This window comes from Paraclostridium tenue, from assembly GCF_039521565.1.
Taxonomy (GTDB): Bacteria; Bacillota; Clostridia; order Peptostreptococcales; family Peptostreptococcaceae; genus Paraclostridium; species Paraclostridium tenue.
Map to the genome: position 1 here is coordinate 1 of NZ_BAAACP010000008.1, position 57671 is coordinate 57671.

68 protein-coding genes and 1 pseudogene (1 of these 69 running past the window's edge) are annotated in these 57671 nt (G+C 25.8%); 42 read left to right on the forward strand and 27 right to left on the reverse strand.

Annotation, left to right across the window (positions count from 1 at the left end; genetic code table 11):
• Positions 1-284: 284 nt before the first annotated feature.
• A complete protein-coding gene (locus tag ABFX13_RS07575; protein WP_346044540.1) occupies positions 285-1691 on the reverse strand; it encodes an alanine/glycine:cation symporter family protein in 1407 nt (468 codons plus the stop codon).
• A 338-nt stretch (positions 1692-2029) separates the two neighbouring features.
• Positions 2030-2551, reverse strand: a complete 522-nt coding sequence (locus tag ABFX13_RS07580) for a GNAT family N-acetyltransferase (protein WP_346044542.1) — start codon at positions 2549-2551, stop codon at positions 2030-2032.
• Positions 2552-2783: 232 nt separating this feature from the next.
• Here ABFX13_RS07580 and ABFX13_RS07585 point away from each other — a divergent pair, with 232 nt between their 5' ends.
• Both ABFX13_RS07585 and ABFX13_RS07590 read left to right on the forward strand, forming a co-directional pair.
• Positions 2784-3578: a class I SAM-dependent methyltransferase gene (locus ABFX13_RS07585; RefSeq protein WP_346044544.1), complete on the forward strand. Its 795-nt coding sequence runs from the start codon at positions 2784-2786 to the stop codon at positions 3576-3578.
• Between the two features lie 105 nt (positions 3579-3683).
• Complete coding sequence (locus ABFX13_RS07590; RefSeq protein ID WP_346044546.1) at positions 3684-4841, forward strand: MFS transporter; 1158 nt, start codon at positions 3684-3686, stop codon at positions 4839-4841.
• Between the two features lie 78 nt (positions 4842-4919).
• Here the strand turns inward: ABFX13_RS07590 and ABFX13_RS07595 are convergent, their stop codons facing one another.
• Positions 4920-5336, reverse strand: a complete 417-nt coding sequence (locus ABFX13_RS07595; protein ID WP_346044548.1) for a hypothetical protein — start codon at positions 5334-5336, stop codon at positions 4920-4922.
• A 263-nt stretch (positions 5337-5599) separates the two neighbouring features.
• Here ABFX13_RS07595 and ABFX13_RS07600 point away from each other — a divergent pair, with 263 nt between their 5' ends.
• Both ABFX13_RS07600 and ABFX13_RS07605 read left to right on the forward strand, forming a co-directional pair.
• Positions 5600-5965: a BlaI/MecI/CopY family transcriptional regulator gene (locus ABFX13_RS07600; RefSeq protein ID WP_428833867.1), complete on the forward strand. Its 366-nt coding sequence runs from the start codon at positions 5600-5602 to the stop codon at positions 5963-5965.
• A 5-nt stretch (positions 5966-5970) separates the two neighbouring features.
• A complete protein-coding gene (locus tag ABFX13_RS07605; RefSeq protein WP_346044552.1) occupies positions 5971-7257 on the forward strand; it encodes a M56 family metallopeptidase in 1287 nt (428 codons plus the stop codon).
• A 615-nt stretch (positions 7258-7872) separates the two neighbouring features.
• Here ABFX13_RS07605 and ABFX13_RS07610 read toward each other — a convergent pair.
• Together ABFX13_RS07610 and ABFX13_RS07615 are read right to left on the reverse strand one after the other, a co-directional pair.
• Positions 7873-9108 (reverse strand): MFS transporter, encoded by a 1236-nt coding sequence (locus ABFX13_RS07610; RefSeq protein ID WP_346044554.1) that lies wholly within the window; start codon positions 9106-9108, stop codon positions 7873-7875.
• Between the two features lie 154 nt (positions 9109-9262).
• Positions 9263-9736, reverse strand: coding sequence for a MarR family transcriptional regulator (locus tag ABFX13_RS07615; protein ID WP_346044556.1), 474 nt, complete (start codon positions 9734-9736; stop codon positions 9263-9265).
• 221 nt (positions 9737-9957) lie between these two features.
• Here ABFX13_RS07615 and ABFX13_RS07620 point away from each other — a divergent pair, with 221 nt between their 5' ends.
• From ABFX13_RS07620 to ABFX13_RS07645, 6 genes are all read left to right on the forward strand, one after another.
• Entirely contained in the window at positions 9958-10152 is a 195-nt protein-coding gene (locus tag ABFX13_RS07620; protein WP_346044558.1) for a hypothetical protein, read from the forward strand.
• Between the two features lie 282 nt (positions 10153-10434).
• Positions 10435-10623: a ferredoxin gene (locus ABFX13_RS07625; RefSeq protein ID WP_346044560.1), complete on the forward strand. Its 189-nt coding sequence runs from the start codon at positions 10435-10437 to the stop codon at positions 10621-10623.
• Between the two features lie 25 nt (positions 10624-10648).
• The gene (locus tag ABFX13_RS07630; RefSeq protein ID WP_346044561.1) at positions 10649-11047 is read left to right on the forward strand and encodes a hemerythrin domain-containing protein; all 399 of its coding nucleotides are present in this window, start codon (positions 10649-10651) and stop codon (positions 11045-11047) included.
• A 251-nt stretch (positions 11048-11298) separates the two neighbouring features.
• Complete coding sequence (locus tag ABFX13_RS07635; protein WP_346044563.1) at positions 11299-11925, forward strand: hypothetical protein; 627 nt, start codon at positions 11299-11301, stop codon at positions 11923-11925.
• Positions 11926-12014: 89 nt separating this feature from the next.
• Positions 12015-12344: a PadR family transcriptional regulator gene (locus tag ABFX13_RS07640; protein WP_346044565.1), complete on the forward strand. Its 330-nt coding sequence runs from the start codon at positions 12015-12017 to the stop codon at positions 12342-12344.
• Between the two features lie 14 nt (positions 12345-12358).
• Complete coding sequence (locus tag ABFX13_RS07645; RefSeq protein WP_346044567.1) at positions 12359-13186, forward strand: DUF1129 family protein; 828 nt, start codon at positions 12359-12361, stop codon at positions 13184-13186.
• A gap of 485 nt (positions 13187-13671) precedes the next feature.
• Here ABFX13_RS07645 and ABFX13_RS07650 read toward each other — a convergent pair whose 3' ends face one another.
• On the reverse strand, positions 13672-13860 hold the full coding sequence (locus ABFX13_RS07650; RefSeq protein WP_346044569.1) for a hypothetical protein: 189 nt from the start codon (positions 13858-13860) through the stop codon (positions 13672-13674).
• 165 nt (positions 13861-14025) lie between these two features.
• On the reverse strand, positions 14026-15318 hold the full coding sequence (locus ABFX13_RS07655) for an MATE family efflux transporter (protein WP_346044571.1): 1293 nt from the start codon (positions 15316-15318) through the stop codon (positions 14026-14028).
• A 411-nt stretch (positions 15319-15729) separates the two neighbouring features.
• Here ABFX13_RS07655 and ABFX13_RS07660 point away from each other — a divergent pair, with 411 nt between their 5' ends.
• On the forward strand, positions 15730-15984 hold the full coding sequence (locus ABFX13_RS07660; RefSeq protein WP_346044573.1) for a hypothetical protein: 255 nt from the start codon (positions 15730-15732) through the stop codon (positions 15982-15984).
• Between the two features lie 191 nt (positions 15985-16175).
• Here ABFX13_RS07660 and ABFX13_RS07665 read toward each other — a convergent pair whose 3' ends face one another.
• Positions 16176-16436: a hypothetical protein gene (locus ABFX13_RS07665; protein ID WP_346044575.1), complete on the reverse strand. Its 261-nt coding sequence runs from the start codon at positions 16434-16436 to the stop codon at positions 16176-16178.
• 15 nt (positions 16437-16451) lie between these two features.
• Complete coding sequence (locus ABFX13_RS07670; RefSeq protein WP_346044577.1) at positions 16452-16556, reverse strand: helix-turn-helix transcriptional regulator; 105 nt, start codon at positions 16554-16556, stop codon at positions 16452-16454.
• A 318-nt stretch (positions 16557-16874) separates the two neighbouring features.
• On the opposite strand from ABFX13_RS07670, the gene ABFX13_RS07675 reads away from it, so the two are divergent.
• Both ABFX13_RS07675 and ABFX13_RS07680 read left to right on the forward strand, forming a co-directional pair.
• Entirely contained in the window at positions 16875-17111 is a 237-nt protein-coding gene (locus ABFX13_RS07675; RefSeq protein WP_346044579.1) for a hypothetical protein, read from the forward strand.
• Between the two features lie 68 nt (positions 17112-17179).
• Positions 17180-17638 (forward strand): hypothetical protein, encoded by a 459-nt coding sequence (locus ABFX13_RS07680; protein WP_346044581.1) that lies wholly within the window; start codon positions 17180-17182, stop codon positions 17636-17638.
• 103 nt (positions 17639-17741) lie between these two features.
• On the opposite strand, the gene ABFX13_RS07685 is transcribed toward ABFX13_RS07680, so the two are convergent.
• Positions 17742-17942, reverse strand: coding sequence for a hypothetical protein (locus ABFX13_RS07685; RefSeq protein WP_346044583.1), 201 nt, complete (start codon positions 17940-17942; stop codon positions 17742-17744).
• Positions 17943-18180: 238 nt separating this feature from the next.
• Between ABFX13_RS07685 and ABFX13_RS07690 the strand changes: the two genes are divergently transcribed.
• The 3 genes from ABFX13_RS07690 to ABFX13_RS07700 all read left to right on the forward strand — a co-directional run bounded on the left by ABFX13_RS07690 (position 18181) and on the right by ABFX13_RS07700 (position 19907).
• Complete coding sequence (locus ABFX13_RS07690) at positions 18181-18951, forward strand: class I SAM-dependent methyltransferase (protein ID WP_346044585.1); 771 nt, start codon at positions 18181-18183, stop codon at positions 18949-18951.
• 178 nt (positions 18952-19129) lie between these two features.
• On the forward strand, positions 19130-19567 hold the full coding sequence (locus ABFX13_RS07695) for a hypothetical protein (RefSeq protein WP_346044587.1): 438 nt from the start codon (positions 19130-19132) through the stop codon (positions 19565-19567).
• A 205-nt stretch (positions 19568-19772) separates the two neighbouring features.
• Positions 19773-19907 (forward strand): hypothetical protein, encoded by a 135-nt coding sequence (locus ABFX13_RS07700; RefSeq protein ID WP_346044589.1) that lies wholly within the window; start codon positions 19773-19775, stop codon positions 19905-19907.
• 46 nt (positions 19908-19953) lie between these two features.
• On the opposite strand, the gene ABFX13_RS07705 is transcribed toward ABFX13_RS07700, so the two are convergent.
• From ABFX13_RS07705 to ABFX13_RS07715, 3 genes are all read right to left on the reverse strand, one after another.
• Complete coding sequence (locus ABFX13_RS07705; RefSeq protein WP_346044591.1) at positions 19954-20382, reverse strand: hypothetical protein; 429 nt, start codon at positions 20380-20382, stop codon at positions 19954-19956.
• A gap of 1 nt (position 20383) precedes the next feature.
• Complete coding sequence (locus ABFX13_RS07710; RefSeq protein ID WP_187005871.1) at positions 20384-20581, reverse strand: helix-turn-helix transcriptional regulator; 198 nt, start codon at positions 20579-20581, stop codon at positions 20384-20386.
• Positions 20582-21022: 441 nt separating this feature from the next.
• A complete protein-coding gene (locus ABFX13_RS07715; RefSeq protein WP_346044594.1) occupies positions 21023-22471 on the reverse strand; it encodes a potassium/proton antiporter in 1449 nt (482 codons plus the stop codon).
• Positions 22472-22885: 414 nt separating this feature from the next.
• Between ABFX13_RS07715 and ABFX13_RS07720 the strand changes: the two genes are divergently transcribed.
• The gene (locus ABFX13_RS07720; RefSeq protein ID WP_346044596.1) at positions 22886-25051 is read left to right on the forward strand and encodes a bifunctional diguanylate cyclase/phosphodiesterase; all 2166 of its coding nucleotides are present in this window, start codon (positions 22886-22888) and stop codon (positions 25049-25051) included.
• 86 nt (positions 25052-25137) lie between these two features.
• On the opposite strand, the gene ABFX13_RS07725 is transcribed toward ABFX13_RS07720, so the two are convergent.
• From ABFX13_RS07725 to ABFX13_RS07740, 4 genes are all read right to left on the reverse strand, one after another.
• Complete coding sequence (locus tag ABFX13_RS07725) at positions 25138-26568, reverse strand: Na+/H+ antiporter NhaC family protein (protein ID WP_346044598.1); 1431 nt, start codon at positions 26566-26568, stop codon at positions 25138-25140.
• Between the two features lie 89 nt (positions 26569-26657).
• Complete coding sequence (gene megL / locus ABFX13_RS07730) at positions 26658-27851, reverse strand: methionine gamma-lyase (protein ID WP_147543643.1); 1194 nt, start codon at positions 27849-27851, stop codon at positions 26658-26660.
• A gap of 399 nt (positions 27852-28250) precedes the next feature.
• Positions 28251-28751: a M78 family metallopeptidase domain-containing protein gene (locus tag ABFX13_RS07735; RefSeq protein ID WP_195925624.1), complete on the reverse strand. Its 501-nt coding sequence runs from the start codon at positions 28749-28751 to the stop codon at positions 28251-28253.
• A 30-nt stretch (positions 28752-28781) separates the two neighbouring features.
• On the reverse strand, positions 28782-29183 hold the full coding sequence (locus tag ABFX13_RS07740) for a helix-turn-helix domain-containing protein (protein ID WP_346044601.1): 402 nt from the start codon (positions 29181-29183) through the stop codon (positions 28782-28784).
• Positions 29184-29386: 203 nt separating this feature from the next.
• Between ABFX13_RS07740 and ABFX13_RS07745 the strand changes: the two genes are divergently transcribed.
• The 8 genes from ABFX13_RS07745 (at position 29387) to ABFX13_RS07780 (ending at position 38935) form a co-directional block, all read left to right on the forward strand.
• On the forward strand, positions 29387-29578 hold the full coding sequence (locus ABFX13_RS07745; protein WP_187005866.1) for a helix-turn-helix transcriptional regulator: 192 nt from the start codon (positions 29387-29389) through the stop codon (positions 29576-29578).
• A gap of 11 nt (positions 29579-29589) precedes the next feature.
• Complete coding sequence (locus ABFX13_RS07750) at positions 29590-30369, forward strand: phage antirepressor KilAC domain-containing protein (RefSeq protein WP_346044604.1); 780 nt, start codon at positions 29590-29592, stop codon at positions 30367-30369.
• A gap of 12 nt (positions 30370-30381) precedes the next feature.
• Positions 30382-31323 (forward strand): YqaJ viral recombinase family nuclease, encoded by a 942-nt coding sequence (locus ABFX13_RS07755; RefSeq protein WP_346044606.1) that lies wholly within the window; start codon positions 30382-30384, stop codon positions 31321-31323.
• Between the two features lie 219 nt (positions 31324-31542).
• Complete coding sequence (locus ABFX13_RS07760; protein ID WP_346044608.1) at positions 31543-32283, forward strand: recombinase RecT; 741 nt, start codon at positions 31543-31545, stop codon at positions 32281-32283.
• Positions 32284-33231, forward strand: coding sequence for a DnaD domain protein (locus ABFX13_RS07765; protein WP_346044611.1), 948 nt, complete (start codon positions 32284-32286; stop codon positions 33229-33231). It abuts the gene before it with no gap.
• A complete protein-coding gene (locus tag ABFX13_RS07770; RefSeq protein WP_346044613.1) occupies positions 33122-33895 on the forward strand; it encodes a DnaA ATPase domain-containing protein in 774 nt (257 codons plus the stop codon). Before ABFX13_RS07765 ends, ABFX13_RS07770 begins: the two co-directional genes overlap by 110 nt.
• 158 nt (positions 33896-34053) lie before the next feature.
• A complete protein-coding gene (locus ABFX13_RS07775; RefSeq protein ID WP_346044615.1) occupies positions 34054-37158 on the forward strand; it encodes an AAA domain-containing protein in 3105 nt (1034 codons plus the stop codon).
• The gene (locus ABFX13_RS07780) at positions 37148-38935 is read left to right on the forward strand and encodes a transcriptional regulator (protein WP_346044617.1); all 1788 of its coding nucleotides are present in this window, start codon (positions 37148-37150) and stop codon (positions 38933-38935) included. Before ABFX13_RS07775 ends, ABFX13_RS07780 begins: the two co-directional genes overlap by 11 nt.
• Positions 38936-39013: 78 nt before the next feature.
• On the opposite strand, the gene ABFX13_RS07785 is transcribed toward ABFX13_RS07780, so the two are convergent.
• Positions 39014-39148 carry a YvrJ family protein gene (locus ABFX13_RS07785; protein WP_346044847.1) on the reverse strand — a complete coding sequence of 45 codons (135 nt, stop codon included), beginning with the start codon at positions 39146-39148 and terminating at the stop codon, positions 39014-39016.
• Between the two features lie 395 nt (positions 39149-39543).
• Complete coding sequence (locus tag ABFX13_RS07790; RefSeq protein ID WP_346044619.1) at positions 39544-40032, reverse strand: DUF2798 domain-containing protein; 489 nt, start codon at positions 40030-40032, stop codon at positions 39544-39546.
• A 165-nt stretch (positions 40033-40197) separates the two neighbouring features.
• Here ABFX13_RS07790 and ABFX13_RS07795 point away from each other — a divergent pair, with 165 nt between their 5' ends.
• On the forward strand, positions 40198-40572 hold the full coding sequence (locus ABFX13_RS07795; RefSeq protein ID WP_346044622.1) for a MarR family winged helix-turn-helix transcriptional regulator: 375 nt from the start codon (positions 40198-40200) through the stop codon (positions 40570-40572).
• Positions 40573-40728: 156 nt separating this feature from the next.
• Here ABFX13_RS07795 and ABFX13_RS14755 read toward each other — a convergent pair whose 3' ends face one another.
• A complete protein-coding gene (locus ABFX13_RS14755) occupies positions 40729-40971 on the reverse strand; it encodes a YvrJ family protein (RefSeq protein ID WP_428833868.1) in 243 nt (80 codons plus the stop codon).
• 235 nt (positions 40972-41206) lie between these two features.
• Between ABFX13_RS14755 and ABFX13_RS07805 the strand changes: the two genes are divergently transcribed.
• A complete protein-coding gene (locus ABFX13_RS07805) occupies positions 41207-41692 on the forward strand; it encodes a hypothetical protein (RefSeq protein WP_346044626.1) in 486 nt (161 codons plus the stop codon).
• Between the two features lie 78 nt (positions 41693-41770).
• Here ABFX13_RS07805 and ABFX13_RS07810 read toward each other — a convergent pair whose 3' ends face one another.
• From ABFX13_RS07810 to ABFX13_RS07820, 3 genes are all read right to left on the reverse strand, one after another.
• Positions 41771-41923, reverse strand: coding sequence for a YvrJ family protein (locus tag ABFX13_RS07810; RefSeq protein WP_187005855.1), 153 nt, complete (start codon positions 41921-41923; stop codon positions 41771-41773).
• Positions 41924-42098: 175 nt separating this feature from the next.
• Entirely contained in the window at positions 42099-42329 is a 231-nt protein-coding gene (locus ABFX13_RS07815; RefSeq protein WP_346044628.1) for a DUF2922 domain-containing protein, read from the reverse strand.
• A 34-nt stretch (positions 42330-42363) separates the two neighbouring features.
• On the reverse strand, positions 42364-42582 hold the full coding sequence (locus tag ABFX13_RS07820; protein ID WP_147543679.1) for a DUF1659 domain-containing protein: 219 nt from the start codon (positions 42580-42582) through the stop codon (positions 42364-42366).
• A 154-nt stretch (positions 42583-42736) separates the two neighbouring features.
• Here ABFX13_RS07820 and ABFX13_RS07825 point away from each other — a divergent pair, with 154 nt between their 5' ends.
• Positions 42737-43123 carry a hypothetical protein gene (locus ABFX13_RS07825; protein ID WP_346044632.1) on the forward strand — a complete coding sequence of 129 codons (387 nt, stop codon included), beginning with the start codon at positions 42737-42739 and terminating at the stop codon, positions 43121-43123.
• Positions 43124-43249: 126 nt separating this feature from the next.
• Here ABFX13_RS07825 and ABFX13_RS07830 read toward each other — a convergent pair whose 3' ends face one another.
• Positions 43250-43771, reverse strand: a complete 522-nt coding sequence (locus ABFX13_RS07830; RefSeq protein WP_346044634.1) for an HD domain-containing protein — start codon at positions 43769-43771, stop codon at positions 43250-43252.
• Between the two features lie 227 nt (positions 43772-43998).
• Here ABFX13_RS07830 and ABFX13_RS07835 point away from each other — a divergent pair, with 227 nt between their 5' ends.
• From ABFX13_RS07835 to ABFX13_RS07845, 3 genes are all read left to right on the forward strand, one after another.
• Entirely contained in the window at positions 43999-44253 is a 255-nt protein-coding gene (locus ABFX13_RS07835; protein ID WP_187005852.1) for a Mor transcription activator family protein, read from the forward strand.
• A gap of 556 nt (positions 44254-44809) precedes the next feature.
• Positions 44810-45127: a hypothetical protein gene (locus ABFX13_RS07840; RefSeq protein WP_346044638.1), complete on the forward strand. Its 318-nt coding sequence runs from the start codon at positions 44810-44812 to the stop codon at positions 45125-45127.
• Between the two features lie 135 nt (positions 45128-45262).
• Positions 45263-45463: a cold-shock protein gene (locus ABFX13_RS07845; RefSeq protein WP_346044641.1), complete on the forward strand. Its 201-nt coding sequence runs from the start codon at positions 45263-45265 to the stop codon at positions 45461-45463.
• 113 nt (positions 45464-45576) lie between these two features.
• Here ABFX13_RS07845 and ABFX13_RS07850 read toward each other — a convergent pair whose 3' ends face one another.
• The gene (locus tag ABFX13_RS07850) at positions 45577-45927 is read right to left on the reverse strand and encodes a MerR family transcriptional regulator (protein WP_346044643.1); all 351 of its coding nucleotides are present in this window, start codon (positions 45925-45927) and stop codon (positions 45577-45579) included.
• Positions 45928-46205: 278 nt separating this feature from the next.
• On the opposite strand from ABFX13_RS07850, the gene ABFX13_RS07855 reads away from it, so the two are divergent.
• Positions 46206-47087, forward strand: a complete 882-nt coding sequence (locus tag ABFX13_RS07855) for a hypothetical protein (RefSeq protein WP_346044645.1) — start codon at positions 46206-46208, stop codon at positions 47085-47087.
• Positions 47088-47140: 53 nt separating this feature from the next.
• Here the strand turns inward: ABFX13_RS07855 and ABFX13_RS07860 are convergent, their stop codons facing one another.
• On the reverse strand, positions 47141-47680 hold the full coding sequence (locus tag ABFX13_RS07860; RefSeq protein WP_346044647.1) for a DUF3885 domain-containing protein: 540 nt from the start codon (positions 47678-47680) through the stop codon (positions 47141-47143).
• Positions 47681-47862: 182 nt separating this feature from the next.
• On the opposite strand from ABFX13_RS07860, the pseudogene ABFX13_RS07865 reads away from it, so the two are divergent.
• The 8 genes and pseudogenes from ABFX13_RS07865 to ABFX13_RS07900 all read left to right on the forward strand — a co-directional run.
• Positions 47863-49335: pseudogene (locus tag ABFX13_RS07865) on the forward strand ([FeFe] hydrogenase, group A); the annotation flags it as partial.
• A gap of 18 nt (positions 49336-49353) precedes the next feature.
• The gene (rbr, locus tag ABFX13_RS07870) at positions 49354-49923 is read left to right on the forward strand and encodes a rubrerythrin (RefSeq protein ID WP_346044849.1); all 570 of its coding nucleotides are present in this window, start codon (positions 49354-49356) and stop codon (positions 49921-49923) included.
• Positions 49924-50364: 441 nt separating this feature from the next.
• Positions 50365-50922 (forward strand): GNAT family N-acetyltransferase, encoded by a 558-nt coding sequence (locus ABFX13_RS07875; RefSeq protein ID WP_346044649.1) that lies wholly within the window; start codon positions 50365-50367, stop codon positions 50920-50922.
• A 32-nt stretch (positions 50923-50954) separates the two neighbouring features.
• A complete protein-coding gene (locus ABFX13_RS07880; protein ID WP_346044651.1) occupies positions 50955-51419 on the forward strand; it encodes a GNAT family N-acetyltransferase in 465 nt (154 codons plus the stop codon).
• Between the two features lie 125 nt (positions 51420-51544).
• Positions 51545-51925, forward strand: a complete 381-nt coding sequence (locus tag ABFX13_RS07885) for a DUF3796 domain-containing protein (protein ID WP_346044653.1) — start codon at positions 51545-51547, stop codon at positions 51923-51925.
• Positions 51926-51930: 5 nt separating this feature from the next.
• Complete coding sequence (locus ABFX13_RS07890) at positions 51931-52134, forward strand: helix-turn-helix transcriptional regulator (RefSeq protein ID WP_346044655.1); 204 nt, start codon at positions 51931-51933, stop codon at positions 52132-52134.
• A gap of 234 nt (positions 52135-52368) precedes the next feature.
• Positions 52369-52791 (forward strand): helix-turn-helix domain-containing protein, encoded by a 423-nt coding sequence (locus tag ABFX13_RS07895; protein WP_346044656.1) that lies wholly within the window; start codon positions 52369-52371, stop codon positions 52789-52791.
• A gap of 78 nt (positions 52792-52869) precedes the next feature.
• On the forward strand, positions 52870-53436 hold the full coding sequence (locus tag ABFX13_RS07900; protein WP_346044658.1) for a hypothetical protein: 567 nt from the start codon (positions 52870-52872) through the stop codon (positions 53434-53436).
• A gap of 213 nt (positions 53437-53649) precedes the next feature.
• On the opposite strand, the gene ABFX13_RS07905 is transcribed toward ABFX13_RS07900, so the two are convergent.
• Positions 53650-55116 carry an aminoacyl-histidine dipeptidase gene (locus ABFX13_RS07905; protein WP_346044661.1) on the reverse strand — a complete coding sequence of 489 codons (1467 nt, stop codon included), beginning with the start codon at positions 55114-55116 and terminating at the stop codon, positions 53650-53652.
• Between the two features lie 171 nt (positions 55117-55287).
• Between ABFX13_RS07905 and ABFX13_RS07910 the strand changes: the two genes are divergently transcribed.
• Together ABFX13_RS07910 and ABFX13_RS07915 are read left to right on the forward strand one after the other, a co-directional pair.
• A complete protein-coding gene (locus ABFX13_RS07910; RefSeq protein ID WP_346044662.1) occupies positions 55288-56676 on the forward strand; it encodes a metallophosphoesterase in 1389 nt (462 codons plus the stop codon).
• A gap of 818 nt (positions 56677-57494) precedes the next feature.
• Positions 57495-57671 carry the 5' portion of an HD domain-containing protein gene (locus ABFX13_RS07915; protein ID WP_346044664.1) on the forward strand. 3120 nt of this gene lie beyond the right edge of the window, so only the first 177 of its 3297 coding nucleotides appear in the window; it begins with the start codon at positions 57495-57497; its stop codon lies off the right edge, out of view.

The following is a 57671-nucleotide window of genomic DNA, read 5'->3' on the forward strand; positions in this document are numbered from 1 at the left end:
TCATATTTTAATCACTCCTCAGTTAATATTTTATAAAAAAAGATCTTACATAGATAGACACGCTTTTTCTCGTGTCCACTATATAGGATCCATTTTAAAATACTATATCCTCTTTTGTTTGATGATGTTAGTATTGAAAAGAAAAAAATAATTTTCTCCATTTATCAATATTCAAATATAAAAAAAGAATATATTTAGAACAAATTAATAAATTGGCAAATTTAAAAATATATTCCAAATATATTCTCTTTCAATTGTTAGAAAATAAAATGTCAATAAAGTAATTACTTAGAAGTTGTTTTTTCTTTTTTATTCTTAGAGCTTATTCCACCGTTGATTTTAATATATTCTTTGTGTACACTTTTAACAACACCAGTAAGAGCAAGTAAACCAATTAAGTTAGGAATAACCATAAGTCCATTAAACATATCAGACATATTCCATACAAGAGAAACTTCTCCTAAAGTTCCTAAGAATACACATATACAAACCAAAATACCATAAATTTTAACAGCTTTAACACCGAATAAGTATTTTATATTTGCTTCGCCGAAAAAGTACCAACCTATTATAGTAGAAAATGCAAAGAAGAACATACAAATTGCTATGAATATATCTCCAAATTTACCAAATACTGATGAAAAGCCTGCTTGTGTAAGAGCGGTTCCTATTAATGAACCATCTGGAGTTACTGAACGAGTTGTGATAATGACTAGGGCTGTTAAATTTAATATAACGAAAGTATCTATAAATACTCCCATCATAGCAACAAAACCTTGTTCTGAAGGGTATTTAACTTTAGCAACTGCATGTGCATGTGGAGTAGAACCCATACCGGCTTCATTAGAGAATAATCCACGAGCAACACCTTTTGTCATGGCTTTTTGAACAGTTGCACCGATAACTCCACCAGCGATTGCTTGAGGAGCGAAAGCACAAACGAATATTTCTTCAAATGCTAAAGGAATGTTTTTGAAATTTACAAAAATGACTATTAAAGAACCTAGAATATAAAATATTGCCATGATTGGAACTATAGTTTCTGTAACTTTAGCAATTCTACTTATACCACCTGAGAATACTATAAAAGCTAATATAGCTAACAAAATACCAATAATAATTGGATTTATGCCAAAAGCTTTGTCAAAAGCAGCTGCGATTGAATTTGATTGAACGGCGTTTCCCATAAATCCCAAAGCTAGAATTATGAATATCGCAAATGATGATGCAAGGAATTTACCAAACTTGCCCTTAAAAGCAGCTTCTATATAATAAACAGGTCCACCTGTTACGGTACCATCTGCACCGATTTGCTTGTACTTTTGAGCCATTATAGCTTCTGCATATATTGTTGCCATTCCGAAAAATGCACTGACCCACATCCAAAAAATTGAACCAGGTCCTCCAACGGCAATTGCTGTTGCAGCTCCAGCCAAGTTACCAGTACCAACCTGAGCAGCCACTGCTGTAGCTAATGACTGAAATGGTGACATACCATCTTTATTAGCTGCCTCTTGCTTTTTAAAAAGTCCCCCAAAAGTTCTTCTAAATCCTTCTCCAAATCCTTTTATTTGGATAAAACCTAATTGAAACGTATACCAAATACCTGTCCCTACTAGTAATACTAGTAGGATGTTCTTGTCCCACAATACATTATTTACTGATGATACAATCTTCATTAAAAAATCCATAGTAGTACCTCCTAGATATTTAATAATAACTAATTTCCATTAGTTAACTTTATTATAGCACTCTTTTTTATTTTTTGAAAAATATATCAAAATAAGGAGAAATGATTAAAATTATGTCGGATGAGTTTATCTAATGAAGAAATTGTGAATTTCAATATGTTTTTTATATAATTTAAGGGCAATTAGATTAAAAAAAATCCAATTGCCCTTAATAATAGCAAATAAACTAATTAATGAGTGTGTTATTGTGATTTACTTGCCATATAGACCTATTATAACATAAATTAAATAAATTTTTATGTATGTAAAAAAATATGATAAATATTTTATTTATGACATTAACATAAAGTAATATAATATCTTTGAGTTATTCTATCTTCTTTGATAATTTCATTTTCCAATTTACCACCATTATTTATTATAGTTTTTGCTGAGGCAATATTATTTTTGTCACAAGTAATTAAAACTTTTTTTATTCCTAAATTTACACATTCTTTTAAGGCTAAATTTAACATTTCAGTTGCGTAGCCTTTTTGTCTTTCAGATTTCCTAACACTATATCCTATATGTCCACCAAAATTTAATAAATAATCATTTAATCTATGTCTAATATCAATCATGCCAACTAATTTATTTTCATTGTTAAAAGCAAGGTATGTAGTTGATGGAACGAATCCATCTCTTACTGTTTCTTCTTTTAAATTATCTTGAACTGCTTTATACCAATCTTCAAAAGTATTAGCAGTGCTTAATCCAGCTGAACCATCCATACTATCTTTATTTTCAATAAATTCTTTTTTGTAATCTAGAAGAATTTCTTTGTGTTCCTTTTTTGGTAAAATTAATTTTAATCTACTCATTTACTACCTCCCAATATTTAAATAAAGATTTTAATTTAAGTATAGCCTTGGAAATAATTGTAGTAAATAAAATAATGTGTTCAAAGCAATTTATATTAAAAATAAATTAACTATATGTAAAACATATTTTTGGGGATTAGACTTTAGTTTAGGATGAAAAATTCTAAACATTCAACTACAATTTAAAGAAAGTATATGTTTGATAGTATAAATAATTATCAGGGGGGGTAGTATGAAGAGTTTAGAGGAAAAAATTAAAAATTATTATGAAGATTATGATGAGGATAGTAGATTAATAAAAGATAATTCTCATAGTATTGAATTTATAACAACAACAAAATATTTAGATAAGTATATTTCTACGGGGGATAAAGTATTAGAAGTTGGAGCAGGAACTGGTAGATATTCATTTTATTATACTAAAAAAGGATGTAGTGTTACTGCACTTGAGCTATCTGAAAAACATGTAGATATTATGAAAAGTAAATTAGGTAAGAATCATTTAAATATGAAAGTACTTCAAGGAAATGCCCTAGATTTAAGTCAATTTAATGATAAGCTATATGATGCTGTATTGTGTTTAGGACCTATGTATCACCTTACATCTGAAGATGATAGAAAAAAATGTATAGGGGAGTGCTTAAGAGTTTTAAAACCAGGAGGTCTTATAGCAATAGCTTATATAAGTAAATTTTCACATTTCGTAGATATGATTAGAAGAAATAAAGAAGATATAAATGATATAGGACTTCAAAATATATTAAAAACAGGAGTAGAATTTAATGATTCTAAAGCATGTTTTTATTTTTCTACATATGATGATATTGAAAAGATGATGGATGAAAATGAAATTAAAAAAATTATACATATAGGAACTGATGGTATAGCAGATATGCTTAGAGCAAGTGTAAATGAATTTACAGATGAAGAATTTAATTTATGGATTAAATTTCATTTAGATACTTGTGAAAATCCTAATTTAATAGGATATAGTAAGCACGGATTATATATTGGTAGAAAAAAATAATTAAATTATAAATAGTTATCAATTTTTCTAAACTGATAATTACTAAAAAAGGAGTACTATTACCTAGATAGTATAAATACACTTATATCATCTAGGAGGTGAAAAATGAATAATAAAAATAACTATTTAAGAAAGCCCCTGATATTAACATCACTTCCGTTAGGGGTAATGTCATTTCTAATTCCTATATATAGCAAAAAACTTAATATGAATGCAGTAGAAATAACAGGTCTATTTTCAGTAATATCATTAATTTTAATTATAATGAGACCTATTTTAGGCAAATTTGTAGATAAGTTTGGAAGCAAGCCTATTTTGATATGCTCTTGTATTTTCTTTGCAATTTCATATGCTATATTTTCAGTTTCAAATACAGTAACACTTCTTTATATTGCTAGAATTTTTCAAGGTATAGCTACTGCATCAATGACCATATCTACTTATACAATCATTTCAGATATAACAAAAGAAGAAAATTTATCAAAAGCTTTTGGAAATATAAATTCCTATAAATCAATAGGATGTTTGTATGGGTGCATTATAGCATTTTTAATATCATCTTTTATGAGGTTTGCACAGGGTTGGAAAGTATTATTTATCATATTTTCTATTGCTTGTATTTATGCAGTAATTGAGGTAATAAAAGGAGTTGCTGAAAGTAAAAAATCAGTAATAGATAAAAATGATAAAAACAATAAAAATATATCAAAAAATACAAAAAAGTTATTGGTAATAATATTTATAACATATTTATCATCTTCAATGTTAGGATCAATAATTATGATATATATGCAAGATAAATTTACAAATAACATTTTGTTATTAGCATATGCATTTTTACCAGCCCTTTTAGCAGAAAGTTTATTTTCAAAGAAAATAGGAGCATTTTCAGATAATTACGGTAAGAAATATTCTATGATATTAGGTATAATTATTTGTGGGGTAGTAGCTATTGTTACACCAAGTGTTAACTCACTTATATTATTATCTATATTGTGGATTATATCTACACTGAGTGGGGTTTTATATAGTTTATCTGAAAAAAATATTTATACAAGTATGAATAATAAATCACCTATGGGAAGCATGTATAGTATTTACAGTATTATTTGTGATTTTGGATTAATGATTGGACCTATAATAGGAGGACTTCTTTATGATAATGTATCTTCTAAAGCTCCATTTTATTTAAATGGAATTCTCATGTTTATTTCAGCAATACTTATATTAATATTGATTAAAGATAAAAATAAAGAAAATTAACAAGTTATAATATAAAGCCCTTAATATCTAGACAAATAGATTTTAAGGGCTATTTTTAAGTTTAAAATACGTATTATTTTATTTTGAACCTATTTTAAAAGAACCTATTACTGTTGTTCCATCTTTTTCATAAACAGGAATAGCTTTATAATAGCCATGTTTTTTTACTTTTTTTTCTACCATTTTAGTATAAGCTACTGCTTCTTCTGGATTTTTAGGTTGATTGGCCGTGTCGTAAAAATCATCTTTATAGACATATCCACTCTTACCATTATCTGCTTCAACTAATATTAAGTCTGGTTCATTACCGTACTCTGTATTAGCTAAATTACTGCCATAAGTTTGACCTTTTTCATTAATTTTAATTTCAAATTTATTTTTATTAACATCTAGGTTAGTAAGTTTATTTTGAGAATTATCAAATATATCCAAACTCGTAAATATTAACCCACCTACAATTATTAATCCCAATATATGTACTTTTTTAAATTTCATTTTAAATCCCCTTTTTTTCTTTATAATAGAATTTAAATCCATAAATTTTCACTTTTTAACAATTATAATCTTAGCATTAATTTAAGAAAATTTAGTATTATTATCAAAAAACAATAGCTTAAAGTCTGTATAATATATTCTACCTAATATAGATATTTCCTTTTAATTAAAAAATTTAAATATTAGTTGACTAGAAGGCAATTGTCGCACTATACTTTAATCACAAAGGTAGATAATTGCCGTAAGAAAGGAAGGTGTTAAATTTGAAAAAGATTCCTAGAACAGAACTTCAAGTTATGAAGTACATATGGGCTCAAGAAGAATCCAGAGTAGCTTGTGTTGATATTACAAAATTTATGAATGAAAATTATAATTGGTCAAAGGGAACTACATCTAAAACTCTTATACGATTGGTGGAAAAGGGTTTTTTGAAATCAGAAAAAGAAGGTAGATACACCTTTTATTATAAACTAATTAATAGTGAAGAATATCTAAAATTTGAAACTCAAGACTTTTTTAGCTTTATGCATGACAACTCTTTATCTAGTATGATATCAGCTCTTGATGATTCTAAGGATATATCAGAAGAAGATATTAAAGCTTTAGAAGCATGGATAGAAAGTAGGTAATTACTGTGAGTTATATCATATTTGATATCTTAAAAACAAGTATATATATAAGCATACCAATTATATTAATAGCTTTATTAAAAGATAAAATTCTAAGCAAATATACTTACAAAGTAAATTATATATTTTGTATTTTAATAACTTTAAGAATGATTTTTATATCAAATATAAAAGTATATTTGCCTTTTGAATTTTTAAAAACTCAAAATAATACAACTCTGAAAAATATATACTACATCAATAATGAAAATAGCAGTTCATTAGATTATGTTAAAATACTATTCTTAATTTGGGTGTTTGGAACTTTATATGTTATCTTTAGAAATATTTATAAACGTATTATATTTTATAAAAAAATAAAAAATATAACTTATGAAGTTACTGATGATAACATAATAAATAGTTTTGAAGAAGAAAAGAAAGCTTTAAATATAAAAAGAAATATTAATGTATTTAAAGTTGATGGACTTTCTTCACCTGCTTTAATAAACATTTTAAGCAGTAAAATAATAATACCTAATAAAGATTATGATAAAAAACAATTAAAGTGGATTTTTAGACATGAGCTAATTCATTTTAAAAGAAAAGATAATTTATTAAAGATATTTTTAATGATTGCTTGTGCAATTCACTGGTTTAATCCATTAACAAAAATATTAAAAGTATATTTTAATGAACAATGTGAACTTTCTTGTGATGAAAAAGTACTTAAAAAATCTAATATAAATGATATAAAAGAGTATGCCTTAGTTTTAGTTAACACATTAAGATATAGAAATACTCTAAAAGCTACTATGATTTATTCTCAGTTTAATACTAACCAAATTGATTTAATTAAAAGGAGAGTTGAAGGAATGATGAATTTAAAAAAACGTAAAAAAGGAACGCTTATAACGATATTTATATGTACTATTTCAGCATTTTCAGTTCTATCATTTAATATAAAATATAAACAAAATGTAGTATATGCAAACCAATCTGTATCACATCAAGAAAATAAACAAACTGAAATTAATAATGAAACTAATAATGAAAGTAATTTAGAATCTAATAAAAATCGCAAAATAATAACAGACGAAGAGCTTAGAAAAAATTTTGAAAATGTTAAAGAAAGCGATATGAAAGAAATGATGGAATTTTATCCAGATAGAAAGTTTGACGATTTAACACAAGAAGAAATAGATTATGCTTTAAACTTTTTATTCACTGGTAAGTGTAAAAAAGTAAATATAGGCTCAGATGTTACATATTCAATTAATTTAGAAAAACTATTCAAAGATATTAAAAATTAATACATTTCATATAAAATTTATCTTATGTACACTAAATTATTTTCTTAATTTTTAAAATAAAATAAACTTAAATATATAAAATTTAATAATTATAAAAAAGAGTGTATCTAATAAAACTAAGTAATTTAAATAGATATACTCTTTTTATTTGTGACTATATCATGAATCTAAATTTTAGATAGTTATATTTCAGTGCCAAATTTATAGATTTCATTCCATTTTAAAATTAAAAGTTATAATTTATGATATCCTATAAGTAAATTAATTTACCAATATTTTAAAGGTTAAACTTAGGAGGATTTGTATATGTCAAATTTTTTAAAAACACATATTAGTATAAACAAATATATATTGAAACTTTTAAAAGTTTTTAATTCTTCTGATAACCCAAAGTTCATATTGAGGCTATCAAATGTCTCTAAATTTTTTAGGATTATCATTTTAGGTTTGTTAGGGTTAGTAGAAGTTCCTGTTATTTATAGAAATTACAGATAAATAGAGAATACTATTCTCAAAAAACATATTTAAAGATATCTAGTAAAAAGTCCTTATAATCCAAGAAAATGAATTTTAAGGGCTTTAAGTTTAGTTTAATTCTTTATATTGTTAGGTAGTTTACATATTTACATTAGTATTCTTATATAAAACTGATATTGCAGCTGCTATAAGTATCATACCCATAAAAGCGGGTGCGGCATGGCCAAGTGATACATAGATTTGACCTCCAATGATAGGTCCAATCATTCTTGCTAAGGCCTGAATAGATTGGCTACCTCCTTGAATCCTTCCTTGTTCACTAGAATCAACAGACTTAGATAGCATACCATTAAATGAAGGTCCAAAGATCGAATCACCAAAACCAAATATAAACATTCCTGCGATAAAAAGAGGGTAGAATGAAAATAAAGATGATGCTGCAATAAGACTATAGCCTATAATCTCCGAAACCATTCCAAGAATTGCTATCTGTTTATCAGTAAGTATTTTCAAAAGCTTTGGCATTATGAAACCTTGTGAAATGATATCCTGAAAGCCCATAATTGAAAACATAAGTCCAATTAGTGCAGGCTTCCAATTGAAAGTATCCATTGTAAATTGTGAAAAAACTGCTTGTAAAGATCCGTTGGGTATCCAAAGTAAGAATGCTGAAATAAGTAGCATTTTTAAGTTTTTCATGGAAAGTATATTTGCAAGTTGTGTAAATGGATTCATTCTTACAAAGGTAATCTCTTTAAGTCTATTATTAATATCAAGACTTTCAGGCATACAAAATGCTCCATAAACAACATTTAGTAAAGTTATTATTGCTCCAAAATACATAGGTACAGAATAACCAAACTTGGCAAGAAATCCCCCTAGAGTTGGTCCAATAACCGTTCCTAGACCTACAACTGCACTGACCCATCCAAAGTATTTGGTTCTTTGTTTTGGAGGAATGATGTCTGCAAAATATGCAAAGATAGTGCTTATGCTCCCACCTGTTATACCTTCTATTATGCGTCCAGCAAATAGTACCCATAGTGCTCCTCCTATACCAAAAACTAAGTAGCCGATTGCAGAACCTAAAAGGCATACTAAGAGCAATGGACGACGGCCATACTTATCGCTTAAAGCTCCAAGTACGGGAGCTGCAAAAAATACGCAGACCGCATAAACAGAGGTAAGAAGAGTAACAATTATAGCTTGTTGTCCAGGATTGTTTGTATAAGGCTGAACTAAAAATGGGACGACAGGCATTATGATACTAAAGCCTATTCCGCAAAGAAACACAGAGATAAGACCAAATATCAAAGCGTGTTTATCTACGGTTTGTTCTATATTTTGTTTACCCTTTGATTTAAATTTAAACATTTAAATTCTCCTTTCAAAAATTATTATTTTGGTTCCTTGGAAACAAATTTATCGTATCATCATTTTGTTTCCTTGTCAACAAAATAAGGACAAAAAAATACAGCCCGTTCTCAATAGAGTTGGGCTGTTTGTATTTTATTTTCATTATTTAAATTTATTTTGACTTAATATCTATACCAGCTTTCTTTATTTCTGAATCTAAATGCTTACTATACTTTTCTATGAAACTAAGCATACTGTAAAATTGTTCCTCAGTTATTTGTTCAAATACGACTTTATCCCGATCTTGAAACTCTTTGTGCAGTTTTTCATGGATTTTATAAACTTCTTTACCTTGGTCAGTAAGCCTAAAATAGATTTCTTTTTTGTTATCTGGCTTTTGGTAGCTTTCGATAATGCCTTTTTTTAGGAGCTTTTTAGTTATTTTACTCATGGCACCCCTAGTCATATAAAAGGACTCTGCAAGTTTTGTTACGTTGGAATCTACATTTTTTCCAATGTATTCGATGCAATGTACTTCAGAAGACTTATAACCCTTAAGACTATCTTCCATCTTAAACTTATTAAGCCAAACCATCTTGTTAAATAAGTCCCTAAAACTCATTAAGACCTGTTCTTCTTTGTTCATGACCTGTCCTCCCAGCCGTTGGCGTATTAACAATATTATATTAAAGTTTTGTTTCTATTTCAACGATATTAGAATATAAAGATATATAGCTATTTTCATATTTGAGAGTAGTTTTTTTAATTTTTAGTCCCTAAATTATATGCTTTACTCCAAATTTAAAAAAAGAATTTATATATTTGGTATGATATAAAAAAATTTATAAATAGGAAGAAATAAAATTTATGGAATGTAAAAAATGTAAAATTGAAATGAAAAAAGTGAATTTTGGTACAGGAGTTTATGGAATAAAACCGTATATATGGTATAAGAAAAAAGGAATTCTTGAACTTGAGAAAAGAAGTAGTGTTTCATGTTATGTATGTACGGAGTGTGGTCATATAGAACTTTTAGCAGATGAACCAAAAAAGTTTAAATAAAAAAATATTTATGTGTAACTAATGTTACGGAAATTTAATGGTAGAAATTGTATTCTATGTATACCACGTAAATTATCATCAAATTTGGAGGTAGGTACTATGAAAAACATAAAAATAGAAACTATCTCCTAATAAATTTTAATATATTGGTACTAGTTTAAAATAGGTATTTAGTAATTTATTTAATAAGTAGTAGCGCTTAGTACAACTTATAATAAAAAAACTCTTAAATAAATTATTGTAAATAAAATATAAAAAAATTGAAAAAGGAGACAAAATAAAATGAAAGCTTTTGTAGATAGAGACACTTGTATAGGATGTGGAGCATGTGAAATGACTTGCCCAGAAGTATTTAGTATGGATGATGAAGGTAAATCTGTTCCTGTAAAAGAAGATATACCTGAAAATTTATTAGAATCAGCTCAAGATGCTAAAGATGATTGTCCTGTTTCGGCTATAACTATAAATTAATTACAAAAGATAAAGGGAGAAATAAATGATTAATCCAAATTTAGCAAGACAACATAATGAGCTTTACAAACTATTAGCTGAAATGAAATCTTTAGGATATAATATAGAATCTAATGCTGATAAAATCGCATTAAATATAAATTTATTAGCTGGAAAGATTAACATTCACTTGCAATCAGAAGATAAATATTTATATTCATTACTTTTAAACTCTCAACACACAGAGGTTAGGAAAATTGCAAGAGATTTTATTGCAGAGATGGGTCATATAGCTAAGACATTTAATGAGTTTAAGGTTAAATTTAATACTAAAAATAAAATTTTAAATAATATAAATGAATTTAAGTTAGAATATCCCAAAATAATGAATGCGATTTCTAATAGACTTAATAAAGAAGATAAAAAATTATATGTACTATTATAAATATAATTAAATACATAATAAAAAAGAGAGGATAGTTAGTATAATAGGACTAATTATCCTCTCTTTTTTATTATGATATGAAGTTTTGAAGAGACACAATTTTTACTAAACAGTTTCATAAAGCTATTAATGCAACTGTTTAAATTATTCAATAAGGTTTATACTATAAAAAAGTTTACAGTTGTTATATATGGTAAAATAAACTATAAGTAATTAAATTATGAACTAGAAAATATAAGGAGATTAAAAAGATGATAAATAATGATATCAATAAGTCTTGGTCTATTAGAACATCTACAGATGAATTACTAAATTTTATTATATTTACAGGATGTATGTATAACTTAATTGATGACAAATATTTTAATGAATCCAATAGACCTTGGCCGACTAGTATATTAAATTCAGATTGTAAAAATTTGAATAATGATAAATTAAAATCACAATGGAAACTATGGTTTAACAGTGTTATAGATAAAAAAAGTAATAATATCAACCCAAACAAAATGTGTACACTTATTAACGAAATATATAATGTAGATGACTTTTTAGAACTTGAATATATAGAACTTAGAGAATGTTGTAAAAAATCATATCCATTTTTCATTGAGTGGTGGAATATGCAAGCTGGAGGCAATGCTGCTATTTCTTTCTATGAAATTATAGGGAGTGATAAATTCTGTAATTATATTGAAGAATTAGAATGTAAATTGAATAAAAAAGCTAAGATATTTAATCTTTATATAGACATAGTATATACAGGAGTACCTGATGCATTAGATGTAAATGATGAATATATAATAGTAACTCCTAATGGATATATAAGTTTAGATAAAAAGTGGTGGATAGATAAATTAATTAAGCTAAATATATTTTAACTATATTGCTTTACAACATAGTAATTTAAATGATAATATATAGCTATATTGTAAAACAATATAGCTATACAAAAAGGGGAGTGATTATTTTGAAAAATACAATTTCTTCTCAAATGTTAAAAGGTATACTCGAAGGATGTATCTTAAAAATTATAGGTCAAAAAGAAGTCTATGGATATGAAATGAATTTGAAATTAAAAGAATATGGAATTTCAACAGTATCAGATGGAACAATATATCCCTTATTATTGAAACTTCAAAAGCAGGAATTAATAGTAGGTGAGATGAGAAGTTCAGATGAAGGTCCTATGAGAAAGTACTATAGCCTTACTGATAAAGGAAAAATACAACTAGAAATATTTGAGAAAGAATGGGAAGTACTATCAAATAGTGTTAACAATATTTTAAGCATTAAATAAATGGGGAGGATCATATGGAAAACGCAAAAGAACTTATAGAACTTAATAATACATACAGAGAACAATTAAATGAGGAAAACCAAGAATTTTATGATGATATATTAGTTTATATTAGAGCCAAAAGTTTTTTAAAAGATGAAAGACAGGTGGAAGAATCTTTACTTGAAATTTTAACAGATATTATAGAAGCTCAAAATCAAGAAGTTAAAGCCAGTGATTACTTTGGAAAAAATCCAAAGGAAATTAGTGATGAAATATTAAAAAATACAAAAAATATATCTTTTAAAGATATGATTAAATTATTTTTAGGTGTTATGGGAATATATATTTTAATTACAGCATTACCCGGACTAATAAATCCTAGTAAAGGTTTAGATTTAGGTAAGTTTTTTATAGGTTTAGTGATTACATTTTTATTTATAGGAGTTATCATAAATCTTGTTGGGAATACAGTATATTCAAATAAATCAAAAAAATTAACGTTTACTATATGTGCTTTGTTTTGTTTAGATATGATTTTAATTATATCTATGGAAAAATTTTTACCTACTATGTTTGAAATTAAATTAACAGGAGTTGTTGGTATTATTGTAATTTCAATATTGGGAGTTGTGGGAATAATATATGGTTTAAAAGAAAAATTATTTTATTCTTTTTTACCAATTATTGTAGTAGCTTGTACTTTAGGTATATTAAATAGATTAGAATTTACTAAGTTTTTAATTAATGAAGAACCTGGCAAGACTATATCTATAGTAGCCATGCCAATAGCTTTCATATTATTTTATTTAATAACGTATTTACAAACTAGAGATAAAAAAAATAAAGAATCACAAAAGTAAATATTTTAAACTTTATGCTCTTAAAATTTAGATAAATAGATTTTAAGAGCATTTTTATATTTTAGTCCTAAATAACTTTATCTTAGGACAATTTTTACTTTACTTTTAATTTATATGTTAATATAATTGATACATTTTTGTTATAGGAGAAAAGCATATGAAAAAACTTAAACTTATTGGACTTGGATTGCTATGTACTATATTAATTTTTATATTAAATATAAGTATAATTTTTAATAATCCGTATATTTATGTACCTGTGTGCTGTTTAATAATTTTTGTATTTTCCAGAGTAATTAGGTTTTGTAAGTAAAAACTTATTAATAAATAATATTTAAAATTTATTTTAAGTAATACTTATTGTTAACATCAATAGGAGCTTTAAGGTTAGCAGTTTTAAGAGAAAGTTATTTTATAAGTGTTATTTAATTTATATAATTTAAACAAAAAAAGCACTTAATTTTCACTAAGTGCTTTATAAATTATTAAGTTTGCTTATTTGCCTTATATCCATTTATAAAAAATATTATTGATGCTAATAATGATAGACATCCCCAAAAAATATTATTTTCGGGTTTAAATATTGGTACTGATGATGTAAAGCATATTATTGCACTTATAAACCAAACTAAAGCACCACAGTAAAAACTAATCCCTTTTTTCATAATCTCCACAATATCACCACCTTTTAACTTAATTGTATCATAAACATATAAGCCATTTTTAATACTATTCAAACAATTTTATAAAAATATATGACAAATAACAATTTAGTTTGTTTTTATAAATATTATAATTCTAAAGCCATGGTTATGAGTACTTTAGGAAATCAAAATTTATTACTTATGATATTTAAACTTAATAAATTCCTTATATAAAAATAAGATTAAAATTGCATAACAAAGCATATTCCCAAGATATATACTATTGAGTTTTAAATTAGTTAATTTCACTAATAAATATATTAATACCATACTTATAATTGATATTATAGATGAATATGCAAATACTAATTTTTCTTTATTAAGTGATTGAAGGCTATAAGTTAAAATTGTCTTTGGGATATTCATAAAATTAGCAATTACTAAAATAAACATATATTTTGAAGACATTGATATAACTTCATAATCATTGGTTAAAATTTTAGGAATATAACTTTTAAAAATTATTATGATTGAGCAAAAAATTATATAAATATACATAGGTCTTTTAATACAAGAGTTAATAATAGTTTGTATTTTGCTTATATTATTTGCACCAAATTCTTCGCTTACCAAATTTAACGCTACTTGGCCATAAGCATACATAGGCATTAATGCTATATTTATAATGCTAAAAAGTAAGTTGTAAACAGCCACTTCTAGTAAACCTATTTGAGCTAAAATATAGGTCATTACAAATACTAATAGCGTTGATTCTATAAATTCTTGTAACATTATAGGAATAGATATTGAAAATATTTCTTTGGTATTTTTAAATAATTTTATATTAGTTTTTTTAATTAATTTGAATTTTTTAATTACTATTAAGTAATATATTATACATAAAATCAATGATAACACTGATCCAATAGCATTGCCTTTTATACCTAATGATGGGAATCCTAATTTTCCAAATATAAGTACATAATCAAACAAAACGTTTGAGGTACAAGAAATTATGCCTCCATAAAGTATAAATTTTGTTTCTTTTATTATTTTAAAATAAGATGATAAATTAAATATAATTAAGTTTATTCCTAAGGATAAACTAAAAATATTTAAATATTTTATAGAGTCTATTAATGTATTGTCTTTTAAATTAAATATATTTTGTAATATAGATTTACCAAATATTAATGATAAAGTCGTAAAAATAACTCCAATTATTAAGCTATTTAACAAATTAGAGCATAAGCTATTATTTAAATTTTCAATATCATTTTTACCTTTTGCTCTAGAACCTACTATATTTAAGCCTATGGAAATAGCACCTAGTACTCCTGTTATTTCATATATATTGTTACCTATTATACCAACAGATGCAAAACCTTCCATATAAGTTCTACCAATCATAGCTTGGTCGCACAATGTAATAACCATAGAAGTAATATTGTTTAACATTAATGGAATTGCTAATTTATTTATTTTCATATTTTAATCACCCTTCTTTCTTAAAATAAAAAAAAGAAGGGATTAAAAATGCAGATACAAAACATCACCACCTTTTTATTTATATTAATAATATATTGCTAAGAATTTTAAAGTATAAATAGATTTATTTGAATTTTATTAGATATGGTTAAAATTAAAAAAGTATTTAATGCTAAGGGAAAAGGGGGTATAGTGAAATGATATACCCTCTTAAAGTAATGATATAATATTTTTCTTTGATGGTAAAATTGGTGAAGATGTTACTTTTTTACAAATTCGCACAAGTCATATCCACCCACAACTAAAAAATTGAATGTGAATTTAAAATATAGATTGTTGTATATCTTAAAACATATACTTAAATTAATTAAACTTAGTTATAATGAATATTAGAAAGGAGGTTAAGTTGATATGAAAGAAAGGATAGGTATTATTAAAATACTATTTATGTTTTTGATTTTAACAACATGTATAATAAAGAATTTCGATTTAACTAAAACACAAAACCTTGAAGACACTAAAACAAATACAACTCAGAACAATACACAAAATCAGTCACAAAGCCATCAGTTTAATATGCCTCTACCAAACATATTTGAAAATCCTAAAATAGATACACCATTACCTAATGCACTTAGCGAAATACAAATTGAAAATTTAAGTTAAATTCCTTTTTAAGTTTAGGCTATGTTAGCTAACTTTGTGATAATTGATTCATAAATAGCAACTGTCTCATATATTAAGGTGGGTTCTCAATATTGATGTATTGAAATTACTAAATTTTAAGATTTATTATCACATAATTATTTAACATAGCCTTATTTTAAAATTAATTTCATGGTTTTAACTTTATATTATTAACATTTAGATTTGAATAGCAAAAAACATTTAGCTACTAGATATCCTATAACTGCTAATCCAATTCCAGATACACTTAAACTTGGTTCTATATCTTCAAATAAAAATCCTGATATTAAACCAATTCCACCAAATATACATGCGACTTGCCAACAGAAACTGTCGTCAGTTGTTTCAATTTCTTCTTCATCATAAATCAATGAATCTGTGGTTACATCAAATATTGTAGCAATGGACTTTAAGTTTTCAATATCGGGCATACTATTTTGAGTTTCTCATTTAGTAATAGCTTGCCTTGATACATTAAGTTTTTCTGCTAAATTTTCTTGTGAAAGTTCATGCTTTATTCTTAATGATTTTAATTTTTCTCCAAAATTCATTGCATCCCTCCTACAACATAATCAATATTTTAAACTTCCTATACATGCTTTTTATAGCAATTGAAGTATTGCATCAATAAAATCTTTAATAATTTGCTTTACATTTCTTTCTGGAAATAGGCCTGTTTTTTTCATATACTTTCCTCCTTTAATGTCTTTTATATTATAACAAATGTATAAATTTACCTTTTGAATTTGGAGTAAAGCATGTAATTTATGCACTAAAATATAACTAATTATTAAAATTTCCTTTATAGCATAGTTAAAAGTAATATATAATTACATAAAAAGTAATTAAATTTAAAGGGGGAGTTGGATATGGAGGATTGGCGAAAGAATAGAATTGAATCAGCGAAAAATGGTACTAATCCAATGCTCATGATTGAAACAAATGGGGGATATTCAGTTTTTGGAGACACGCAATTTTTACATGGACATGTTTTTCCTCGTTATGAGTGGGAAAGTGAAGAAAGAAAAAGCCAGTATGGTTATATGATGAGTCTAATTGGTTTGATTGTGAAAAACTTTATGATGAAAATAAGCATAAAGAAATAAGAGAAAATATAACTCAATATTTAAAAGATTATTATAGCAAAGTTTAATAAAAGTGAAGGAATATGAATATGAAAATTAAATTAATTATGTGTTTTTTTATTGTAATGGTTTTTGCAGGAGGTTGTTCTAAAGAAAAAAATGAATTAAATAGTAATGAAATAAGTAAAACTGAAATTGAAAAAACTCAAAACATATCTAAATTTCCAGAAGAAATAGTATTAGTTGATGAGAATAATTTACAAATAAATGCAGTTATTAAAGACTTTGTAAATAATGAAGGTCAGATTTTATTAAAGATAATTAACAAGTCAGATGAAAAATTTACTATTTCTTTAGATAAGTTATATTTTAGTGAAATTGAGAAAAAAGCAAATCTTTCATGTGAAATAGATTCTAATTCCACTATTAATGAATATATAAAGATTGAAGATATACATAGTTTAGAAGATTTAAATGATAAAATAGAAGGAGCTTTTATTTTAAATGGTAATGAAAATAATCAATATAAATTTCTATTCAAAACTTAAAAACTCATGTATTTGTAATAAAGTTAATGCCCTTAGAATAAAAATAAATTCTAAGGGCATTTTTACAATAAGTATTTAAAAATATTTAATTTATTAAACTCAATTAAATATTTTTAAATACTTCTGGGTTATCTGCTAAAAATTCTATATGACCACATTCAACACAAACATAACATGAGATATTGCTTATTTTCTCAATTTCAAGTAGACCCTTTTTTTTATAAGATAAAAAAGGTTGTGAACTTATAGCTCCCGTGCAAAACTTAACTTTCTTCATTTCTATATTGCATTTTTTACATTCCATATATTACAATTCTCCCTATTTATAAATTAAGTTATTTATATAGCTTTTATTATATTATATAGTATTTAAAATTTCTATTTATAAAAGATATTGAAAGTATTAAATATGTTTAAAAAAATAGTATTTAGTAATTATCTATAAAAATATCTGTTTTTAGAGAACAATTGTTAAATCCTAAGTTCTGCTATAATTAAATCAGGTATTGTATAACAAGAATTTTTTAGTAGGGGGATATACCATGGATATAAGAAAATATAATGAAATTGCATGGGATAATGAAGTTAAAATAGGAAATAAATGGACAGTGCCTGTGACTTCAGAGGAAGTGGAATTAGCTAAAAAAGGAGAATATAAAATTTTAATAGGGCCAACGAGATATGCACCAAAAGAATGGATTGGTGATGTTAGAGGGAAAAACTTATTATGTCTTGCATCTGGAGGAGGGCAACAAGGGCCTATATTTTCAGCTTTAGGAGCTAAAGTAACTGTATTTGATAATAGCTCAGAGCAGTTATCAAAAGATGCTATGGTCGCAAAAAGAGATAATTTAGATATTAATTTAGAAAAAGGTGATATGAGAGACTTATCAAGATTTAATGATGAGACTTTTGACTTTATATATCATCCTATATCTAATTGTTTTATAGATGATGTAGAAAAGTTATGGAAAGAATGTTATAGAGTATTAAAGCCAGGTGGGGTTTTAATAGCAGGATTTTCTAATCCACTTATATATATTTTTGACTTATATGAATGGGAAACTAATAATAATTTGATTGTTAAAAATAGTATACCGTATTCTGATATAGAGCAATTGCCAAAAGAACAATTGGAGGAACGTATAAATAATAAAGATACTTTAGAATTTGGTCATTCATTACAAAGTCAAATAGGAGGTCAAATTGATGCTGGATTTGTTATATGTGGTTTTCTTGAAGATAAGTTAGGTGAAGGATTATTAGATAAGTATATAGATACATATATAGCAACTAGAGCATTAAAGTTATAATTAAATATAAAATAATAAGTTTTAAAATTTTTTATATCTTACTCCAAAATAAACCTATCTTACTCCACTTTTAATCTTTTTTATTTGAATTTTTGTATAATTATAGCTAGAGTACAATTAGATTTATATTATTCATATAAATCAAAAATTCATATATAGATTAATTTGAGGTAATTAAATGAAGATTATAAGTAATATTATGTTTATGATAGAAAAATGGAGTTTTATATTAGGAGTTATAATACTAGCATATTTTATATTTTTAAAGATTATAAAATTTTGCAAACAACTTAATAAGAAACGAATTTCAATAATTTTAATATTATTAAGTTTAGTTATTGGCAGTTTTTTTGTAATAAGATGGAGAGCTTATCATTATATTTATGAATATTTAGAGATGCATAACATTACAAAAGCTGAAATAATAGAAGAAGATAAACGATGGTATCTTTTAACTTTAAGTAGTGGAGATTTCGGATTAGATTGTAGAATAAAAGGAAAACCTAAAAATAACATATACACTATTTATTGTAATGGGATAGATAAAAAAGTAAAGGTATCAGTAAATTATTTTGATGGTGGATTCAAAGAAAATATAGATTTGGATAAGGAGTAGAAATATAAATAAAAGCTATAAGATTAAATTTAATCTTATAGCTTTTATTATTTATGATCGTACAGAAAATACATAGTATATAATTTAACTAGAATATTTATTTTTATAATATATTAAAAATGGGGGAGGGAATAAAACATGCCTATAAAGAATATAGACCAACCCAAAATTATTAAAATAGATGATACTTTAAGGTTAAGAGGTTTTGATAAATAAGTATGATTTTGCATGGGAATGGTATCAAGATTTAGAGTTAGTCAAGTTAGTAGATGGTCAAAATGCTACATTATACACATACAATAAACTTAAAAATAATATTAAAAGTTCATATTTGAAATAAAGTTACTGCCCTTAGAATCAGAGTAAATGGATTCTAAGGGCAGTATTTATAATCTCTTATCTAATATTCTAAATACTACAATTCCGCATACATATATAAATGCCCATATAATACTTAATGTAATTATTACAATTCTATTTACATTCATAATAGTAAATATCGGAATTAAAATTGCTAATAAAAAAAATAATATTATATACGTTATTCTAGCAGATTTTTCTCTTAACATTATTTTTCTTTCATCTTTCAAAATTATTTGTTCTTTCTTAAGTTTTTCCTCATATTTTGGTTTGTTTTCTGGTTTACTCCAATAGAAATACTTATAAATCATAAAAAGCCCTGGAACTATACCTCCTCCTGCTATTCCCCAAATAATTTCATCATTTTCTATACTTGGTCCGAATAATCCAAATAATATAGCACATATCCCTATAGCTAAATAGCATAGTCCTATATACAGAGTACTTTTTTTCATATTAATCCTCCTCATAAATAAATATTTCTTCAATTGACATATTAAAGTAGCGTGCAATTTTAAAAGCTAAAATAATAGATGGATTATATCTTCCATTCTCTAATGAACCTATTGTTTGTCTAGTTACCTCTAAAGCATTTGCCAATTCTTCTTGAGTTACTTTTTTTTGCTTTCTAATTTCCTCTAGTCTATTTTTCATGCACTAACAAATCCTTTCTACTTTTAAATGGAAAGTTCGCTTTACATATATTGTAAGATTTTTCCAAAATCATGTCAAGTTAACTTTCCGTTTGGGTTGGATATGTAACAATACATAAAATTTTTACTTGATAGACTAGATTAAATAAAGATAATGCTTTTAAATAAGTTTTTTAGGAGTATATGAAAAAACAGGTATAAATACATATTATGGTTTTGCATTGGTATTATCATTTGAAGAATTAGATTCTTTTGAATGGATTAAAATTAAAAAAGACAGGTTCCGATGCCTGTCTTTTTTAGTATATAAGTAGTATTTTAGTAGAAGTATATAAAAATTAAGTAGAAAAATATGAAAAAGTAATTGGATTTACATATGATATTATATACAGATTTCATTATTTAATACCTATAAATTAAAATTTTTTTAAAATAAATATATTTATATATTTAAACTTGAACTACTATTACTTAATAAATTATTCAATTCATCAAAATTATCGCCTGCTATAACTAATACATCTTTAGGTAAAATATTAGTTGATCCATTTGGAATTAGTACTTCTCCTTTTCGCTTAATCATTACAATAAGAATATCCTCAGGTATATTAGAATCCATTATAGCTTTATTTGCAATAGCACTACTATTATCAATAGTTATTTCCATCAACTTTGTACCTATTTCTTCTCTGTAATCATTAAAGGTTTTTAACACTAAAGACTTATCATCAATTAAATCAAGTTTCTTGGCGACAAAAGGTAAAAGTGTACCTTGTAAGGCAACAGAAAAAAGTGCAACAAAGAATACTATATGAAAAATATCACTTTCAATTGAAACTCCATAAGTTAGAGCATATATTGCAAAAACTATTGAAGCAGCTCCTCTAAGTCCTACCCAAGATATAAATATTTGTTGTTTAAAAGGAATTTTAAACCAACTTAATATACTAAAAGTTGCTATTGGTCTTGATACAAATATCATAAACACAGATATAGCAACACCTTTTAAAATAACAGAAGGTAATTTAGATGGGAATGCTAACAAACCTAGTATGAAAAATAGCATGATTTGCATAATCCATGATATTCCATCAAAGAATTGGAATATACTTTTTTTATGTGGTATTTTACTATTACCTATCATAAGACCTGCAATATATACTGCTAAATAGCCATTACCACCAAAATATTCACTTAAAGCATATGATAAAACTGCAATTCCCATAATAAATATTGGGTAAAATCCATCTATTTCAAAATGAATATGTCTTAATAAATATATTGTAAGTTTAGATAATAAAACTGATACTAAAATTGCCACTATAACTTGATTTAATAGCATAGGTATTATAGTGTTATATCCTTTATTTCCAATTAATCCTAGTATTATTACAGTTAGCATATATGCTAAAGGGTCATTACTTCCACTTTCAACTTCTAATATTGAAGCAATAGATCCTTTTAAATTTAATTTTTGAGAACGTAATATTGCAAATACTGATGCAGCATCTGTTGATGCAACTATTGATCCTATCAGTAATCCTTCTAATAAAGAAGTATTAAATACTTTAAAACAAAATATCCCTGTCAAACCAGCAGTTATAACAACTCCAAGTGTTGATAAAAGTATAGACGGTATAGCAACAGGTTTTGCCATTTCCCAGCTAGTACCAAATCCTCCATAAAACATTATAAATACTAATCCAATAGAACATAACTTTTTTGTTAATTCGTAGTTGTCAAAATATATTCCAACAATACCATCAGATCCAAATAGCATTCCTAATATTATAAAAATTAAAAGAATAGGAACTCCAAATTTGTATAAAATTTTGCTTGAAGTTATACAAATTAGTAAAACAAGTGCGCACATTATCATTAAACTTATCAAATAATTGTTTCCTCCTTTATTTAGATTATTAAATTTTAATTTGAAATTTGAAATTTTACAGGTGGGATTTTAGATAATATATATATTAAAAATTATAATATTATTTATATATTATTATGTTTAAATTTAAAATTTTGTCCTTTAATTTAAGCTTAATATAAAATGAATAATAATTCTACATTTGATATAATATTTATTTGTAAAATCTATGTTAATTAAATTAAGTATCTTAAAAAATTTTTTTTATAACAAAAATTGTTTCCAATTTTTTGTAAAAAAATAATATAATAGAGTATACTTTAGATTACAAAGTCAAACTAAGGGAATATATTATTAAAGAAATAATATTTTTAGTCTATAAATAATTTATATAAATAATAAATAAATTTTTAGAAATAGGAGGTGAGTTGTAAAGTGAAAATTATAAAAAAAAATATAATTTTAAATAGATTAAAAGGCATAATTTATATATCTTTGATAAGTATTTTTTTCATTCAATTAATAGAATTAAATCTTTCAAAAGAACTAAAAGAAACTACAATTGAAGTAAATACTCAAATTTCAAAAAAAATATCATTAGATATAAATAATAATATGAATAAGTTATGCTATATAGATAGATATATAAAAAATGAAATTAATGAAAATAAAAATAAGTACGATGAAAATGAATTATTAAAAAAAATAAATTTAATAAGTGATGGTAAGCTATTTAAATATATAGGTATAGTAAACAAAGATGGATATATTGATTTTGGTACTGATAAAAAAATATATGTAGGAGATAGAAAATACTTTAAGGATGCTCTTTTAGGAAAAAGTACAGTAAGTGATTTAGTAGAAAATAGGTTTAACGATGAAGCATCTATAGTATATTCAAAACCAATAATAATAAATAATAAAGTTAAAGGTGTTATAGTTGGAGTTCAAAGTGAAGAAATTTTACAAAAAAGTTTAGTTGAAAATGTCTTTCCAGAAAATATAACTGTAGATATAGTCAGTAAAAATGGTAGACTTTTAATAACTTCAAAGGGAGAAGAAACACTTTATGCAAATTATATAAAAAAGGGCATAGCTAAATATAATGAGCAAAACTTTCAAGTATTTAAAAAAGGAAATGTAAAATATGTAATATCATTTAATAAAATAAAAGAAAGTGATTGGTATGTTGTTACAGTAGCATCTGTAAAACAAGCATTTAAAGGTGCATATAATACAATTAGGTTAGCTAGGGCATCTATTGTAGTAATACTAATTTCATATATAATTTCATCAACATTAAGAGATTTTAAAAAAGCAAAACAGTTAAAAGAACTGAGAAATAAAGATGGATTAACAAATCTTAGGAATTTAGAAAATTTTAAAATAGAATGTGGTAAAGTTTTGAAAAATAGCAAAAGTGAAGATAGCTATGTGAATATAGTTTTTGATATAAAAAATTTCAAAAGTATAAATGAATTATTTAGCTATAAAATAGGAGATAAAATTTTAGTAGGAGTTGCTGAAAATATAAGAACTATAAAATTTGAAAATATTAGTGGAAGAATAGGTGAAGATATATTTTCAATATTATTTAAAGTAAAAGATGAAAATGACTTAGATAGTAAAATAAAGTATTTGAAAGATAAGATTTCACTTTATTTTGATAATAAAAATAAGATAGATTTAGAACTAAATGTTGGAGTATTTAAAATAAAAGATAAAGAAATGGAAATAAGTAAAATTATAGATAATTCAAACTCTGCAAGAATTGAAGCAAAAAAACATAGAGAATGTCTATATTATGTATATAATGATGAATTAGAATTAAAAATCCATCAAGAGCTAATTGTAAAAAAAGATTTAAAAAATGCATTTAAAAATAACGAAATAGAAATTTTATATCAACCTAAGGTTAATATTCATACAGAAAAAATAGAATCTGTGGAAGCTTTAATAAGATGGAATCATAAGGTTTTTGGATATATTTCACCAGAAATATTTGTACCTATAGCAGAGGAAAATGGAGATATTAATTTAATAGGTAGGTGGGTTATAAAAGAAGTTTGCAAAGAGATAAAAAAATGTAAAGACAACAATGAAAAAATTGTGCCAGTTGCTATAAATCTTTCAAGAAGGGAATTATATCAAGCAAATTTAATTAGTTATATATTAAATATGATTGAAAAATACGATATTGAACCTGAGCTTTTAGAATTTGAAATTACAGAAACTGCAGATGTTAATGATACTAAGATGATAAATAAAAAAGTTGAAGATATAAGAAAATTAGGTATGAAAATAGCAATTGATGATTTTGGTAAAGGTTGTTCAACTTTAGAAAATTTAAAAAATCTAGAAGTAGATATAGTAAAAATAGATAGATATTTATCACTAGATATTGAAACAAGTGAAAAATCTAGAAAACTTTTAGAGTTAATAATTAAGCTTGCAAAAGAATATAACTTTGAAGTTGTATGCGAAGGAATTGAAAATATGAATCAAATTAATATTTTAAAAAATCTAAACTGTAATATTGTTCAAGGTTATGTGTATTATAAACCACTTAGTATAGATAAATTAAAAGAAGTACTTAATTAATATTTAATAAAAAAATCCTGTATATAAACATAATTTTTCATGTTTAATATATAGGATTTTTTTATTATATTTATATATAATATTTATTAATTTTCAGGTATTTCACTAGAAAAATCCTCGATTTCATTTTCAGATGTTTCACTAGGAAAATCTTTAACCTTACTTACAGGCATTTCTCTTTTAAAATCCCAAGGATCTCTTACTATTAATTTGTTTGCAAATGGTATGAATGTTGAAAGTAGTGTTGAAATTAATAGTAACTGACAGAACCAAACTAAAGGCATAACTTGCATAGGAGATACTTTTCCATTTGTGAAACTAGTTAAAATTAACATTTGAGCACCATAAGGTAAAAATCCTTGTAAAATAGAAGAAACAGTACTTAAAATAGCAGCGCTTCGTCTAGGGTCAACTTTGTATCTATAACAAAGTTTTTTAGCAACAGGCCCATTTATTATAATAGCAACTGTATTATTTGCAACAGCTATATCTGTTAAGGCAACTAAAACACCTATACCAATTTCTGCTGATTTTTTATCTTTAATAAACTTTTGAACAGCTACAAGAAGTGCTTCTATACCACCAGCATGAGTTACCATTTCGGCAAGACCACCTGTTAAAAGAGATAACAAGAAGATATCTGTCATATTTGTAAAACCTGTATAAATACTTTTTACAAAAGTTAATATTGTTAAATCTCCATAATACATTCCTATTGCTCCAGCTAAAAATATTCCCCCAGTTAAAACTAAAAATACATTCATTCCAGCAACTGCTAATACCAATACAAATAAATAAGGTAAAACTTTAACTAAGTTAAAATCATAAGCTTGCATTGTAGCAGGAACTTCTGGTTTACCAAATACAAATAGTAAAACAATTGTAATAATGGCTGGAACCAAACTTAAATAAAAGTTTATTTTAAACTTATCTTTCATATCACAACCTTGTGTTCTTGTAGAAGCTATTGTAGTATCTGAAATTATAGAAAGGTTATCTCCAAGCATCGCTCCACCTAAAACACAAGCCATTACAAGAGGAAGAGAAGCACCAGTTTTTTCAGCTACTGCAACTGCAATTGGACCAATTGCTGCAATACATCCTACTGAAGTACCTGTAGCAGTAGATATGAAACTAGAAATTAAAAATATACCAATTACGATAAATTGTGAAGGTATGTATGTTAAACCTAAGTTTACTGTTGAATCAACGCCACCCATTTGTTGACAAACACTAGCAAAGGCTCCAGCTAATAAATATATTACACACATTATTATAATGTTTGAGTTACCGCAACCTTTAACAAAAATATCAAATTTTTCATCAATAGAACCTTTAATTAAGAAAAAAGCGGCTAAAACACCACAACTGACAGCTACTGGAGCTGGGAATTGATAAAAGGCCATTTCTACGCCTTGAGCTTGAAGGATTATACCACTTCCTAAATAAACTGCTATAAAAATTAAAAATGGAATTAAAGCTTTAAAACTCGGTTTGACTTTTTCTTCTTTTCTCATAAGAATTCTCCTTTTGTATTAAAATTGTGACAATTAAGACTTTAAAAAAATTGAACCTAGCTTAATTAAACTAGGTTCAATTTTAAACCTTAAAGTAAATCTAAGGCTTGTTTTAAATCATCTATTATATCTTCAGGGTCTTCAAGACCTACAGAAATTCTTATTAATCCATCTGAAATTCCAGCTTCAGCTCTTTCCTCAGCTGTATAAGGAGAGTGAGTCATTGAAGCAGGATGTTGTATTAATGTCTCGCAATCACCTAAACTAACTGCAAGAGCACATAATTCTAAAGAGTTAAGTAATTTTTTACCTGCCTCTAAGCCACCTTTAACTTCAAATGCTATCATACCACCTGGTAAATCCATTTGTTTTTTAGCTAATTCACGTTGAGGGAAGCTTTCAAGTCCAGGATAGTTAACTTTTACTACATTTTTATGTCCTTCTAGGAACTTAGCAACTTCTAGTGCATTTTTACTATGTCTATCCATTCTAATTTGTAAAGTTTTCATACCTCTTAATATTAAGTAAGCATCAAATGGGCTAAGTACAGCACCTGTCATATCTTTAACACCAAATAATCTTACTTGGTTTATAAAGTCTTGTTTACCAACAACAAAACCTGCTATAACGTCTCCATGTCCGTTTAAGTACTTAGTTGCTGAGTGAAGTACAACATCAGCTCCCCATTCTAGAGGTCTTTGTATGTAAGGTGTACAGAAAGTATTGTCTACCATAACTATACAATCTTTCTTTTCATGAGCTATTTTAGCAACAGCTTCTATATCTATTAATTTTAAGTCTGGATTTGCTGGAGTTTCTAAATAAACAACTCTAGTGTTTTCTTTCATAGCAGCTTTAACTTCTTCTAAATTAGAAGCATCTACAAAAGTTACTTCAACTCCATATCTTGTTAATCCATGATTTAATAATGCAAATGTGCATCCATATAAAGTTTTAGACGCAACTACATGGTCTCCAGCTTTTAAGGCTGTCCATAATGCTGAAGATATAGCTCCTATTCCTGATGCAGTAGACATACAAGCCTCTGCGCCTTCTAGTAAAGCTACTTTTTCTTCTAATTGAGTATTAGTTGGATTTCCTAATCTTGAGTATATGTATCCACCTTCTTGAAGTGCAAATCTTCTTCCACCTTGTTCAGCGCTATCAAATACGAATGTTGATGTTTGGCATATTGGTGTAGTTAATGCTCCAGATACAGGGTCTTTATGATGTCCTCCATGTATCGCTCTTGTAGCAAATTTTTTGTTTTTTAAGTTTTCCATAGTAATTCTCCTCCTAGATTTGATTAAATAGTAGTGTCTTACTTTGTGAAAACGATTACTTGCGTCTTCTCCTTTAATATAGCACTCTTGGAATTTATATACAAATTCAAAAATTTTCAATAAACTTAACATAATAAAAAAATTCTAGATTAAAAATGGGAAAACGTATATAATAAATTATTCTTACTTAAAAAATTTTTTATATATATAAATTTTACTTTATTTATTTCAAAGATTATATAAAATTAAAAAAATGTTAAAAATTTCACTACTATAACTTAAGTTACTGTAATTTCAAGGGGTGTGAGTAGAGTATATAAAAACCCTATATAAAAACACATTTTTTTCATGTTTACTACATAGGGTTAATTTTAATCTTTTTTAAATTTAAATTAAAATTTATTTTAAAGATTCATGATATAAGAGATTATCATTACTATATAAATACAAAATTTTATCTGAAAATTTTATATAACCCTTATCTTTTTTTATAAAATTAAGCTTAGACATAAGCATAGGATAAGGAACTTCAAGACTATCTGCTAAATCATAAAGATTTGTTTCATACTTTAATTTTTCAACAAGCTCACTATCAGGAATTAAAAAATTACAAGCCCATTTAAGAGCCTTTAATTCCATAGTATCAAGATTAACTCTATCTGTATAATGAGTAAGAACTCCAACAAAATTTCCATCAGTAGTAAAATGATGACCAAGTTCTTCTGATAAAACTTCTAAAGTTTTCTTTTTATCACCTAAAATTATTTTATTTAAAGTTATAATAGGTGGGTAGCCTTCCATTTTTGTATAAAGACCTAACAAAGAAGGCATTAAAGTAGCAGTTTCAAGAACTATCCCATTTTCCTCACATAATTCATATAACTTGTCTAATTTATCCATAAACAATTATCCCCCTAAACATATAAAAAACTAATCTTTCTTTGGATATTTAAACATAAGATAGTTAAGATAACTTTCTAACTGTTCTCTAGCTTCATTTGATAAATCCTCACATAAATTAACCTTTTGACCGTCACTAGTTGTAAAGTATTCTTGATTATTAGAATTTTTTTCATAAGAATTACTTCTATGAGTTGCAATAGTCATATCTTTATTATCTAGCGTTTTAACTGAATTAGGAACACCTATTAAATAATCTGTTGTAACATTAAAAAACTGTGCTAATAAATTTAATTTATCAAAATCTGGGTGTTTATCCTTAGTTTCATATCCTGCAATAGTTGCTCTTCCAACACCTAAAAAATCTCCAACTTGTTGTTGAGTAACATTTTTTTCGATTCTTAAATCTTTTAACCTTTGACCAAACGACATGAAAATTCACCTCCAATTGTTTTTATATCATACTTATATTTTATATAAAATGTGTCTTAGTGTAAACAAAAATGTGACTCTTACATAAAATTTATAGACAAGGTAACAAAACGTAACTATAATCATAAATATAAAGTCGTGGCTAAAAGACACGATAAGTATTTTAGTAACATAAAGACACTTGAAATAAAGGGGGGAGAAAAATGAGAATAAATTTAAAAGAAGCTAGAAAAAGCAAAAACCTAACTCAACTTCAAGTTGCAAACAAGCTAAACATAGACAGGTCATATTACACAAAAATAGAAAGAGGACAAAGAACACCATCATTAGATATTGCTTTAAAAATTAAAGAAGTTCTAAATTATGAAAGTGATGATATTTTTAAAAACAATTAGGAGGTATTTATATGGAGATTTTTAAAAATAAGGATTTTGGGGAAATCATGGTGCTAAATACAAATAACAAAGAGTACTTTGATGCAGTAGAGTGTTGTAGGATTTTAGGATATTTAAATCCTCATGATGCAATAAATAGACATTGTAAAAAGAAAGGGATAACTTTTTACGAGATAGGTATAGTTTCTGGCAAAAAAAGAAATGGAGAAGATATTATCCAATATGTTAATAGAAAGTTTATAGATGAATCAAATTTATATAGATTAATTATAAAGTCAAAGCTTGAAACTGCTAACAGATTTGAAAGTTGGATATTTGAAGAGGTACTTCCAACTATTAGAAAGCAGGGGGCATATTTAGATAACAAAATTATAAACAATATAATAAATAACCCAGATTTTTTAGAAAATTTAATTGATAGTTTAATAAATAAAAATAATTCTTATAAAGAATTTATAAAAGTCATAGAAGAAACAAAAGAAGTTATAAGCATAGGAACTTTTGCTAAAGTTTTAAGCAACAACAATATACATATTGGAAGAAATAGACTTTTCTTTTGGTTTAGAGAAAATGGATATTTGATTAAAAATGGAATAGATAAAAATCTTCCAAAACAAAAATACATAGACAGAGGATATTTTAAGGTTATAGAAAAAATAGTTAAAACTGAAAATGGAGAAAAATTACAAGCAACCACTAGGATAACTGGAAAAGGACAAACTTACTTTATAAATAAAATAAAAACAGATTATATGAGTGTTTTAAATAAAAAAATTGATAATTGTAATTAAAAGGGGGATATTATGAAAAAATTTTTAGATGCAAAGATTATATACAATACTAAAAACATGAGTAAAGCTGAGTGGCTAGAAAAAAGAAGATGTGGAATAGGTGGTTCTGATGCTTCAAGCATTGTTAATATGAGTCCTTTTAAAAGTAGGGCTAGTGTTTATATAGATAAATTACATAGTAAAAATTACGAAGAATGTGAAAGTGAAAGTTTTAGGATGGAGTTAGGAAATAAGTTAGAAGATTTTGTGGCTCGTGAATTTATGTTAAGAACTGGGAAAAAGGTCAGAAATGTAAATGGAATTTTAAGAAATGATAAATATCCATTTGCTATTGCAAACATTGATAGATATGTATTTGGAGAAAAAGCAATATTAGAGTGTAAGGTTACTAATTCTTTTCAAAAGAAAGAATGGGAAAAACAAGTTCCTATTCATTATCAAATACAATGCCTTCATTACATGGCAGTTACAGGAGCTAGTTGTTGTTACGTTGCAGAACTTATTGGAAATGAGGATTTTGTTATTCATAAATTAGAAAGAGATGAAGAACTTATAACTTACTTAATGGAAGAAGAGGAAAAGTTTTGGAAGGAATATATTTTAGGAGATAAGGTTCCAATTCCTGATGGTAGTGAAGATTATTCTAGGTTTTTAAAAAATAAATATAAAAGTTCAAAAAATGAAAGTATTATTCTTTTTATGAAAGAAGAAAAAATCAATAGATATGATGAAGTTTTAAAGCTTATTAAGGAACTTGATTTGGAGAAAAAGTATATTGAACAAGTTATTCAAAATGAGATGGGAGATTATGAAGTAGCTTTTGTAGGGGATAGAAAGATTACTTGGAAAAATCAAAGTAGGTCTAGTTTTGATAGTAAAAGATTTAGAAGTGATTATCCTGAAATTGCTAGTGAGTATGTAAAGACTACTACTTCTAGGGTGTTTAGGATGTAGAGTATTTAGGCGAAGGTGTTATATATTATTTTCCTTCACTGTAAAGCCTAAAAACATGGCTTTAACGTTTCGTCAAATACTATATAACACCTTAACGAAGTGTTGAGGAAAACACTGAGGAAGCTATTTTAATTTAATCAAATACTATATAACACCTTAACTAGAATTGTAAGGTTTTAGAAAGAGATATTTTAATTTTTTATAAAGGGGGAGTTTTTTATGAATAATTTAAAAAAGGAAATAAAAAAGAAGGAAGAAAAGCTTGAAAATTTGGAGATAAAGCCTGTTTATGCTATGAAGCAAATTATGATAAAGATGAAAAATGATATAGAAAGTAGGCTTTTAAGTAATATTGATTTTGATAAGTTTTTAAATAAAGCTATTAATGTTTTTAATTCCAATGAAAATTTTAAGTCTTGTGAGATTATGACTTTTATTAATGCTATGGTTAAGTGTTTTAGTTTAAATCTTGAACCTAATAGTGTTTTAGGACAGGCTTATCTTGTACCAGTAAAGTTTGGTGAGGATTGTAAGGTTGAGTTTCAAATAGGTTATAAAGGAATGATAGAGCTTGCTTATAGAAGTGGAAAGGTTAAGAGTTTGTATGCTAATGAGGTTAAAGCTAATGATGAGTTTTATATTGATTATGGACTAGAGCAAAAGTTAGTACATAGACCATGCCTAATTGGTGATAGGGGAGAGGTTATAGGTTATTATGCTGTTTATCATTTAGACTCAATGGGATCTAGTTTTGTGTTTATGACTCGTGATGAGGTTTTAAGTCATTCTAAGAAGTATAGTAAAATCTTTGGGATTGATTTGTGGGAAAGTGAATTTGATGCTATGGCAAAGAAAACTGTTATAAAGAAGTTACTTAAATATGCTCCTTTAAGTATAGAATTGCAAAAGTCAGTTTTATTAGATGAAAGTATAAAGACTAATTTACAAGGGGGAATATAGATGGCTGTTTATAGGCATATTCATATAGATTTTTGGCAAGATGGTTTTATTTTAGATTTAACTCCTGAGGAGAAGTATTTTTATATGTATCTTATGACTAATAGTAAGACAAGCCAATGTGGAATTTATGAGCTTCCAAAGAGAATTATAGAAACGGAAACTGGATATAACAGAGAAACTGTAGAGAAGCTACTTTCTAGATTTGAGGATTATGGGAAAGTTGTTTATAGTGAGGAAACTAAGGAAGTGTTTTTAAAAAATTGGATTAAGCATAATAAAATTGTTAGTCCTAAGGTTAGAAAGTGTATAGAAAAAGAACTTAAAAATATTAAAAGCGATTATCTTGTAGATTTATTTTTAAAAGAGTGTGATAGGTATGGATACAGTATAGATACGGTTAATTTAAAATATGATAAGGCTATGGATAGTGTATGTATACCCATAGTTGAAGTTGATTTAAGTTTGGGTAACCACTATGGGGAAAAAGAAAAAGAAAAACAAAAAGAAAAAGAAAAAGAAAAACAAAAAATAGAATCTGAAAAAGAAAGTATAGGTATGTATGTAAAAAATAATATAGATGAGTATGCAAAGCTTTATGAAGAAAATATAGGACTTATAAATGGAGTAGTTGGAGAGTGGTTAATTGAGTTAAGTGAAGATGTAGATATTAAACTCTTTAAAAGAGCTATAGAAATAGCTACAGATAATAAAAGGTGTAATAAGGGGTATGTTAATGGAATTATTAGACAGTGGAGAGAAAATAATATAAAAACTTTTGATAATTTAAAAGAGTATGAAGCTAAAAAGCAAAATAAAGGGGGAAGTGAAGGTGGAAAGTATGAAAAATCTAAGTATCAAAGAGAGCTTAAAAAAGAGGACTCAAACCTTTATAGAAAGCCAACAGAAGAAGAACTTAGAGAACTTAGAGCCTTCATTGAAGAAGTATAAATGTGAAAAATGTAGGGATTTAACTTTTATACTAGATGGGGATAATGCAACTTATTGTGAGTGTAGAGCTTTAAGAGAAGCTAAAGATATTTTAAAATCTAGTGGAATAAGTGATGAATTTAGGAAGAAGACTTTTGATAGTTTTAATTATACTTATGATATTCAAGTTATAGATGCTTATAGAAAAGCTAGGGAATATGTAAAAAAATTTGATGAGATAAAAAACAGTAGGAGAAATTCTATAATGTTTTTAGGGCAAGTGGGTTCGGGGAAAACTCATTTGTCCCTTGCTATTGCCAATAGTCTTATGAATGATTGTGTGGGAGTTTTGTATATGCCTTATAGGGATGTTATAACTTATATAAAGCAAAATATTATGGATAAAGAGGTTTATGAAAGTATTGTTGGTAGGTATAAAAATGCAAATGTGCTTTTGATAGATGATTTGTTTAAGGGAAGTATTAGTAAAAGTGATGTAAATATTATGTTTGAGATAGTGAATTTTAGATATTTTAATAATTTGCCTATGATTGTAAGTTGTGAGATGGGAATTGATGAGATTTTAGATGTTGATGAAGCTGTGGGGAGTAGGGTGTATGAGATGAGTAGGGGTTATTTGGTGGAGTTTAGAGGGAAGAAGCTTAATTATAGGATGTATAGATAAAGGTTATTTTCGCTAAATTTAACTTTAGATAGAATTATTAAAATATATGCTATGAAACAATGGACATTGTAATTTTTATTTGTAACTGTATATATCAAATGTTACAATAAAAGAGAAAATTTGTAAAAAAATGGTAACAAATGAACGAGGAGAATAGTATGAAGATATTAGAAGATAGATATATTTTAATAAAAAAAATTTCTGAAAATCAGAGTTCTAGCATCGAATTATATTTGGGAAGGGATAGTTTAACTGATAATGCTATTGCTATTAAGGTATTTGATTTAGGTGAAAACAAAGAGGGAAAATTAAGTGAAGAGTTATTTAAAAGAGAATATCAATCATTAAAAAAATTAAGTCATAAAAGTATAGTAAAGTATATTAATTCAGGAAAAGATAAAAATAAGCTATTTTTAGTTATGGAATATTTAGAACACAAGACACTTAAAGAATATATTAACAATGAACAAGTATTAATGGAAGATAAGATTAATATTGCTATAAGTATTGTAGAAGCAATAGCATTTGCGCATGAAAAAGGTGTAATACATAGAGATTTAAATCCAAAAAATATTATGATAAATAATCCAAAAGATATACGTATTATAGATTTTGGAATAAGTAAAATACTTAGTCATATATACAATGATGAAAATACTGTAAAATGTTATATGACTATAAATTATGCATCACCAGAACAATTATTAAGAGAAGATGTAAGAACTCAAAGTGATATTTACTCCTTAGGACTTACACTATCTTATTTATTTTCAGAAAATGACCCTCCAGGAAATAAGAAAGAAATTGAGAAGTATATATCAAATATAAGAGTTTCAGAAAATATAAAGAATTTATTAATGGATATGACAAGATATGATATTAATGAGAGATCTGAAAGCATATATGAAATAAAGAGAATTTTGCAAAAAGAACTTTTGCTAGCTAAGTCAAAAACTCAGAGATTATATATAAAGTGTAACTCATATATACAAAGAAAACTTATTGAATTAGGAATGATTACTTATAATGGAGAAGATCATACTATTAAATTTTTAAAGGAAGATTTAACAAGTAGTAGCATATATAAAAATAAAAAAACAGGAAATTACTGTCTTATAGGTAGTGATGTTAAATATATATGTACATTAGACTCAAGTAAAAACTTTTTAGATATAAAAAGTGTACATTGTCTTGAAGATCACATAGAGTGGAATAATGAAATCAACAGAGGTTTTAAAATAGATTTACCATGGATACCCATATATAATAACTTAAGTCAAATTAATGATAGTTTTATTGAAAATTTAATTCAGCAAGTTGCAGATAAAGAGAGAGAAAGAGATGTAGAAAAATCCAGAAGTAGTGCAAAAGGTATATTATTAGAAAAATGGAACAAATATTTACAAGAAGAATTTAAAGATGTTGATGAAAAACGAAACTTAGGAAAATATAAAAACTTTGAAATTAATGATACTGGATATAAAATAGATGTTTATTTGACTGATGAGGAATTGAGCTCAGAATTACAACTTGGAGATATGATACAGTTAACTGATAAAAAAAATCATCAGATTACTGTAGGGGAATTTGAGGATATAAATAAAAATATAATAACTATAAAGTTAGATTCAGAGGTAAATCCATCAGATGTATCAAATATGGGAACTATAGGTATAGATGTTTCAAAGTCTATAAATAGTTTAAGAAAGTTTGGGAGAGCTTTGAATGCCATAAATACTTCTAGCTGCGTTAACCCATATCTTCCAGATATTATTGCAGATCCCTCTTTAATAGAAATTAATGAGATTAATCATATAGATAGAGAACAATATTTTCAAGATATATTAAAAAAATCTAATAGTAGTGCTAGTTTAAATGCAGTAGAAAAAGCATTGGCTACAAAGGATTTATTTTTAATACAGGGACCTCCAGGAACAGGAAAAACAACTGTAATTACCGAAATAGTTTGCCAGATATTAAAGGATGAGCCAGATGGAAAGATATTATTAGCATCACAATCTCATGTAGCAGTGGATAATGTGGTAACTAAGGTAGCAGAGTTGTTACCAGATAAAAGAATTATAAGAATCGGAAGAAGTGAAAAAATATCGGAACAATCCAAAAATTTAATAATGTCTGAACAATTAAATAGATGGGTTGAAAATGTAAAAAAAACATCACGAAAAGCTTTAAAACAGTATGTAACAAATTGTATAGGTAATTCACAAAATGTGGAAAAAATCCAAAAAATTACAGAGGAGTGGCATAGAAGGTTAGGAAAACTTGATGAATTTGATGAAATATTTGCAGAAGGGTCTTCAATTGTAGCTTCAACATGTCTAGGTATTGCATCAAGAAATATTTTAAATTATATGGATTTTGATTGGGTAATCGTTGATGAGGCTGCTAGAGCAACTCCATTAGAATTATTAGTACCTATAGTAAGAGGTAAGAAAATTATATTAGTTGGAGATCACAGACAACTACCACCTGTTATAAATACTAAAGTTGATAAAATAAGACTTGAAGAAAAGGGCATCAAAGAAGTTGATTTAGAGAAAAGCTTATTTGAAGATATGTATGATAAAATGACTGATAAACCTAAATCAATATTAACTTCACAGTTTAGGATGCATCCAGATATATCTCGTTTAGTATCAGATATTTTTTATCCAGCTATAGAAATAGAAACGGGCATAAGTAAAAATAATAGAAATCATATGTTAGAATGGTGGCCTAAAACTATAAAATGGATAGATACATCATTATGTAAGGATAAAAAAGAAAAAGATGAAAATTTATCTAAAAAAAATGATGCAGAAGCTAAGGCTATTTTAAATCAACTAGAAAATATAGAGTCTTCATATAGGAAAGATGGAATAAATAATATTACAGTATCTGTTATATCTGGATATAATGAACAAAAAAAGCTTTTAATTAATTTGATAAAGCCAAATGATAAAAATAGATGGAAAAGTATAAGGATATTCATTGATAATGTAGATGCTTTTCAAGGATCTGAAACAGATATAGTGATATATAGTTTAGTAAGAAATAATGATGATTTTAAAATTGGATTTTTATATGATGATAGAAGATTAAATGTTGCATTATCTAGAGGGAAAAAATGCCTAATAATAGTGGGAGATATAAAATTTGCTAAAAAAGCAAAATCATTTAGAGGGAATCCATTTACAAATGTAATTAAATTTATAGAAAAAAACTCTAAGAGTTGTTTAATAGAGGTGTATGATGAAAATTAAAGATATAGTGGTAAATAAATTTAATGATTTACCAGGATATAAACTAAAAGGTTATTCAGAAGTCGCTGTACCAATTTTAAAGAGAAGAGTTGAAATTTTAACTGTTAACAAAAAAGCACTACCAGTTGTAGAAGATTTTGTACTAAATCTTTACAATGAAAAAGTATCTCTACAAGATATAAAATTAATATTAGGAATAGATGGATACTTAATAGATGAAGCTTTTACAAATTTAATACAAAGAGATTATATAAGTTTACATGAAAAAACTATAACAGAGAATGGACTGCGATATTTAAGAGAGAACAGTTTAGAAAGTTTAGATAAAAGTGAGATAGCAATATTAATAGATGGATTAACAGGAAAAATCAAAAAGTATATAAATAAGTTTATGGCCGCTAGAAGTGTAAAAGAGAATGGAATAAGGGCATTAAAAGCTAATATTATAGAATCAAATATTAAAGACATAAAATTTAAAGAAATTAAGAGTGTATTTAAACAGTATAAAGAGGATGATGAGGAAACATATTGTGGGAATATAGTTGATTTTATAGATATAAAAGGTAATACAACACTATATAAAAAGATTGATATACTTATATTTGAAAATGAAAATGAAGATGTAAGAATTGTAGTATTTGATGGGTATAATAGAGCTGAAGAGTATGAGGAAGCATTAGTTGAATTTGATAAAAATGGAATAGATTTACTAGATGATAGATTTAATGAATATTTTAAAAGTAGTAGCGTTATAAAAATAAAAGATATATTAAAAAAACCACAAAGTGAATTTATAAAAGAAGTTAAGTATGAAAACGTAAATAATGTATGTGATCAATATTTACTAGAAAGTGAAAAAAATAGTAATATAGTAATCACAATACCATTAGTAAGTAAATATAATTTTAAAAATGGATTTTTTTATGATATAGAAAAAGCTATTAGCAGAAATATAAACCTAAATATAATTTTATGTGGAGAAGATTATATAGACGGATATCAAAAGAAAAATATTGAAAAAATACAAGAAATATCTAAAAAGAATGAAAATATATCTATAATTCAATTGCCTAGATACATAAACCCTATGATTTTAAATAAAAAAGAAAGAAAAGCTTTGATTTATTTATATAATAAATCAAATATAAGTCTTGATAGAACAACACAAGGTATAGTAGAGAATGCTTTTGAAGTAAAAGATGAAGATTTTAATAATATAAATTTAATTTTACAAGAAACTATAAGTAATAGGGATTTAGTTGAAAGAAATGAATATTTTAAAGATTCAAACCATCTAAAGAGAACTATAATGGATATTAAAAGTTTAGTGAGAGATGCTGATTCATATATGCGTAGCAATGATGGTATTGGGTGGATTGGAAACGGTGACATACCAGAATTAAACATGTTTTTAGATATGCCAGTTGCTACAGACTATAATAAGTTTAGAAAGTTTATTGATAGTATTAATAAATCATTAGTAGAATCATTAGATTTAAATGCTAAATCACATAGTAAAAGAAATTATTTCTGGAAAGAGTTTAAACATGAATACCCGAAACTACAGAAAGTTTTGGATAAAATAAGAACATATAGAAATAAATCGAATCATCTTAAATTAGATGAAAAAAATCAAAAAAAATATTTAAAATATTTAAATGAAGATTTAAATGGATACATGCCCGAGTTTATATGTAATGGTTACTCAATATTGCAATATATTATTTTAAATGAATTGAAGGTATCTATTAAAAATACTATCGAAACTATTAAGTAGATTAGATACTTAAAGAGATAATTACAAAAAGATATATTAAATAAAAAACTACAATTAATAATTATTAATTGTAGTTTTTTATTTAATCTTCATAATATTGATATGCTTACTCAATTTATTAATACTATCATAAATCACCTGAGGATTCCCCTCAATCCTAATTAATAAGTACATACTAATAGCAATGGGAAAACCAACATTGGCAATAAGCATTTGAATCTCAGAACTTATAAAAATACCTCCTTTCACATAAAACAAACCATAAAACAAACCATAAAACAAAATTTCAAAGGATACACAAAAATTCTAGCAAGACAATATAAAATAACTAAAGCTCAAACAAGAAATATATTAAAATCAAAATAATAGAGGGTATAGTATTTCACTATATCTTCTTGACCAAATGATTATATTAAGATTAAACCATAAATAATAATTAACTTATAAATACAAACTTAAAATATATGACTATTTGTAACATTGATGTGATAAAAGCAAGTGATAGAGCATAAGTACGCTTTTATGCTAAACTAAAGTGAAATAAAAAAAATAATTCAAGTAAACTTAAAAAGGACTATAAATTTTAATTCACAGTCCTTCAAATACATCTAAATTTTTAAGCTAGTTGATGTTGTGTTTAAACTTTCTGGTGGGAATAACTTAAAAAATATTGTTCTCGCAGATGGTGAAACAATGAATAAATTCAATGGTATTGCAAATACAAAATTTTTAACTATATTACTACCATAAGCTGAAAGTAAGTGTTCATTAAAACCTACATTTACAACAGCTCCATAAAATGACATCCATAATACCATACCACACCCCATGAAAAAGGTCATACAAATAGCTTTCTTTTTAATAGAATCAGTAGGTTTAATTATTTTAGGCATTATTTTGTTTACAATTTTCCCAACTATAAAAACATCTCCTATTAGTGCAAATAAAAAGGCAGGGATAAATCCTAATATAGCATGTTTAAGCACATTAAAAGATAAACCTTCCATTAAAGCAATGTTGTAACAGCTCATTATAAATACCATTGATGTACATATCATTAAAATAAATATAAAATGTTCTACTTTATTTTTTCCCAAATCATTCATCTCCTTATAATAGATTGTAAACTTAGTTGACAAAAATTATTATAAGTTTTTTGAATGAAAATGTCAATTAGGTTGACAAAAATAATGATAATATTAAATTTATAATGTATAATATTCTTAATTGAATATAATATATTTTTAATATAGGAGAGAAAGATGAATTCATATCTAGATAATTTAAATTTAATAGATTTATTAAGTGAAAAACATGCTCAACTTCGTAAAATTGTTAGGGATAAATGGAGTGAAAATGCTGGAGAATATATTACAGATACAGAATCATATATTATAGCTTTACTTGAAAGAAAGCCTATGACAGCTTCACAACTTGCTAGAATAATTGATATATCTAGGCAAGGGGCACATAAAAATACTAAAAATTTAATTGCAAAAGGATATATAGAAATAGAAAATTGTGATAGCTCTTCAAGAGATAAAACACTTATACTAACTGAAAAAGGTGAAAAATTTTGTAAAGAAACTTTAGTTTTAAAAAATCAATTGAAGAAGTTATTGGTACTGAAAATTTAACAGTTTTAAAGTTATGTCTAAAAGAAACTTGGTTTTAATTACTTTCAAAAAAACTCCCTTATGATAGTCACACTAAAAATCATTGTAAAATATTTTTTAAGTGGATATCATAAGGGAGTATGCTATATTTAATTTTAAAATTTATACTTACACAAATTACTTAGTCTTTATAACATTAATATTTTTACTCAATTCATTAATACTATCACTAAGCACCTGAAGCTTTTCCTCAATCCTAATTAATAAATACATACTAATAGCAATAGGAAAACCAACATTGACAATAAGTATTTGAACATCAGAACTCACAAAAACACATATTTCCTTATCCTCACAAAAAAAGTGGCAAAGTAAATTGGCGAAGAAATTATATGGATTCTGACGCAACGTTAAAGCCACGCCTCACCGGCTTTACAGTGAAGGAAGAACCATATAATTTCAAGCTAACCCGAAGCCCCCTAACTAGCCACCAACTAACCCACAACTAAATCAAACTCAGTAAGCATTTGAAAAAACACCCTATAAACTACTTATAAATTTTATTTAATAAAGCTAATTACCATTGTTTGCAAAATATAGAAATGATACAATGTGAATAAATAGTAGGGGCTATTAAAAAGGGGGAGATTTATAGATGAATATTAAAAAAAATCATAAAATAGAGGATATTTCAAAGTATTTAATTGAAAATTTTAACGCCACAGAAATTACAATAGATGAATTTTTAACAAACAATCAAGACATAAGTGAAGATACCTTTGAAGATATTTCAAAAATTTTAAAAATAGAAGATGAAAATATTATTCAAAGTTTATTAAGTGAAAATGAAAAAGAAGAAATACAAATTACAATAGAACATTTAAATAAAATAGAAGAGGATTTAAAAGAAGATTGTTCTTCATATGTTAATAAAATAAGCACAGGCAAGCTAATAATTATAATTTTAGAAAGCAAAGATAAAACAACTTTATCTGGATTTACTATGGAAGGTGCTGGTCAAAAATTATTTGATTATTTAATGAGTTTAATTGATGAACCTATTGAAAAAACTTCTAACCCAATAGACGAATTAATAGAAGAATTAAGCCATTTTAGACCTTATGGAAAATACTTTAAGTAAAATAAAAAAGTGAGAGTATTACAAACATACACTCACTTTTTATATTTATACAAAAACTATCTCAAAACTTAAAATACACTACTTAGCTTTCATAACATTAATATTTTTACTCAATTCATTAATACTATCACTAAGAACCTGAAGCTTTCCCTCAATCCTAATTAATAAATACATACTAATAGCAATAGGAAAACCAACATTGGCAATAAGTGTTTGAATCTCAGAACTCATAAAAATACCTCCTTTCACAATCTCACAAAAAAAGTGGCAAAGCAAGATGGCGAAGGATTAGCGAAGAAATTATATGGAATCTGACGTAACGTTAAAGCCACGCCTCACCGGCTTTACAGTGAAGGAAGAACCATATAATTTCAAGCTAACCCGAAGCCCCCTAACTAGCCACCAATTAAGCCACAACTAAATCAAACTCAGTAGTATCAGTAACAACTATCTTAGCTTCAACAGCACGAACCAAACTAGAATCATAATGATTAAATATATCCTTAGAAACTATCAAGTCCATACAAGATTTTATCTCAGCTTCAGTTATATCCTCTCTAGGATCATCAACAGATATAGAAACACCTCTGCCTAAATCAGTCATAAAACTCATAACAAGTTTTTTCTTAACCTCCATAAAAACACCTCCTTTCAACTAAACTAAATACTAACTAATTCAAAATAGTATTATCTTGCTTTAAAATTTCAAGTTCATCATGAACCTGAAGGTTTATAATAGCCTTAGCAACATCTAACACATCTTGACTAGTAGCATCAGGACGAACGTTATTATAAGTTCTACTTTTTACAATAGTCTTACCATCATCATTAAGACCAGCATCTAACTTTATCTTTAAAGCTGATGGATTCTTAGTTTCAGAAACTGCCATTTAAATCACCTCCTTAACTTGTTAACATAAGTATAGAGGTGACATAGAAAAATCATCAAAAAAAGTATTTGAGAAAAAATATTACTAAAACTGCTATGAGAAACAATAAATATGGTAAAATTTTCTTATATAAAAAATAGGAGATGAGTATAAAATGAAATCTTATATGTTTCCATGTAATTTAGAAAAATATGATATTTTAGGAAGCTTTTTAAAAAATGGATTTGTAGACTATGGAACAGATTTAAAACTAGGGTTAGGAGATATTGTATATTTATACAACGGAGCACCTTATGGAGCTATATTTTTAAAATGTCAAGTAAGAGCAATATTAGAATATGAAGAAACTATTGATGATAATGAATTTAGCAAAGGGGAAGTAAAAAAGAGATCAAACTATGTAAGACTTACACCAATTAAAAATTATTTAAGTAAAATTGATAAGGTCTCTAGTAAAAAGCTTTCAGACAATGGTGTAAAAGGATATATGTTCCCAATAGAATTAACAGATGAAACAATTAAATATATAGAAAGTGTTTAGAAAAAATTAAAACGTATCACTTAATTGTGATACGTTTTAATTACTTGTCATATAGTAACTGTCATTTATTCTAAATAACTAAGATTCACTCTTTTGAGCTATTTTTTCTGTCGTTCTTTTGTCTATTTATTTTTTCAGCTCTTTTAAATAAGGAGAGAATCTCACCTTATCTGCACCATAAGTAAACTGTAAGTCATATTCTAGCGGAATCCAAGTACTAATATCCGCCTCGTTATGCTGAATGACTGCTTCTAAATTATCTAATGCTTTGTAAAGCTTTGCTTCATCAGTCTTACGTTCATTCATTTCCTTTAAAAGATCTGTGAACTCCTCACGATAAGGAGTAGGGAAAGTTGAAATCCATTTAAAAAACATCTCATCCTCTTTTTTACTATCTTCTTCTTTTTTCTCAAAAGTAGGAATATCACCAGTAAAGGCTTCTCCTAAATCATGAATTAAACACATACGAATTACCTTGTCCATATCAATATCTGGGAATTCATCACGCATTAATAATGCCATTAATGCAATACGCCAGCTATGTTCTGCCACACTTTCATGACGTCCGCTAGATGTACATGAGTGTCTAGTATTGCATTTTAGTTTTTCTGCTACTGTTAATATATCTAGAAATGTCGCTGTATTCACACCAAGTTCCTCCTAGAATTTTTATTTATGAAATATTATAACAAACATACTTATAAATTCATATTTATCTATATGATATCTAAAATTTATTTAATTAGCATTATATAAAAGTTTAAAACTTTGATTATAAAAAATATTTAATTATTATAAAAGGTAACCTTTGAGCCAACTAGCCACACCACTTCTTTTAAAATAGCTAATATAATTAAATAAAAGGAGTGAAAAAAATGATTGAAAAAATAACTATAAAAGAAATACCCCAAAACAATCAAGATTTAGCTCAACTAATAGGAATAGAAAACTTTAAAAAACTAGTAAAATACATGGGAGGAAGTTCCATATACATACCAAAAGAACAAACCTTAATCCTAAGCTTAAGAAATAAAAATATAAAAAAAGAATTTAATGGAGATATAAAAATTTTATCTAGAAAATATCAAATAAGCCAATCACAAATAAGAAACATACTAAAAGAAAAATAATAGAAGGTATAGTGATTTACTATACCCTCTTAAACAGTACATTTAAAACATAAATAATAAAATAACAAAAGTGATTTATAATAAAATGACTAAATTTCAAAAAAATAAACAAAATATATTATAATAATACATCTTTTGAGGTGATAAAATGAGTATCTCCAAATTAATTTTATTAATTTTCGCTGTTTTATTAGGTGGGTATAATGTATATACTCTTTATAAAAAAGATCAAGAGTAAAATATCTATACTTTAGATGTATTTGTTTATATTGTATAAAAAAAAATAGTGTATCTGCCGAAATTAATGTATTTCATAAGATACACTATTTTTTATTTTATATTTCTATAAAAATATTTCCCCTAAAGCGCTTGATAATAGAATAGTTATTTTTTCATTGATTATTTTTATATAGTAAATAAACGATTTAGTCCAAAATAAATACATTTTAGTCCACTTTTAAGATTTTTTTAAATCTATAAGTTAAAATAAATAATAGATTTTTCAACCCATATAAGTTTTAAAAAATTTATAAAGCATTTAAAAAGGAGTTTTATTATGACATTTTTTAGTTTATTGATTAACTGGGGACAGACTTTATTAATAGGTATTCCTTCACTAATTATCATCTATTTATTAGCTGGAAAGAAACCTATATCAAAATCAAAAGTAAAAGAACGAGAATTTTTAATTCGCAGTAATTCAGTATCACAAAGTTGGATTGCTCTTATGATTACAATGATATTTGGAACATTTTATGATTTTTACAATGGTACAAATGTTGAAATTTTAAAATATTCTTCACTAATGTATTTGTTAACAGGAATAATTGTATATGCTATTTCTTATATTTTAAATCGAAGAAGGTTTATTTAAGTGATATATAGAGCATTTAAAAGAAATTAAAATAAAAAGCTATCTATTATTAATAATATGTGCTATAATAATATTTGTAGCGATACACAAATAAATTAAGAGAGACCTAGAAATAGGTTCATAGGAGTATTTTTAATGATAAATGGAACAGTAAAATGGTTTAACAATGAAAAAGGATTTGGTTTTATATCAGTAGAAGGTGGAGATGACGTATTCGTACATTTTTCAGCTATACAAACTGAGGGGTTTAAATCATTAGAAGAAGGTCAACAAGTAAACTTTAATATAGTTAAAGGTGCTAGAGGTCCTCAAGCAGAGAATGTAACTATATTATAATATATATATATATGTTCGGAAAAAAGACACATCGTGTGTCTTTTTTTTTATGCTAATTAATAATTTGTATATTATATTTTATAAATATAGTATGATATTATAAATTATTAATTTTATTCATTTTTATTTATATTTATTTGAGCTGATTCAGCCCATTTATATAAGGCATGTCTATAAAAAACAATTTTATTACCTATTTTAATATAAGGAATATCAGTGTTATCATCATCTATTATTTTTTGCAAGTCATCTTTTGGTATATTTAAATGTACTGCAGCTTCTCCTATGCTCATAGATATAAAGTCATTAGAATTATTGTTAGTCATATTAGCTAAATCAGAAATACTATTTGATAATTGATGTATACTATCTTCAATGCCTCCAAACATAGTAGAAGTGCAAACCCCAACAATTATAGCAATTAATATTGCTTTAAATACTAATCCTTCATTATTATTTTTCATAAATCCCCCTTATTTTATTAAAATATTAATTTTAAAACATATAACGATTGAAAACGTTAATTATATTATATACAACACTCCAAAATTTTCCAATTATAAAATACTCTCATATATCTGAAGTTAAATACATTGTTTTAAGTTAATTCAATAAATCTATTTTTAATTAACTTTAGTTTGTATGAATATTAAAAAAATTCTATAAAAACATTCATTTTAAGGCAAAGTAATATTAATAATATGGTATTATTTAACTATAATGTGTAGATTTGGGGGAGATTATGAAGAAAGAGATATTTAAAAGAGAAGATGTAAAATTAGGGGTTACATTGATAATTCTAGGGGGGATATTTGATTTATTTATAGAATCTGGTATGGACATAGCAATTTTGATAATGTTTTCATATATAGGTCACAAATACATTGAGGAAAGTAAAAACGAAGAACTATATAAAAATTATGAATTTATAGATGAAGAAAAATACAAAAATGGATTAAAGAAATTTGCTATATTTGTAGATATATATGTAGTAATTAGGATAGTCAGTATCATTTTAAGTAAATATAATAGCTACACTACAATGGAATCTATATTAATTTTTACTTTATTAATACCTTATGAAAAATATTTATCTAAAAAGTACGTTAAATGTATTCACAATAAAGACGAAAATATTAAGAGAGTATTTATAAAATACAAATTTATAACAATAATTTTGTGTATAGCATTTATGATTTTTACTGTAGCATTTTTTAAAGATATAAATGAAGGAAAAGAAAAAGGATTTGTTAAAGTCTTTAATTATGAATATAGATTAACTTTAAAAAACAATAAAAGAGAAGTTTTAACAAAATCAAATTCTATAAAATCAAAAGCTATTGAAAATAATAAAAATGAAAAATACTTTGATACATATATAAATAAAGCTAAAAGATGGATAGACTTTAAAGTTTTAAAAGTATATTCTTATTTTGGAATGGGATTTATGTTTTTAATGATTCTAATTCAAAATATAAAATACAAAACTGAATATGAAGTAATTTCAACTATGCAAATGGTTTTTATAACTGGATTTATAATATTTTCTATGATTGGAATTAGTGATATTCACAGTAATATTGAAAATGATTTATTAACTTATATGAGTGAAAATATACATTAGAAAGTAAAAAGGAAAACTAACTTATTTAAAAGATAGTTTTCCTTTTTTTATATTTAACTTTTTATTTTAGATATGAAATTTTCATCATTAGAAAAAACATCAATACCCTTATCATCATATAAAAAGAAAATATTTTTACTTTTATTATCCATAATAAAAACAGAGCAATCTAAAACTGTATCTTCACCGATATCAGAAAGAATTATTTTTTCAAAAAGTAATTTAACATCTATTTTATTAGTATTCCAAACATATCTTGTTCCATTGAATTTTTCACCATCATCATTCCATTTAAAATAGTAAACAGAGCATTTAGATGAATCTAAACAACTTTCTATAAACTCTTTTTCACCTTTATTATAACTGCTGTATGTGTCTTCAAATAAAACTGTTAAATCATTTGAAAATTCACATTTTTTCCATAAATCGTATGAACGTTTAACACATAAATCTACATATTCAGGTCTACAAATAGATTTACCATTATCATAAATTTCATAATAAGGAGATTGACCTTCAGCTAAATAAAATGAAATACGAGTTTTAGTTTTATTTAGATGTTCAATAATTAAATCGTTTTTATATAAATCCATTAAATTTTCACCCTTTACTAAAATTTAAATTATAATATACAATCATTTAAACTCTTATTCAATTCTAACATTATTTATATTAGGAGATTAACCATAAATTTCCAGGGTATAAGTATATATGTTCAGATAGTTATACAGATATATTTGAACATATAATATAAATTTTTAAGAAAGGATTAAAAATGAGTAAACATCTATCAACTAACATTAGAGTTGCAATTGAAAAGGATAACCCTTCAATTTGTAGAGATGAAGAAAAGTGCATACAGTGTGGTATGTGTAAAAAAATTTGCACGGATTACATAGGTGTAAATGGAAATTATTCATTAGAAGATACGAATGATATTGCTGTATGCATTAATTGTGGTCAGTGTGCAAATGTTTGCCCTCAGTCGAGTATTACAGAAGTTTATGACTACAAAAAAGTTGAATCTGTAATAAATAGTAAGGACAAAATAGTTATATTTACCACATCACCAGCTGTTAGAGTATCACTTGGAGAAGAATTCAACATAAAAGATGGTAGTTTTGTTGAAGGTAAGATGGTAGCTTTACTTCGAAAGTTAGGTGCTAATTATGTTCTTGATACTAATTTTGCAGCAGACTTAACAATAGTTGAGGAAGCAAGTGAACTAATAGAACGTATAACTTCTAAAAATAAGCCGTTACCACAGTTTACTAGTTGTTGTCCTGCATGGGTAAAATATGCTGAAACGTTTCATCCTGATATGCTAGATCATATTTCAACTTCAAAGAGTCCAATTGGAATGCAAGGGCCAACTATAAAAACATATTTTGCAAAGAAGATGGGCATAGATCCATCAAAAATTGTAAATGTAGCTTTAACTCCTTGTACTGCAAAGAAATTTGAAATTAAAAGAGATGAAATGAATGCATCTGGAAAATATTACAATGCAGATGAGATGCGTGATATGGACTATGTCATAACTACAAGAGAGTTAGCTATTTGGGCAAAAGAACATAATATTGATTTAAATGATTTAGAAGATAGTAATTATGATAACTTAATGGGAAAATCTTCAGGAGCTGGTGTAATATTTGCCAATACAGGTGGAGTTATGGAAGCAGCACTTAGAACAGCATATACATATATAACAAAAGAAGAGCCTACAACATTATTTTATGATTTAGAAACTGTAAGAGGCATGGAGGGAACTCGTGAAGCAACTTTAAAAATTAAGGGAATGGAGATTAATGTTGCTGTTGTTTATGGAACTAAAAATGCATCTAAGTTTATTGAAAAAATTAAACATGGAAATAAACAATATCATTTTGTTGAAGTGATGACTTGCCCTGGAGGATGTATCGGTGGAGGTGGACAACCAAAAGATACTCAATTTAAAGGCAATACGCTTAGACAAAAGCGTATAGAGGGACTTTATAAAAGAGATTCGGAAATGAAAGTTCGATTAAGTCATGAAAATAAAGAAATAAAAACACTTTACAAAGAATTTTATGGTAAGCCATTAAGTAATCTTGCACAAAAAATGTTACATACAACTTATTTTGATAAAAGTAAAGACTTAGGAGGTAGTAAAATGAGTACATCAGTAAAATATCGTTGTTCAGTTTGTGGTTATATACATGAAGGGGAATTACCAGAAGGATTTATCTGTCCAGTATGTAAAAACCCTGCTTCAGTATTTGTAAAAATAGAAGAACAAACAACACAAAGTAGTGAATCAGCTACAAAATATAAAGGAACTAAAACAGAAAAGAATTTAATGGAAGCTTTAGCAGGAGAATCAATTGCTAGAAATAAATATACATTCTTTGCAGAAGTAGCTAAAAATGAAGGATATGAGCAAATATATGAAATATTCTTAAAAACAGCAGGAAATGAAAGAGAGCATTCTAAATTATGGTTTAAAGAACTTGGAAAACTAGGAGATACAAATCAAAATCTTCTTCATGGTGCAGAAGGAGAACATTATGAATGGACAGATATGTATGCTAGATTTGCAAAAGATGCTGAGGAAGAAGGGTTCTTCGATTTAGCAGAAAAATTCATACAAGTTGGAAAAATAGAAAAATCACATGAAGAAAGATATCGTAAACTTTTAAATAATGTTGAAATGAAAGCTGTATTTGAAAAATCAGAAGAAACAATGTGGGAATGTTTAAATTGTGGGCACCTTGTTATGGGTAAAAAAGCTCCAGAAGTATGTCCTGTATGTATGTATTCTCAAGGATTTTTTGAAGTTAGAGCAGAAAATTATTAATTAAAATAATGACACTGTTGAATTAAGATCAAACTTTGTTCACTGGTTTCATTATTTTAACTTGGATTAAAAATTAATACTCAATAAAAATAATATAACTAGTACAAAATCTAGTTATATTATTTTTATGTTATTTGAAAAATCAAATAAATATTAAAATCTATATATACTAATTTTCTAACTTTGCATATTTGTAAAATTATCAAAATTATATTGTCTAGTTTACACCTGAAATTCCTATTAAGCACACCTCTAATCAACCTAAAACACCTATGATTAAAAACCCCTCTATTATTCAAAAATATATTTTTTGCTAAATACTTATTTTATAGAGATTATTTTAAACTAAAATTAGAGGAAATTAAAATTACAAAGTAAATTGTATATAAAGTGATAAATTATAGAATTTGTAATTATAAACAAAGGGGGGAATCACTTTATATGATAAAACACCTAGGAACTAAAACAATAGATACAGATAGACTTATTTTAAGAAGATTTGAAATAAGTGATGCTAATGATATGTTTAAAAATTGGGCATCAGATGCTGAAGTTTCTAAATTTTTATCATGGGATTCACATAAAGACGTTATGGTTACTAAATCACTTTTAGATTATTGGATTAGTGAATATAGTGATGATAAAACTTATCATTGGGCTATTGAACTTAAAGAACTTAAAGAAGTTATTGGGGATATTAAGGCATATAATTTAAAGGATAAGCGTTCTTCTTGCGAAGTAGGTTATTGTTTATCAAGACAGTTTTGGAATAGAGGTATTATGAGTGAAGCATTAAATTCAGTTATTAGGTATTTATTCGAGGAAATAAACTTAAATAGAATTGTAGCTATGCATAATACCGAAAATATTGCTTCAGGTAAAGTAATGATAAAAAATAATATGAAGTATAAAGGGACTTTAAAACAAGTAGGCAAGTTAAATGGTAATTTCTATGATTTAAATCTTTACTCAATTTTAAAATCTGAATGGAAGTCTTAATTATCAAATGTTAATTATTTTAGGAGGATATAATGAATTTAAAACCAGTTAAGTTTACTGAAGAATTGGCTAAGGAAATAACTACTTGGAGGTATGAAGGAGAGTATGAGATATATAATTTGCCTTCATGGGATGAAATTATAAATAAGCAAATTTCTTTGTGTAAGAAAGAAAAAAGAAAAAATTTTATTGGATATTTGAATGAAGAAAAGAATTTAATTGGATTTGTAAATTTAGTAGATGAAGGTGATTCTGTATTTTTGGGAATAGGTGTTAAACCTGAATATTGTGGTGTTGGAATAGGAAAGCAAATAATTAAGATGGCTTTAGATGAATGTAGTAAAAGATATGAAAATAAACCAATTATTTTAGAGGTTAGAAGTTGGAATAAAAGAGCTATTAAATGTTATGAATCTCAAGGTTTTAAAATAGTTAATATTAAAAAACAGGAAACCTATGCTGGGTTTGGTGAATTTTTTGTTATGAAGTATGAATAAAAGTAATTTAAATTTTAAAATATTATTATTAAAGATTATCAATCTTTTTAGTCATAGAATTTACTTTAACGTAATATATTTATCACAAAAGGATACAAATATATCACGTTAAGGAGAGGTTATTTATGAAAAAAGGAAACTCAAATAAATATTTAGTTCTATTCGCATTATTCGGTTTTTTTGGATTTCGAGGATTTGCAGGTATAGATGGAGATCCTTCTGATTTATTATGGTTTGCTTCTTTGGGAAGTTTTTCTTATATTTGGTGGGCTAAATTGGACCAATTTGAGGATGAACGTTTAAAGTTTAATAAATATAAGGCTGGTTCAATATCTTTTAGAATATGTATTCTACTAACATTTACATTAAGTGTATTAAGTTTTTTACAACCAAATTTAACATTTGAGTTATTTTGCAGATCACTATTATTAATAGTAGCATTAACTTTTGCGGCATCTGTCAATCTATGGGCATTTTTAACTTATAGATTTGATATGAAATCATAAAAACTATGACAAATTTTACTAGCAATTTAAAAAAATATCGTCAGTTAAAGGAATTAACACAAGAAGAACTGGCTACTAAGGTTAATGTTAGAAGGGAAACTATTGCTCGTTTAGAAAATGCTAAGTACAATCCTTCACTTGAATTAGCAGTTAAAATATCAAGGGAACTTGATACACCAATAGAAACTTTGTTTATATTTAATTTTTAAATTAGATTTTCATAAACAGAATATGTAATTATACATTTCACAATTTTAATAAATAACTGTGCTCTAGTACTTATATATATTGAATCACTAGAGTACAGTTATTTTTATTTAAAATTCAACTGATGGTTAAAAAAACTAAACTATTACTTAACTAAAGTTCCATTGTCTAGATATTTACAAATATATATAATTTAAAATATAAGATAAAAATCTATAAATTCAAAAGGAGATAGTATGAAATTGCATATTGGGGAAGTTATATATAAATTAAGAAAAGAAAAAGGTGTAACACAAGAGGTTTTTGCCAACACAGTAGGAGTATCTGTAGCAGCTGTATCAAAATGGGAAAATGAAAATTCCTATCCAGATATAACTATGCTACCTTCAATAGCTAGATTTTTTAATACTACAATAGATAAGCTTTTAAGCTATGAAATAGAAATCTCTAATGAAGAAGTTATGGAACTTGTAAAAAAATGTTCAACTATATTTGAGAAAGATAGTGTTGAAAATGCAATAAAGGCTTGCGAAGATTATATAAGACTGTATCCAAATAATATGTTTTTAAAGTTTAGAATAGGTTCTTTATATATGATGTCTTTAGCTAGTGCCACTAACGAAGATGAAGCAAATATTATGATTAATAAGGCTATATAATTACTAGAAACATCTTCTAAAAGTGATATACAGGAAATAAGTGAAACTTCAAAGTATATATTAAGCTCTTTATATACTATGAATAAGCAAGAAGATAAGGCAGAAGAAGTTTTGTTGAGTTTACCTAAGGTGAATATGGATAGAGAAGATATGTTGATTGGATTATATATTAATCAAGGTAAATATGATAAAGCAAAAAAGAGTTTAAGAGATTTGACATATAAAAAAATAAGTAATCTAATAACTTCTTTAGATTGGTATGTTAGTATAGCTTACAAGGAAGATAATATATCAAAAGTTAAGGATATTTTAGACCTTAAAGATAAACTTATAGAAATATTTGACTTAGAAGATGTGTATGGAACTAGTAGAAATTTAATGTTTGCTGATTTGTATGCAAAAGAAAAAAACATAGAAAAGACTTTAGATTATATTGAAAATATTGTAGAAAATTTAAATAAAGATTATAACTTTAATAATCATTTACTATTTGATGGAATAGAGTTATTCAAAGGAGTTCAGTCTAAAGGATATCTTGTATTAAGTCTAAAAAAGCTACTAATAAATGATGAGAGATATGAATTCATAAAGGAAAATGAAAGATATAAAAATATAGTTAAAAATTTAGAATGCATAAGTCTGTAATAATATATGTTTTGGTACATATCTAGATTATTATGAGAAGACTAGGGATTTAATTTATATAAAAATAAATAATGCAACAGTATTTGCATTTGAAGAAAATGATAAAAAAGTCGTGTTATAAGCACGACCTTTTTATCTACTTAAAAGCATCAACACCAACGAGATATTTAAAAAGATACAGTTATTGCCTGAGAAATAAACATTTTCATGATACTAATTATTTTGGATTTTAAAAATATTTTCCAATAAATCTATTAAAAATATATAAAATCTTTCTACTGACTCTATATCAATATGTTCATTAATTGTATGAACATCAAATATATTAGGACCAAAACTTATTATCTCAACATCACTTGGTAATTTTTCTTTAAATACTCCACACTCCAACCCAGCATGCAATGCATTTACTATAGGATTTATATTAAATAATTTTTTATATATTTCTACGCTTAAATCTTTTATTTTTGAATTTGAATTATATGCCCACTCTGGGTATTCTGCATATTTGTTAGTTTCAAATCCCATAATTTCACTTATAATTTCAATTTTATTTATAATTTCATATAATTTACTTCTTAATGAACTTCTTAAATCCATTTTAAACTCTATTTTATTACTTTCTGTTTTTATTATTCCTAAATTTATACTACTTTCAACCAATCCATCAATATCTTCACTCATTGTTTGTATTCCATCTGGAAGTAATACTAAAAAATCTATTACTTTATTTGTTATTTCTTTAGTAAATTGATTTTTTTTATTTTCAAAAGTTATTTCATCTATATTTATAAATAAATTTTCAGATTTATATTCATTCATAAATGTTTCTTTAATTTTTAGGCATTTTTCTTTAACAATATTTTTGTCACATTCACTTATACTGATTATAGAACAACAAACGTTTGGTATAGAATTATATTTATCGCCTCCGTCAATTGAAATTATATTAATATCAATTTCTTTTTTTAATTCAAATAGTAATCTTGCCATTAATTTATTTGCATTTGCTCTTTTTCTATCAGCTTGTATTCCTGAGTGTCCTCCCAATAATCCTCCAATTTCTATTTTATATGTAGGATTTTTAATTTCTTCAAACTCTAATAATAATTCTGAGTCCATTAAAATTCCACCAGCACATCCTAATGTAAATACTCCTTCTTCTTCTGAGTCAATATTTAAAAGAATTTTACCTTCTAATAAATTTGTATCTAAATTTTGTGCTCCATTCATAGTTGTTTCTTCTTCAGTAGTAAAAACAAATTCTAATTTAGGATGTTTTATATCATCTGAATCTAATATTGCTAATCCGTATGCAATAGCGATTCCATTATCTCCACCTAGTGTTGTATTATTTGCATATAAATACTTATTATCTACTAATTTTAATTCCAAAGGATCACTTGTAAAATCATGATTACTATCATTTGATTTTACACATACCATATCCATATGACCTTGAATTATGACAGGTGGCAAATCTTCATATCCCTTTGTTGCATCTTTTTTTATTATTATATTAAAAGAACTATCTTGTATTACGTCTAAATTCCTATCTTTAGCAAATTTTAAAAGATAATTACTTATATTTTTTTCATTTCCAGAATTACGCGGTATCATTGATATTTGTTTAAAGAAATAAAATACTTTTTCAGATTTTAAGTTTTTAATTAGCTCCATTATTATTCCCTCCAATTTGATAATCCTTAGTTAAGTTTATACTAACATTAAATGAAAAAGTTTTAAATAGTGACTCAATTAATATAAAAAATTTCTAAAATATATTGTAGAAAGAAAAATAACCTGCTACATTTTAATTATCAAAAGATAATATAAAGGGGAATGTTGGGGATGGGAATTAAAAAAATTATACCTATGATAATAGTATCGCTATCAATAGGTATATTAACAGGATGCACAGAAACAAAAACAAAAAGTACACAAATAAATGTACTTGCAACAACAGACTTACATGGGTCCGTTCCATATAACATGGCACAGAACATAAGAAAAGAAAGAGAAAATGATCCAAACATATCATTAGTAGATGCAGGAGATTTTTTTGATAGTGATAGTGGTGGAGCTATGGATAAATATTTTAGTGATAGGCGTAGTAAGAAGCAAACTGAAATCGTTACGTTTGAAAATAAGTATGTAGAGTTTCCACTAGCAAATGATATGAATGAAGTAGGCTATGATGCAGTAGTACTTGGGAATCATGAATTTGTATCAAATAATAAATTTCATTTAGATAATATGATATCTGACTTTGAAAAAAATAATATAGATGTATTATCAGCAAATACTTATAAACAAAATGGTGAAAGCTACACAAAACCATATATTATAAAACAAATAGACACTGAATATGGACAAGTTAAGTTAGGTATATTAGGGCTTACTATAAAAGAAGTCAATGAGGGTGAACCTGGAGACGAAAAACGAGACTTAAAAGATATAGAGAGTTATGCTGGAAAGTTATATATGAATGACTTAGTTGAAGATGCCAAGAAATGGACAAAGATAATGAAAGAAAAAGAAAATCCAGATATAATAGTTGCGGTAGCACATAGTGGAGAAAAACCCAAAAAGCCTAAACATCCAGGTAATAGAATACAAGAATTGGCACAAGAATTAGATGGAATAGATGCAATAGTTGCAGGTCATACTCATACAGCTTTTGAACAACATGACTATAAAAATAAAAGTGGTGAAAATGTAATAGTAACACAGCCTGGAAAACATGGAGAATGTATATCTAAAATAACTTTTGAATTAGAAAAAGATAAAGAAAAGTGGAGAGTAAAAGACAAGTATGTTAAGCTAACAGAGTTCGAAAAAGATAAAAGTTATGATTATGCAGGTGAACTAGTGTATAAAATTGCAGATATAAAGAGGGGAACAAAAGAGATAAATTTAAAAGAAATAACTCCATTTGAATGGGATAGGGCATATGTATTTGACAAAAACACGACAATAGAAGAAATATATAAAAATGTAGGATATAAGTGGAAAAGTTTAGCCCAGCAGGAAAAAGGATATGAACCTCAAATGGTATTTATGAAAGATGAAAAAGTTGTATCTTATTTAATTGGAGATAAAGATAAAATAGGGATTAGTATGAAGTTTGATAAATCAAATTATAAAGATGGTATTATAGAAATTGAGCCCAATAAGAATGATAAGTTTAGTGTTAAAAAAGGACAAGAAGATTTTGAAACTCATTTAACTTATATATAGAAATAAATAGACAATTGTAATAATGAAAAAAATGTATATATTTCACTAACAATGAACTATATGAACTTGAATTACATGAAGGAAAAATACTAAATTAAATCCATTCACTAAAAATTAAACCTACAGACAATTTGATTGCGTATGATAAGAAGGATAAAATGCTAGATAATCTTATTAAATATGAAAATAGTATAAATCGTGTGAAAGAAGACCAGTTTGCAATAGATTATGTTAAAAGTAACTGATAATTCTTTTGATGAAAATTACTATAATATAAAAATTGAAACAGCCTATACAAAGGAACAGTTTAAATTTGTAAAGGATTACTAAAATAATGAGCATTGATAGATGATGCTCTTTTTAGTGTTAAAAAAGTATCGATTTATTTGACGATTATTTTTTATAATATATTAAAAAACGTTATAACACAATGAATAGACGGTATTTTAATGATATTATTTTAAAACTTATTGAAAATACTACTATAATTTTGTTTTGCAATTTATTAAGTTTGTGTGGTTGAATTTTGTTTTAACTTAGAATTAATAATTTTGATAGAAAACTAATATTCAAAAACTAGACTAGGTTAGTTTGAATATTTAATTTGATTACTATATTTTGTAGTAATTTTTAAAACAGACTATATATAAATTACAGATTTGATATTTTATAGCTATTATAAATATGCTGTTAGTATTGTTTTTAACTTAGATAGATGTTAAAAATTTGAATGAAAAAGATAGATACATGTCGTATAATATATTATGGAAATAAATGTAAATTTATTAAAAATATATAAAAATCTAAGAGGTGTAGTTATGAATGAGAGATATAAGGGAAATGAAACTTATTGGAGCGAATATTCATTAGTAGAACATTTAAAGAATACATGTAGCAAAGATGAAAAATATAAAAATTTATATGCAGTATGGACGCTAGACCAAGAAACACACGCTAGAGCTTTATCTGCTATTTATTATAATTTCCCTCATTAT

What these genes read in the sequence shown, in the direction of transcription:
- ABFX13_RS07575 (WP_346044540.1), bottom strand. Translation starts at nt 1,691, where the DNA reads ATGGATTTTTTAATGAAGATTGTATCATCAGTAAATAATGTATTGTGG.
- ABFX13_RS07580 (WP_346044542.1), bottom strand. Translation starts at nt 2,551, where the DNA reads ATGAGTAGATTAAAATTAATTTTACCAAAAAAGGAACACAAAGAAATT.
- ABFX13_RS07585 (WP_346044544.1), top strand. Translation starts at nt 2,784, where the DNA reads ATGAAGAGTTTAGAGGAAAAAATTAAAAATTATTATGAAGATTATGAT.
- ABFX13_RS07590 (WP_346044546.1), top strand. Translation starts at nt 3,684, where the DNA reads ATGAATAATAAAAATAACTATTTAAGAAAGCCCCTGATATTAACATCA.
- ABFX13_RS07595 (WP_346044548.1), bottom strand. Translation starts at nt 5,336, where the DNA reads ATGAAATTTAAAAAAGTACATATATTGGGATTAATAATTGTAGGTGGG.
- ABFX13_RS07610 (WP_346044554.1), bottom strand. Translation starts at nt 9,108, where the DNA reads ATGTTTAAATTTAAATCAAAGGGTAAACAAAATATAGAACAAACCGTA.
- ABFX13_RS07615 (WP_346044556.1), bottom strand. Translation starts at nt 9,736, where the DNA reads ATGAACAAAGAAGAACAGGTCTTAATGAGTTTTAGGGACTTATTTAAC.
- ABFX13_RS07620 (WP_346044558.1), top strand. Translation starts at nt 9,958, where the DNA reads ATGGAATGTAAAAAATGTAAAATTGAAATGAAAAAAGTGAATTTTGGT.
- ABFX13_RS07625 (WP_346044560.1), top strand. Translation starts at nt 10,435, where the DNA reads ATGAAAGCTTTTGTAGATAGAGACACTTGTATAGGATGTGGAGCATGT.
- ABFX13_RS07630 (WP_346044561.1), top strand. Translation starts at nt 10,649, where the DNA reads ATGATTAATCCAAATTTAGCAAGACAACATAATGAGCTTTACAAACTA.
- ABFX13_RS07635 (WP_346044563.1), top strand. Translation starts at nt 11,299, where the DNA reads ATGATAAATAATGATATCAATAAGTCTTGGTCTATTAGAACATCTACA.
- ABFX13_RS07645 (WP_346044567.1), top strand. Translation starts at nt 12,359, where the DNA reads ATGGAAAACGCAAAAGAACTTATAGAACTTAATAATACATACAGAGAA.
- ABFX13_RS07655 (WP_346044571.1), bottom strand. Translation starts at nt 15,318, where the DNA reads ATGAAAATAAATAAATTAGCAATTCCATTAATGTTAAACAATATTACT.
- ABFX13_RS07660 (WP_346044573.1), top strand. Translation starts at nt 15,730, where the DNA reads ATGAAAGAAAGGATAGGTATTATTAAAATACTATTTATGTTTTTGATT.
- ABFX13_RS07665 (WP_346044575.1), bottom strand. Translation starts at nt 16,436, where the DNA reads ATGCCCGATATTGAAAACTTAAAGTCCATTGCTACAATATTTGATGTA.
- ABFX13_RS07670 (WP_346044577.1), bottom strand. Translation starts at nt 16,556, where the DNA reads ATGAATTTTGGAGAAAAATTAAAATCATTAAGAATAAAGCATGAACTT.
- ABFX13_RS07675 (WP_346044579.1), top strand. Translation starts at nt 16,875, where the DNA reads ATGGAGGATTGGCGAAAGAATAGAATTGAATCAGCGAAAAATGGTACT.
- ABFX13_RS07680 (WP_346044581.1), top strand. Translation starts at nt 17,180, where the DNA reads ATGAAAATTAAATTAATTATGTGTTTTTTTATTGTAATGGTTTTTGCA.
- ABFX13_RS07685 (WP_346044583.1), bottom strand. Translation starts at nt 17,942, where the DNA reads ATGGAATGTAAAAAATGCAATATAGAAATGAAGAAAGTTAAGTTTTGC.
- ABFX13_RS07690 (WP_346044585.1), top strand. Translation starts at nt 18,181, where the DNA reads ATGGATATAAGAAAATATAATGAAATTGCATGGGATAATGAAGTTAAA.
- ABFX13_RS07695 (WP_346044587.1), top strand. Translation starts at nt 19,130, where the DNA reads ATGAAGATTATAAGTAATATTATGTTTATGATAGAAAAATGGAGTTTT.
- ABFX13_RS07705 (WP_346044591.1), bottom strand. Translation starts at nt 20,382, where the DNA reads ATGAAAAAAAGTACTCTGTATATAGGACTATGCTATTTAGCTATAGGG.
- ABFX13_RS07710 (WP_187005871.1), bottom strand. Translation starts at nt 20,581, where the DNA reads ATGAAAAATAGACTAGAGGAAATTAGAAAGCAAAAAAAAGTAACTCAA.
- ABFX13_RS07725 (WP_346044598.1), bottom strand. Translation starts at nt 26,568, where the DNA reads ATGAGAAAAGAAGAAAAAGTCAAACCGAGTTTTAAAGCTTTAATTCCA.
- megL (WP_147543643.1), bottom strand. Translation starts at nt 27,851, where the DNA reads ATGGAAAACTTAAAAAACAAAAAATTTGCTACAAGAGCGATACATGGA.
- ABFX13_RS07735 (WP_195925624.1), bottom strand. Translation starts at nt 28,751, where the DNA reads ATGGATAAATTAGACAAGTTATATGAATTATGTGAGGAAAATGGGATA.
- ABFX13_RS07740 (WP_346044601.1), bottom strand. Translation starts at nt 29,183, where the DNA reads ATGTCGTTTGGTCAAAGGTTAAAAGATTTAAGAATCGAAAAAAATGTT.
- ABFX13_RS07745 (WP_187005866.1), top strand. Translation starts at nt 29,387, where the DNA reads ATGAGAATAAATTTAAAAGAAGCTAGAAAAAGCAAAAACCTAACTCAA.
- ABFX13_RS07750 (WP_346044604.1), top strand. Translation starts at nt 29,590, where the DNA reads ATGGAGATTTTTAAAAATAAGGATTTTGGGGAAATCATGGTGCTAAAT.
- ABFX13_RS07755 (WP_346044606.1), top strand. Translation starts at nt 30,382, where the DNA reads ATGAAAAAATTTTTAGATGCAAAGATTATATACAATACTAAAAACATG.
- ABFX13_RS07760 (WP_346044608.1), top strand. Translation starts at nt 31,543, where the DNA reads ATGAATAATTTAAAAAAGGAAATAAAAAAGAAGGAAGAAAAGCTTGAA.
- ABFX13_RS07765 (WP_346044611.1), top strand. Translation starts at nt 32,284, where the DNA reads ATGGCTGTTTATAGGCATATTCATATAGATTTTTGGCAAGATGGTTTT.
- ABFX13_RS07770 (WP_346044613.1), top strand. Translation starts at nt 33,122, where the DNA reads ATGAAAAATCTAAGTATCAAAGAGAGCTTAAAAAAGAGGACTCAAACC.
- ABFX13_RS07775 (WP_346044615.1), top strand. Translation starts at nt 34,054, where the DNA reads ATGAAGATATTAGAAGATAGATATATTTTAATAAAAAAAATTTCTGAA.
- ABFX13_RS07780 (WP_346044617.1), top strand. Translation starts at nt 37,148, where the DNA reads ATGAAAATTAAAGATATAGTGGTAAATAAATTTAATGATTTACCAGGA.
- ABFX13_RS07785 (WP_346044847.1), bottom strand. Translation starts at nt 39,148, where the DNA reads ATGCTTATTGCCAATGTTGGTTTTCCCATTGCTATTAGTATGTACTTA.
- ABFX13_RS07795 (WP_346044622.1), top strand. Translation starts at nt 40,198, where the DNA reads ATGAATTCATATCTAGATAATTTAAATTTAATAGATTTATTAAGTGAA.
- ABFX13_RS07805 (WP_346044626.1), top strand. Translation starts at nt 41,207, where the DNA reads ATGAATATTAAAAAAAATCATAAAATAGAGGATATTTCAAAGTATTTA.
- ABFX13_RS07810 (WP_187005855.1), bottom strand. Translation starts at nt 41,923, where the DNA reads ATGAGTTCTGAGATTCAAACACTTATTGCCAATGTTGGTTTTCCTATT.
- ABFX13_RS07815 (WP_346044628.1), bottom strand. Translation starts at nt 42,329, where the DNA reads ATGGAGGTTAAGAAAAAACTTGTTATGAGTTTTATGACTGATTTAGGC.
- ABFX13_RS07820 (WP_147543679.1), bottom strand. Translation starts at nt 42,582, where the DNA reads ATGGCAGTTTCTGAAACTAAGAATCCATCAGCTTTAAAGATAAAGTTA.
- ABFX13_RS07825 (WP_346044632.1), top strand. Translation starts at nt 42,737, where the DNA reads ATGAAATCTTATATGTTTCCATGTAATTTAGAAAAATATGATATTTTA.
- ABFX13_RS07835 (WP_187005852.1), top strand. Translation starts at nt 43,999, where the DNA reads ATGATTGAAAAAATAACTATAAAAGAAATACCCCAAAACAATCAAGAT.
- ABFX13_RS07840 (WP_346044638.1), top strand. Translation starts at nt 44,810, where the DNA reads ATGACATTTTTTAGTTTATTGATTAACTGGGGACAGACTTTATTAATA.
- ABFX13_RS07845 (WP_346044641.1), top strand. Translation starts at nt 45,263, where the DNA reads ATGATAAATGGAACAGTAAAATGGTTTAACAATGAAAAAGGATTTGGT.
- ABFX13_RS07850 (WP_346044643.1), bottom strand. Translation starts at nt 45,927, where the DNA reads ATGAAAAATAATAATGAAGGATTAGTATTTAAAGCAATATTAATTGCT.
- ABFX13_RS07855 (WP_346044645.1), top strand. Translation starts at nt 46,206, where the DNA reads ATGAAGAAAGAGATATTTAAAAGAGAAGATGTAAAATTAGGGGTTACA.
- ABFX13_RS07860 (WP_346044647.1), bottom strand. Translation starts at nt 47,680, where the DNA reads ATGGATTTATATAAAAACGATTTAATTATTGAACATCTAAATAAAACT.
- ABFX13_RS07875 (WP_346044649.1), top strand. Translation starts at nt 50,365, where the DNA reads ATGATAAAACACCTAGGAACTAAAACAATAGATACAGATAGACTTATT.
- ABFX13_RS07880 (WP_346044651.1), top strand. Translation starts at nt 50,955, where the DNA reads ATGAATTTAAAACCAGTTAAGTTTACTGAAGAATTGGCTAAGGAAATA.
- ABFX13_RS07885 (WP_346044653.1), top strand. Translation starts at nt 51,545, where the DNA reads ATGAAAAAAGGAAACTCAAATAAATATTTAGTTCTATTCGCATTATTC.
- ABFX13_RS07890 (WP_346044655.1), top strand. Translation starts at nt 51,931, where the DNA reads ATGACAAATTTTACTAGCAATTTAAAAAAATATCGTCAGTTAAAGGAA.
- ABFX13_RS07895 (WP_346044656.1), top strand. Translation starts at nt 52,369, where the DNA reads ATGAAATTGCATATTGGGGAAGTTATATATAAATTAAGAAAAGAAAAA.
- ABFX13_RS07900 (WP_346044658.1), top strand. Translation starts at nt 52,870, where the DNA reads ATGAATAAGCAAGAAGATAAGGCAGAAGAAGTTTTGTTGAGTTTACCT.
- ABFX13_RS07905 (WP_346044661.1), bottom strand. Translation starts at nt 55,116, where the DNA reads ATGGAGCTAATTAAAAACTTAAAATCTGAAAAAGTATTTTATTTCTTT.
- ABFX13_RS07910 (WP_346044662.1), top strand. Translation starts at nt 55,288, where the DNA reads ATGGGAATTAAAAAAATTATACCTATGATAATAGTATCGCTATCAATA.